Genomic DNA, 56233 nt, shown 5'->3' on the forward strand with positions numbered 1-56233 from the left:
CTGGCGCGCAGTGCAGCCGTAACCTGCCGGTTGGAGACACGCCTGCGCCGCGGGCCTCGTCGGTTGCCGAATCGATGGCTGCGAGGATCGCCTTGGCGCGCTCGTAGAAACGTCCACCGGGTTCGGTGACGGAGAGATGCCGCGTCGTGCGATGCAGCACGGCGGTCTGCAACTGCTGCTCCAGCGCCGTGACCGTGCGCGAAACCTGTGCAGGCGTCGCGTTATTTTCTTTCGCGACGGCGCTGAAGGAGCCGGTTTCGACGACGCGGACGAAGATCCGCATACTGCTGACGATGTCTGCCATTGCGTTCCCGAACGAAGAGAGCACGCGTTGTTCCTTGGGGGGCTGGCTCGGAGACAACCTGCTCGACGTGCTGCCGCTTTTTCGCGCAGTCCCAAATCAACCGTGGCGGCGGCATCAACCGTTTTATGCCTGCTTGGAATGAATGTTATGTGCCTGGCGAATCTTCTGCCAGCGTGATCCCGCGCGCATGATCTGCCCATCACGAATTTCCCCGTATGAAGCAGGTCATGAGCAACTATACGAATCACATCGTTCATACCCAGTACGACCCGTTCATGAAGGGCAACGAGTGGACGAAGCCGGTAACGGCCGCCGCGTGAACTGCGCCCGCGACATATCGAAATTTTTTGGAGGTCTCGTAACATGACCAACACAACCGCAAGCAAGCCTGATGAGCTTGCTGTCCCCTATCAGCTGTCTCAACCCTCTGACATGTCACCCGACATCGTGCACCTGGGCGTCCTCGACAAGTGGCTGGAGGACGATAACCTTTGGGTGCCGATGTCGCCGACGGTGTCGTTCAAGCCGCTGCTTTTCAGCGCCAGCCAGGGCTATTTCGTCAATCTGCTCAGAGTGCGCCAGTCCGGCGTGCTCTCGCGCCACCGCCATACCGGGCCTGTGCACGCGATTGTTCTGAGAGGCAGATGGTATTACCTCGAGCACAACTGGGTTGCGGAGCAGGGTGGCTACGCGCACGAGCCGGCAGGCGAGACGCACACCTTGTACGTGCCCGAGGACGTAACAGAGATGATCACGTGGTTCCATGTGACCGGCGGCTACACCTACGTCGATCCGCAAGGCAACGCAGTGGGATACGAAGACGTGTTCACGAAAATCGAAGCGGCCCGCAAGCATTACGAAGAGATCGGCCTCGGCGCCGATTACGTCAAGCAGTTCATTCGCTAAGACGACTCGCTGCGTGCACGTTTCGAATGCCACGAAAGCGCGCACGAACACGCATCAAACGCGCGTCGGCGGCCGGGCACCTCGATCGCCCGCCACCACAGACCGCAACGGAGGATTTTCATCATGGAACGACGAACTGTTGACGTGGCTGGCGTACCGATCAGCTACCTGAGCGCCGGTGACCCGGCAAGCCCCGTCTTGCTGTTGCTGCATGGTACCTATTGGAGCCGCGTATGGCAGCCGGTGCTCGACGACCTGGCCGCCGCCGGATTACGCCCTATCGCGGTGGATTTCCCCGGCTCCGGTCGCTCAGGCGGCGAGCTGACTATTGAGGATGCGTCGATTCCCGCTCTGGCGAATTGGCTGCCGCGCTTCCTGGATGCGCTCGGTATCGCGGGGCCGGTGGGCGTTGCGGGGCACGACATCGGCGGGGGCATCGCGCAGCAGGTGTTCGTCGATGGAAAGATAGCGGTCAGCAAGCTCGCACTCGTCAACGCAGTGATGTTCGATTCATGGCCGGTGCCAGGCGTTGCCCGGTTCCGCGATCCGGCGGTGGCCGCTGCGACGACGACCGAGGATATCCTTGCCGCCCGTCGCAAGTCGGTCCTCACCGCACTGGCCAGGCCAACCACGGAAAGCGAGGTGGCCGAGTATCTCGAACCGTGGACGGAGCCGCGCGTTGCACGGTCGTGGCTCGCCTTGGCCGGTGCGGCGGACAATCGTTACACGATGGAGCTGTTGCCGCGCCTTCGCGCGTCGCAGACGCCCAAGCTGCTCGTCTGGGGCGAAGACGACAGCTTCCAGCTCGTCGAGCACGCGGAGCGCTTCGCCAAAGAGATCCCGAACACGCAGCTCGTCCGGATTCCCAAGGCGGGCCACATCCCCATGGAAAACGACGCTGTCGCCGTGGCTCGTGCGTTGGCCGGGTTCTTCGTCTGACGCAGGGCAGCAGGCGGAAGCGGTTGTCGCTCGTTGGCCCTTTCCCAGCTCGCGGATGGGGCTCATGAAAAGTTCAGCAAGGTACTCGCCATAGGAAAACATCATGCAAACGAATCCCGAAAACTATTTCACTGCCTACCGCAACCTGAAGATGACACGGGATGAGGACGGCGTGCTGGTCGTGCAATTCCATAGCGATGGCGGCCCGCTCACTTTTACGGCGGAGGCCCACACGGACGTTGTCGATGCCTTCTACCGGATATCGCAGGATCGTGCGAACAAGATCGTTATCCTCACGGGTGCAGGCGGCGATTTCATGACCGGGGTTGACTGGGCGTCTTTCAAGGACGTGTCCGATCCCGACATCTGGAGCCAGATCCACGACGAAGGCGTTCAGGTCCTGGAAAACATCGCCAATATACGCGTGCCGGTCATCGCGGCCATCGAGGGGCGCGCGCATATCCACTCGGAGTACATTCTGTTGTCCAACGTCATCGTGGCGGCAGAAGGCGCAACCTTTCACGACATGGGCCACTATGCGGCGGGTGTCGTGCCTGGCGACGGCATCTTTACCACCTGGAGCTATCGCGCGGGACCGGGGCGGGCGGAAGCTTTCCTGTTCAACGCGCAGCCGATTACCGCGGCAGTCGCACGCGAGTGGGGCGTGGTTGCGGAGGTCGTGCCAGACGGCCAGGCGCTTGACCGGGCACAGGAATTAGCGAGGCAGTATTTGAAAGCGCCTGAGGTGGCACGCCGCAACACGCGCGTACACTTTATTTGGCCCTTGAAGCAACGCATCGTGCAGGAAGTCGGCTATGGGCTCTCGCTCGAAGGCGCCTCCGCATCCGCCCTCGTGAAAGCCATGCAGGCGAAGAGCTGACCTTCATGACGTTTAGGCAGGAAACGTCGGCGCGGCAGGAAAGTCGACCGGTACGCGGGTTGTCGAGTGCAAATACGTGGTCACAGTCCTGTCGCCGATTATGACGATTGCATCGACAAGGTTTTCCTTCGTCCAGCCTGCGGAGAAAAACGCTTCGACGACGGGCGCATCGGCGTGGCCTCGATTAACCGTGATGTTGTGCACGAGGCGAGCAAGCACGTCGAGCTTCGAGTCGAAGCTCGCTTTGCCGCTCCGAATCTCGAGAATCTGTTCGTCGGAGAAGCCCAAGTTCTTGGCGATCATGGTGTGCGCCGCAAGGCAGTATTCGCAACTGTTGACCTGGCTGACGACGAGATCCACCACTTCCCGTTCTTTTGCTGAGAGGCTGCTTTTCGCGTTTCGGAAAGCGAGATAGTTGGCAAGTGCATTTTCCGAATGTGCGAGCGCCGCGTAGAGATTCGGCACGAAGCCGAGCTTGCTTTGAAGGCTGTCAAAAATGGCCTGGTTGGACGGGGATACTTCTTCGCGCTTTGGAACGTTAATCGTGGTCATGGCGTTCTCCAGGTTGTCACTTCGTCGAGTGAAGTTTTTGTTGATCAGCTGATCACCTAAAGAGAAGATGATGCCGGCGGCCGCAATGGCGCAGAAGACAGCATCGCTGCATAACTCTCATTCCTGAGAAGCATAAGTCGGAAGGGGGGTCCTGAGCCGATGGTCATCGGCCTGGGTTCGCCATCGCCTTCCATCGCAAGCTTGGATTTCTGGTGACGCGTGAGAACGACAAGGGCTTCGAGTTCTTTATCACACTGGATGAACTAGCCACGAAACCAGTGGTGCGGCGCGCGACTGCTCAGACGGCATCCCGCTTGGACTAACGCGCGAAGCCAGCGAAACCAGCTAGACGCGCGACGCCAGAAGTCTGATGCCGGCAATCCCGAATACGACGGCCAGGCATCCTTCCAGGACGCGACGGGTCCGCACGTACATCCTGCGAGCCGAATCCGTCGAAAACAGCATTGCATAACTGCCGAACACCAGACATCCGATCGCTGCACAGCCCGCAACTAAAGCACTATGGGTAGGCCCCGTGCCGTTCGACGAGAGAGCAACAATTGAAACCCACACGAGGATGGCTTTGGGATTGGTGAGGTGGAGCATCACGCCACGGGAGTAGACGCTCATCAATGTCGGTGTTCGTTCCGCGTTCAATACGGATGCAGCTGCAGTCGCAAGCGCATTGCGTCCGGATTTGAAGGCTAGCCACAAGAGATACAGACCACCAAAAATTTTGACTGCAATGATGAATTGCGAATAGGCGATCAGGGCAGCCGACACGCCTAGCGTTGCCACCGTCGCCCAAAACATTGACCCGGAGACGACACCGAGTGCGAACATCAACGCCGCTTTCCGGCCGTGACTGGCCGCGATGGACATAATCGCAAGGTTGCTCGGCCCTGGACTCGCGGTGCCAACGAAATACGCTGCATAGGCAAGCAGCAGGTTTGCCGAGAAATAGGCGTTTCCAGTCATGTTTGGTTCCGGAAATGGAAAGTCGCTCATTATCGGGCTTTGCCGAAACGAGCGGGAGTGGCAATATTGCCATCTTTCGCGGAGTATCAGACATGTGCGCCAGAGTTCGTCGAACGACGCGGGCGGATGGCGCCGTATGGCCGAAGCAAGTCAAGCGCCCGGGCCGCCTTCATGAATGCCTCGATTCGACCTGTTTAGGCGCGCAAGGGCCTTAACCCGGTGCGCACTTCGTTCGCGAAGATCATCGGTTCTTCCCATGCCGCGAAGTGCCCGCCCGTTTCGGGTTTGTTGAAGTAGATCAGGTTGTGATAGGCCTTTTCGGTCCAGCTCTTTGGCGCCTGGTAGTTTTCTCCCGGAAAAGCGCTCACAGCGGCAGGCACGTTGACGTCGGCCGCGAGGAAGAAATTCGCGTGCGACTCCCAATAGAAGCGCGCCGCCGAGATGCCGGTGTTGGTCAGCCAGTAAAGCGTGATGTCGTCGAGTATGTCGTCTCGCGTCAGCGCGCCTGACGAATGACCATTGACGGGATGACCGAGCACGGCTGCGGTCAATGCCGCCGCGGGCTGGCCATAGCCGTCGCCATGATCGAGGAGCCACGATGCAAGGGCGATGGGCGAGTCGGCGAGTCCGTACAGTGTCTGCGGGCGCGTGCCCATTTCGAGCGCGTATCCGCGCTTCCTCTTGAAGTTCGCGCTCAGTTGCTCATACGCATGCTTTTCCTCATCTGACAGGCCAGCGGGCGTCGGATCGCCCGCGACAAGCGACTTGAGAATGTCAGCCGGCACCGACGCGGGGAAGTTCACATGAATGCCGATCAGTTCGGGCGGCGCCTGTTTGGCCATGATGTTCGTGACAATGCCGCCAAGATCGCCGCCCTGCGAAGCAAAGCGCTCATAGCCGAGGCGCTTCATCAACGTGACCCACGCACGCGCGATGCGTTCCGGTCCCCAACCAGTCGTGGTCGGTCTCGCCGAAAAGCCGTAGCCCGGCAACGAGGGAATCACGAGATGGAACGCATCGGAAGCCGGTGCGCCGTAGGCGGTCGGATTGACCAGCGGGTCGATGATCTTGAATTGCTCGATGACCGAGCCGGGCCAGCCGTGCGTCACGATCAACGGCATCGCGTTTTCGTGCTTCGACCGCACATGGATGAAATGGATGTCGAGTCCGTCGATCTCAGTGATGAACTGCGGATACGAATTCAGCCGTGCTTCGCATTTGCGCCAGTCGTAGCCGCTTGCCCAATATTGCGCGAGTCCCTGAATGGTGGCGAGCTGAATCCCTTGCGATTCGTCGGGCACCGTCTCGCGATCCGGCCAGCGCGTGGCCTTGATGCGACGCCGCATGTCGACGAGCTGCGAGTCGGGGACGTGAACGCGGAACGGCCGGATCGCCGTCTTGTCGCCGTTCGCGGGTTCGGTGATCGTGCCGATCGCCGGGCTCGTTTCCGCGAAGGCGAGCCGGCTCAGCGAGCCTGCCGCGAGCGCCGCGGCGGCCACACCGACAAACTGCCGGCGCGATGAGGACTGGGGCGTGTCGTTTGACATGGGATCGCTCTCCTGGCTTGGATCAGCGTGTTGCGTTGCGCGTGAAGTCTGCGATGTGCCGTCTCACGAAGTCGTACATGCTCATGGGTTTGCGGCCCGTGAGTTCGAACAGATCGTTCGTCATGCGGTCGTATCGTCCCTGAGCGTGCAGGTCGGCCATCACGGCCAGATGAGCGACGACGTGAGCAGGAATGCCGAGTTCGCGCAATGTGTCCGACCACGGCGCGACAGGCACATTCCGGTAACGGATGGGCCGGCCGAGCGCCTCCGAAAAGACGCGCGCGGCCTGCTCGAGATCCGTCGACTCAAGGCCCGTCAGGTTATAGATCTTGCCAATATGGGGTGCAGGGTTCTCGAGAATCACCGATACCGCATTCGCAACGTCAACTGCAGAGATGGGCGACGTCTTGCTGTTGCCGAGCGGCAGCGCGAGTTCGTCGTTGTCGCGCACGCCGGCTGCGCCAAGCGTCAGGAAAAAGCTCTCGAGAAACGCCGTCGGCCGTACCGTGACGACGGGCAGCCCCGACCACTGCAACACCTGCTCGGCAAGCCAGTGCAGCTTGTGCTGGGGGCTGTCGGTCGTCTCCGTGATGCTCATTTCGGTGACCGTCATTTGCGACATGTTCACGATGGCTTCGACGCCATGATGACGCGCCACGGCTGCAAAATTGACGGTTGCCTCGAGATAGGCCGCGGAGACGGACATGCCGAAATAGACACGCGAACAGCCTTCGATTGCGCGGTGCATCGAGGCGAGATCGGTCAGATCGCCGACCACGACTTCGGCGCCAAGGCGGCGCAACTCGTTCGCGCGATCGTCGTCCTTGCGGACCAGCGCCCGCACTTTATAGCCCTTCGCAAGCAATGACATTGTCACGTTGCGGCCAATTCCGCCAATCGCGCCTCCGGCGCCCGTCACGAGAATGCGCCCATCATGGGCAGGTTTCGTTGCCATATCACATACCTTTCAAGGAGAGACTGCAGTTTATTTAAGCATGCATATACACATTGTTGTATGAAAATATACGGGCGTGCATGCGTCGATCAACGCGACGACTACATCATGCAGCCTGAGTGAGCGGATCGTCGGAAACCTGGTCACTGGCGATCATCGGGTGCGAAGCGCGTTCGTGAACATGGGCGGTCGGCGTGCGGTCGATCATCAGACTCAGCAATTCGGGGCGGTTGTAGTGGCCGGCCGAGTCCATCAGCATCTTGCGGCGGTCGATTTGCGTGAAGTCGAGATCGACGATCACTTCGCCTTCACCCGAGCGAAGCGGCTCGGCCATCAGCATGCCGTCAGGAGCGACGATCGTGGTGAAGCAGCCGCCCGAGATCGGACCGATTCCACAACCGGTATCTTTCATGATTTGCGCCTGCTGGTCCGCGTCCAGCCACGCCGTCGCATTGACGACGAACGCACCGGATTCGAGCGCATGCTGGCGGATGTTGATTTCCATGCGCTGGGCAAAACCCTCGCCAAAGGCGGAACCCGGGTACATCGCCGAATGGATCTGCTCGCCGTCGGCGATCATCGCGTAGCGGGCGAGCGGGTTGTTGTGCTCGAAGCATGCGAGCTGGCCGATGCGGCCGACCGCGCTGTCGACTGCACGCAAGCCCGAGCCATCTCCCTGGCCCCAGATCATGCGTTCGAAATGCGTCGGCGTGATCTTGCGGCGGCGCTGGATCAGCGTGCCGTCGGCATCGAAGAGCAATTGCGTGTTGTACAGCGTGCCGCCATCGCGCTCATTGACGCCGATGGACACGACCATGCCGGCCTTTTGCGCGGCTTCGCCGATCGCGTCGGTAGCTGCGGACGGCACGGTCACAGCCTGTTCGAGCAGGCGCAGGTGTTCGGTACCCGACAGAAGTTCGATGCCGGTCTGGACGGCCGCAAAGTACGGGTAATAAGGCACGACCGTTTCGGGGAAGGTGGCGAACTGCACGCCTTTCTGGCCGAGTTCGTGGATCTTCTGCACGACCTTGGCGACGGTTGCTTCACGGCTATAGAGCACCGGGCTGAACTGGACGGCGGCGGCTTTGACGACTTTCATGACAGACTCCTTAACGAGGGCGATGGGTATCAGGCGTTGGTCGATCGTGCATATGCACTATTTCGGCAAGCCCAGTTGTATGCGGTGCGGTGTTTTGCTCGCGGTGGGCGTATTTGAGCGGATGAACGTATCTCGCTCGTGTCCGAAAGTCGCTTGTTTGTAAGCGTGCGTATCCCTATCGGTTGTAGATACGTTGAGATACAAAAGGACAGGGCGGGGAAAGAGGGAGGGAAAAGACGAGGGCTGTGGCGCGATGATCTCGCGAGGCATCAGCCCCCGTTGCGGCCTGACTCGGCTTCTTGATTCTCCGCCGCGGCACGCGAGAACCGCATTTGATATTCACTCGGCGACAACCCGGTCTTGCGCTTGAACAATTGCCGAAATGTGCTGATATCGCCATAACCGACCCGCTGACTCACCGCCTCGAGCCCAATTGGCCGCGTTTCCAGCAACCTTTTCGCGACCTCGATGCGCAGATTCTGCAGATATGTCAACGGTGCGAGACCGACAGCGTCCTTGAAACGGCGATTGAGCGTGCGTTCGCTGACAGCGAGCGACACCGCCAGATCGCTCAACCGGAATCCCTGCTGCAACGTAGCCTCCATCTGCTGCTGGGCGCGCGCGACGAGCGTGTCGGTATGCCCATGTTCGTCGAGAAGCGTGGCAAAGGAAGCCTGCGAAGTCCGGTTCATGTCGATCAGCAGCGCTTTCGCGGTCATCGTGGCGAGTTCTTCGCCGGCGAATGTTTCGACGAGCCGCACCGCGAGATTCAGATACGACGTCACGGAACCGCCCGAGATGATGCCGTCTTGCGCGATCAGCAATTCCTGTGCGCGAACTTCGACACGCGGATAGCGGCGCGCGAAATCCGCGGCTCTCGCCCAGTGCGTCGTTGCGGCGCGGCCATCCAGCAGGCCCGCCTCGGCGAGCAGGTAGTTGGCCGTGCAATAAGCCGCGAGCACGGCACCTGCCTTGCGTTGACGCCGCAGTGCGGAAGACAGCGCGTTCAACTGCTCGCGGCGCCCGATGAACTCGTCGATGTTCGAGAAAAACGGTGCCGTCAGCAGAACGGCATCCGCCCGCTTGCGCGGGTCGATCTTGCCGTCGACGTGAATGGTCTGGCCCGACGCAGCCGTGACGGGTTGCCCGTCGAGAGATTCCACACGCCAGGCAAACACGGGCGCGGATGTCGTGCCCGGTGCAGCCTTGCGCGCATGGAACTGATTGGCCGCGCTGAAGACGTCAACAGGGCCCGCGACGCCGGACGCGAGGATTCCGTCATAGACCCAGATGCGAACGATGGCCATTGCGTGTCTGAAATTCCTTGAATAATGGCGATACTGCCACTTCCGGCCGCACGAGTAAACCCTGATCATCGCCACATCCAATGAACTGAACGCAGGAGCAGCACCATGCCAATGATCGATGCACTGTGGCCCGAAGACACCTTGACGCCCGAAGCAGCGCTCGATGCCGCTAGCGCAGGCATGACGAGCAAACCGTAACGGGAGCGCCCAGCATGAAATTCAACGACACTGCCCCCGTGCTGGCGCCCGCAGGCGGTCCGCCGCTCTGGCTGGCGAGGCTCGCCGAAAACGCGACGCTCGAAGCCACCGTCCTGAAGCGTCCGATCGAGGGACGCGCCGATATCCTCGCCGTGATCAAACACGCGGTCTCGCTCTACGAATTCCAGCATCACAGCTACAAGGGCGAGATCGGCAACGGTTTGTACATGGAATCCTATCGGTCGCAAATTCAGGGCGTGCCGATCGAAACGGTGGTCGTCGCGCATCTGAACGAACAGGGCGAGACGGATTCCGTGGTCATCAATCATCGCCCGCTCAACTCAGCGCTGCTGTTTTCGAAACGGATGTGGGAACGCGTCGACGAGCGCTTCCGCGATTGCTATCTGACGGGGCCGGAAGCCGCTGCGCTGAGTACCGCATCGGACGCGGCCTCGCGCCAGCCTCCTTGTAGTGAAGCGTTGCCGTAACGAACGATCTATCGATCGAGCAGGACGTTGGATGAAACGCTTTCTTCTTAATTTGACGACAGCCTCTGTGCTGTTCGCTTCTGCTGGAGTTTCCATGTCGCAAATCACTCCGATGCCAACCACGCCAACCACGAAGATATTGGCGATTGGCACCTTTCCGCCGGGCACGGACATGCAACGTGTCCAACACATTCTTCCGACCGAAGTTCGCGAGACGGCGCAGCTCTACCTCGAGGGCAAGATCGACCAGTGGTATTCACTGCAGGATCGGGCTGGGGTGGCGTTCATCCTGAACGTTACGGACATCAATCAAGCGCATGAAATGCTTGAGGCACTTCCCTTGGGGAAAGCGCACTTAATGACATTCTCGCTCCTCCCAATAGGCCCGCTGAAGCCGTTGAGCAAGCTTTTGAATCCCCCTTCCGCGCAGTAGAAAGCGCTAGAGCGTACTGGGCTGCTGCGCCCTCGGTTTTCCCGGAGAGGCAGGCAACGCAGGCAGAACTTGTCAGGATCACACATGAAGCTTTATTACTCGCCGGGAGCATGCTCGCTTGCGTCACATATCGTCGCACGCGAAGCCGGTATCGAAATTGAACTCGAAAAGGTGGACTTTTCGTCGAAGCGCACGCGAGGCGAAATCGACTTTCTCACCATCAATCCAAAGGGAAACGTGCCGGTGCTCGAACTGGACGACGGGAGTTTTCTGACGGAAGGTCCTGCAATCATGCAGTTCCTCGCGGACTTGAAGCCTGAACACGATCTCGTTCCCCGCAACGGAACGATGGCGCGGTACCGTCTGCAGGAATGGCTTGGCTTCATTAATTCCGATTTGCACACGAGTTACACCCCGCTCTTCAATCCCGCGACACCCGAACCGATCCGAAGCAAAAAGCAAGAAGTACTCTTCAAATATTATGCGTTGCTGGAGCGAACCCTGACGCCCCAGCAATGGCTGCTGGGAGATCAATTCTCGGTCGCCGATGCCTATCTTTTCACGATAACGAATTGGGCAAGGCACGTTGGCCTGGATTTATCGTGGCTGCCCGCTATCACTGCGTTTCAACAACGCGTGGCGGGTCGCCCGCAAGTCCGGGAAGCACTATTGGCGGAAGGTTTGCTGCGGATCTGATGAGGAAAGGGCTCCCGCGATGGCCGTCCGACACGGAAGAACTAAGGAGTACAGATATGATTGAGCCGATCGACAGTCTGGAGATTGCAGTCATAGTCGATAACGTTACCGATAACCTCTCATCAAATCCAAATTATGTCGATACAGAGATTGCTGGGGCCTGGCGGCGCGGGATGAAACGGCTTGGCGGAAAATGTCTTTGTTGCGCCGCTCACGGTTTGTCTTGCCTGATTACAGCCCGAATTGGCGATACGTCGCACACACTTCTGTTTGATGCGGGGCCTGACGAGTGGGTATTCGAACGTAACATCGTCAGGCTCGGCCTCGACCTCGGCAAGGTCGGCGCGATGGTGCTTTCACATGGACATTGGGATCATGCAGCAGCGATGCCACGGGCACTGCAGATGATAAGTTTGGCAAACGGTGGAAAGGCTGTTCCAACCTATATGCATCCGGACATGTTCGCATCGCGAGCGGTCAAGAATCCGCAGGGCCGCATGATGCCGATGGAGGATATTCCGAGTCAGCAGGTGTTAGCCGGTAACGGTGCAGAACTGGTTATCACGAGAGTAGAACAGTCGGTTCTGTCGAAATCATTCTACGTTAGCGGTGAAATCCCGCGCGTGACAAGCTTCGAGCGAGGCATGCCTGGCCAGCACAGGATTGGCCCGGACGGCGAATGGGAGTTGGACGAACTCCTCGTGGATGAACGATTTGTTGCTGTGCATATCGCCAACAAGGGTTTGTTTGTTTTTACCGCCTGTTCGCACGCCGGTCTCATCAACGTATTGACTCATGCACGCAATCGCTTCCCTGACGTCCCGATCTACGGGGTACTAGGCGGCTTCCATTTGTCAGGCGCTACAGAAAGCATCATTCCTGACACTGTCGAAGCGCTAGAACAGTTCGATCTTAGTCTGATCGCCGCCGCGCATTGCACCGGTTGGCGGGCAATGGGCGCACTGGAATCACGGTTCAAGGATCGAGTCGTACCGTCGGCGGTAGGAAAGCGTTTCTTTCTTTGATTCGATGAAGGCGGTGGTGGACGTCGCCCTAGCGGATTGACCCCGCCTCATGCAAACGGCGAGGACGTGAGCAGGCTGCGCGAGAAAAAGCGTCAGCCGGCGCAGCCTGCTCGGTACCGTGGGAGGCGCTGTACTCCAGGCCGGGGATGGCTAACATTCCCGGCGTGAATAAAGAATGGCTGTTTTTGTGTTACACAGGCGAGCGGAATTCTCCCGCTATGGCAACATCGCGGTGACCTCTAAGTCACGTTAGGTTTCGCGCAGTCCCACACACTTCAGGAGAGCCCATGTTCGACCACGTCAAATTCGGAGTCAGCGACTATGCAGTGAGCAAAGCGTTTTTCCTCAAGGCGCTCGAACCGCTCGGCGTAGTCGTTTGGTCGGAGGGCACGCCAGCTTATGGTGTCGAGCTTAGCCCTCCGGGTAAGGCTTCATTGTGCCTCTACCAAACCGAGGAGAAGCCGGCGCATCTCCACTTGGCGTTCACGGCCGAGAATCGCCAGCAAGTCGAAGCGTTCTATCGCGCGGCTCTGGAGGCGGGTGGCAAAGACAATGGTGCGCCTGGTCTGCGCCCGCACTACCATGCGAACTACTATGCCGCGTTTGTCACTGGTCCGGACGGACACAACATCGAAGTGGTTTGTCACCAACCCGAGGCCTAGTCTTACGTAGGCGTGTCCCCGGCACCGTCATATGCCAACGCACTGTTAGAGTTGACAGCTTTTCGTGGCTCTTGATTGGAAAAATACTGTGCGTGTGACCAACCGCCTCGACAGATAAAAATCATTCCGAGACGGCGTCACATACGGTGTCCTATTAGGTTTCGTATTTTCATGCCGAAGCCGACATCATCCATCACGCTTTTTCAAGGAGACGAATATGGCTGGGAATCTTGCTGTGCAGTTCGCTGTGTACGGAGCCCTTGCGAACGGATCGCCGGATGGCACAGGTGCTACCGGCGTTTCCGACGCCCTCCAGCGTGCGATCAATGAGAGCAGCCCCTACGGCACCGTCACGATCGACAACAACACGATGAGGGGTGATCCGTGCCCAGGCTACACCAAGCACTTTGGCGCGATTGTCGTCCGCGACGGAAAACCTCGCTTTTTCGCTTGCCAAGAAGGGCAGACTATCAACTTCGAGATGGGGGGCTAAGCGTTCATTGACGCGAGGCTCAGGTAGCGACGATGGTGTTCACTTGAGCTCGATACAAACCCGCTCGCACGGTGGTGGCTTTAGCCGGGTGCGGGCGGTTCAAGGGTGGGCCGCTGCTAGCAGATGTCCACCGACGCGAATGCCACACACTCAGCCCCCCAGGCTGTCCCGCTTACCTGCGGCTAACGCGAGAAACGGATATCGAGCGAGCGAAGGTAGGTTTGCAGCCCGGCATCCTGCAACGGGATCACGTAGGCGACATCATCCGATTCGTTGAAGTGCGCATGCCAGTGTCCCGGCGGCGTCACGAATGCCATGCCCGGCATCCAGTCCACGCGCACCGGATTGACGATGTGGCCTTCGGCATCCAGCTCCGTGCCGACCAGCGTGTAAACCCCCGGCTTGCATGCAGGAATGAAGTCGAGTGCGATCGACTGATGGCGGTGCGGCTTCTGCGTGCTGTTCGGCGCGACGACGCCGAACATCGCCCACATCGAGTGCGTGACGGTGCGAGTCTGCGGAAAGTGCCGGTTGCCGAGCAAGACGCTCACGCGATTGCGCCGGCTGGCGTTCGGTGCGCTCGCCACTTTGTCGAGTTCTGCTTTGGCCTTTGCGGCAGGGTAGAGCGTCGGCGTGAAGCGGGCTCGCGCAATCTCGACGCCCAGATAATTCAGCAGCGGTCCGTCGTTTACGTAGTAGATTCGCGCGGTCGCTTCGGCGGCCAGCACGACTTCGCCGCCGCCCGGCAGCGAGAAGAAGTCGCCTTTGCCGAAGCGGAACGCCGTGTCCTGCTGCGTGACCGTACCGGCGCCTTCCAATACATAGAACACTTGTGAGGTTGCGTTCGGATTGACCGACAGCTTTTCGCCCGCGACGATGCGCAGGAAGTTAGCCATCAGGCCGGGACCTGTTGCCGGGTAATCGCAGCCCAGCTCGGCGGAGAGATCGAGCGGCACGATGCGCGTCGGACCGTCTTCGTACAGCACGGAAGGAAAGGACCGGTAGGGCACGCGCGAAATCAGCTTTGCGCCGATGGGATTGGCCGACGAGGTGTATTCGAAATATTGCGCGTCGCGCATGGCCGCTTCATCGTTGATCTGAAGCGTCGAAAGGGTCGTTTTATCAAGCATGATTGAGTCGCTCCTGAGTAGGCTCGCAGCTCCGCGCGGCGAGCGACGCTGCTGCGAACGTAGGCAAGTCATTGCACGGCAGCGTTGACTGCAATTTAGGAGCAACCCCGGCCCAGCAGAACCGCGCTGCCAGGAAATCAGCTTTGCAGAAAAGGGATAACCGAATCGACCGCGTTGCCCTACACTGCACGTGGTGCCATACGGCCCACGACACGTTTTCCCGCTCATGGATTACTTCGCTGCAATACGCGCATTCCTTTCCGCCGCGGAGCTGGGGAGCTTCAGCAAAGCGGCGGCGCGGATCGAGGTGAAGACCTCGACCGTTTCCCGCTACATCACCGAACTCGAACGGGATCTGGGGATTGCGCTCTTCAATCGTTCGACCCGGGGCCTCGTGCTCACCGAAGGGGGGCGCGTGTTCCGCGAGCAGGCGGTGGGGGTCGTCAAGAGCCTCGAGGAAGCGCGCGAAGTCACGTCGTCGCTCAACAGCTCGCCGCGCGGGCTCTTGCGCGTGACGATGCCCTGCACGTTCGGCCGGCGGCATGTGATCCGTCACCTGCCTGACTTCATGGACCGCTATCCGAAGATCGACGTCGACGTCGTGATGACCGACGAGGTGCTCAACATCATCGACTCGGGTATCGATCTCGCGATCCGCATCGGCGTTTTGCCGGACTCGCAATTGATGGCGCGGCAACTGGCGGCGCATCGGCGCGTGGTTTGCGCGAGCCCCGCTTATGTTGCGCAATACGGTGCACCCGCATCGCCGGCGGAACTGGCGGCGCATGCCGCGCTGCGTTTTTCGCGAGCGGCGGACGATCGCTGGCTCCTCGTCAATCGCGCGCGCACGAGCGTGCATGCCAAGCAGGAAGCCGTATCGGTGACCCTGCGCGGGAGGCTGCGCCTCGACGATACCGAGGCCGTGCTGGATCTCGCCGTGGCGGGGCGCGGCATTGCCTTGCTGCCGACCTGGGCGATCGGCGACGCGTTGCGCGACGGCAAGCTGGTCCAGCTGTTGCCCGAGTGGGAGGCGCAGCCGGGGAGCGCGGCCGCCGCCGTGTGGGCGGTTTATCCTCCGAAGAAAACGGTGTCGTCGAAGGTGAGGGCCTTCATCGACTTCTATACGGCCGTCTTCGATCGCGAAGGTTGCTTTGACACGACACTCGGCAAGCGCGCGGCTGCCAAGAAAGATTGACTGCGGCGCGCGGGAATCGTTACCCTCCCGCCTTGATGGTTCCCGTCAACGGGATCAAAAGGGAACGCAGTAGAAGCGTCCGCGCTTCGAGTCTGCGGCTGCCCCCGCAACTGTAAGCGGCGAGCTCATGCCACTCATGACCACTGGGAAACCGGGAAGGTCGGCAATGGGCGGCGACCCGCGAGCCAGGAGACCTGCCATCGACCGAGGTCCTAGCAAGCCGCGCCGGGCGGGGTGTCCCGATGCGTCAGCGCCGCATTGCGCGGTGCGCGTTGCAAGGACAGCTCCGACCTCTGGATCTGTCACATGTCCACCACGATTAGAAAAACCGCTTTCTTTCAGAAAGCTTTATCCCGTCACGTCGCGGGTGTTTCCTCCGTCCTCGCGCTCTCGCTGGGCACGCAGATCGCGCACGCTGCGGACGATTCGACGGTACCCCGATCACTACAGCCGGCGCAGATTTCCTCAGACACCACCACGTTGCCCGCAGTCGTCGTGACCGCTGACACGCAGCATTTGCCGCAGTCGTTCGATCAGCGCTATGCGACGACCTGGGTTCTCACGCGTCAGGATCTCGACCGCCTGTCCCCCGAGGACCCCAGCATCACGCAGGCGCTGGCCACGCTCCCCGGCGTCACCGTTTCGCAAACCGGCGGCCCCGGCTCCGCGTCGTCCGTCAGCATCCGGGGCTCGTCGGAGCAGCAGGTCGCCGTGTTCATCGACGGTATCCGGGTCGGCTCCTCGACGACGGGCATTGCCGAGTGGCAGGATCTGCCGACAGAGGCGTTCGACCGGGTCGAGGTGATCTCGGGCCCGGCCGCCGCTTCGTTCGGCGCGAACGCCGTGGGCGGTGTGGTGCAGATGTTCACACGCCATGCGTCGAGTCTGCCGAACCAGACCACCGTCTCCTTCGGCGGCGGCTCGAACACGACCTTCGACACGCAGGTTCGCACTTCCGGCAGCGTGCCGTCGACGGGCCCGCTCTCGGCGCTCTCCGGGCTCACGTATTCGCTGGGGCTGCACGACTACAACACCGACGGCATCGATGCGACCCAGCCGGTGCTGGCATTGCACGAGCCCGGCCGCAACCCCTATCACGCGCAGGACGTCGACGCGCGGCTCGGCTACGCCCACGGCGACTGGTCGATTTCCACGTTCGCGCTTTATCACAAGTCCAATCTCTCGTTCGACAACGCGGGCAGCTTCGACCAGCAGCTCGATCACCAGCTGACGACGGGCGTGGCGTTTCATTGGGACATCACGCCGGACACCCAGTTCGATCAGTCGGTCGGCTATGCGAACGACCGTCAGTTCTACTACGCTTCTGATCCGGCCATTCCGACCGATGAGATCGACTCGCAGCGCTTCAGCACGTCGACCTCGCTGACCCATCAGGAACGCGGGTTCAAGCTGTTTGGCCTGCCGCTGTCGGGCGAGACGAAGCTCGCATACGACTTCACGCGCGAACAGGCATTCCTGCCGATCGACATCCCGGCCGGCGTGCCGACGCGCAACGATTCAGCGGTGTCGCTGCATCGGTCGACCACGCTCGGCGCGCTGACGCTGTTCCTCGCGGGACGCCACGAGATTGTCGAAGGCAAGGCGGTCAACACGGGCAACGTCGCACTGTCGTATGCGATCACGCCGATGTATACGGCTCGGCTGTCGTATGGCAACGCGTTCCGCTTGCCGACGTTCAACGATCTCTACTACCCGCAATACGGCAATCCGAACCTTCAGCCCGAGCGCAGCGATTCGGTCGAGGCGGCGCTCGACGCGAACACGTCGTTCGGTACGTTTACCGCGGCGGTCTACGACACCCGCGTGCACGATTTGATCTCCTATAACGCGGCGACGCAGGCGCCGGACAACATCGGTCAGGCGCGCATTCAGGGCATCGACCTCTCGTACAAGGGCACGATCGCCAAGACCACGTCCGTCAGTCTCGCCGTCGGCATCCTGAATCCGCAGGACGTCTCCGACGATACGTGGCTCAATCGCCGCCCGCGACAGACGCTCAGCCTGATCGTCGACCACACCTGGGACGCGTTCCATCTCCATGCGCTCAGCACCGGCGTGTCCGTGCTGTATGGCGGATCGACCTTCGACGACCAGCTCAACACGACGTATCTGCCGTCATACACCACCGTCGACCTGCGCGCCTCGTACCGGGTCAATTCGCATCTGACCGTGTCCGCGAATCTGTCGAATATTTTCAACCGGCAGTACGTGACCGCCTACGGATACAACACCTTGGGACGGACGGCATTCGGCAAGGTGTCGTACACGTTCTAGGCGATCACGGTTTCGGGTCGGTGGGTTTGTTTCGGAACGCCGCTTCGCCGGCGTCCGAAATCTCGACCCACTTCTTGTCGGGCTCCGCATCCGCGACGTAGCTGTCGTGCCAGTTCCACCACTTGTAGGTTGCGGTCTGCGGATAGCCCTCGGGCGAGTCTTCCCAGACCTCCTGCCTGCCGAGCGGCGTGATGTCGAGGTAGTTCCAGGTGCTCCCCATCTGCTCGTCGCCGCGGTTGTTGAGGAAGTAGGTGCGGAACACGCGGTCGCCGTCGCGATAGAACACGTTCGTGCCGTGCCACTCGGCGACGCCGAAGTCGGCGTCGAAGCTGTCGGTGATGGTGACCCACGGGATCTCCCAGCCCATGCGCGCCTTCAACCGTGCGATGTCCGCCTGCGGCGCGCGCGAGGCGAAGACGAGGGTGGTGTCGCGTGCGTTCAGGTGGGCGAGGTGGGCGACCTGGTCCGCCACCATCGAGCAGCCCCGGCAGGCGTGATCGGGCCAGCCGAACACGCCCGGCTCGTAGAAGGCGCGGTAGACGATCAGCTGATGCCGGCCGGCGAACAGATCGAGCAGGCTGACCTTGCCGGCGGGCCCCTCGAACCCATACGCGGTTTCCACCGCCATCCACGGCATGCGCCGGCGCTCGGCGGCGAGGGCGTCACGCGCGCGGGTCTGGGCTTTTTCCTTCACGAGCAGTTGCTCGCGTGCCGCCTCCCATGCTTGCGGCGAGACGACCGGCGGCGTCTGCATGACAGGCTGTCCGCCTTTCGGTCCGTTGTTGGCTGAAGTAGTCATGGCTTTGCGTTTCTCCTGATGTGAGCGAATTCCGGCGGGGCCTGGGTGATGCGGCTCCGTGTGCCGCTCATCGCTCGTGGTTGGGCGTGAGATAGCTTGGCACCGGGAATCGAACCTTGGGAGTAACAAGTGTGGCGCTATTTCGTATTTCGATCAGGCGCGCGGAAGATGGAGGGTGAAGGTTGCGCCGTGGTCCGGATTGTTCGTCGCCGAAATATGACCGCCATGCGCTTCGACGATGGACCGGCAGATCGAGAGGCCCAGTCCTAACGCGCCTGCTCGGGTGGTCATGAAAGGCTCGAACACTCGATTCAGATCTTCGCTGGCGATGCCGGAGCCGTTGTCGGCCACTGAGACGGCGACCGTGTTCGTATCCTTCGCGTAAGAGGCGATCACCAGTTTTGCCGGCCTGCCTCGATTCGCGTTCATCGCTTGCAGCGCGTTCTGCGTGAGGATCAGGAAGACCTGTTCAAGCCGGGTCGCGTCGGCCATCGTGTCGGCAATCGGGGACGAGAGCCGGAGCTCGAGCGTCGCGCCATAGGCGGCCACCTCGCTCGCAATGAGCGGCGCGACTTCCATGACGACATCGTTGATCGATCTCCGCACGAGCCGTGGCGGAGCGCGCCGGCAATGCTCGCGAATCCGTTTGAGGGTGTCCGACGCGCGGCGCCCGTCGCTCGTCATTCGCTCGATGCATTCCTGAATCTCGGACCTTGGAGAAGTGTCCTGGTGCGCCCATCGAAGACAGGCTTGGCCGTCCAGCACGATGGCAGAAAGAGGTTGAGCAATTTCGTGGGCAATCGATGCGCTCAACTCTTCAAGCGTGGAAAGACGCATCTCTTCGATGAGATGGGCCCGAATCGATGTCAGACTGTCTTCGGGCGGCTTCGCGTCTGTCATCGAGCTAGTTCAGGCTGAACCGGGCGAGCCCGAGACGCCCCGCTTTCTGCACGAGGTCGGCAATCGAGCGCGCGCCCATCTTGTGCATCACTTGTCCGCGGTGCATCTTCACCGTGACTTCGCTCAGCGCCAGGTCGGCTGCGATCTGTTTGTTCAGCAAGCCCTCCAGGACGTGCGACATGACTTCCCGTTCACGTGGTGTGAGGGCGGCATAGCGGTGTCGCAGATCGGAATTGAGCGCATTCGATTGCCTGCGCACCAAGTCTCGCTCGATGCCGAGCGCTACGGCGTCGAGGACTTCCTGGTCGCGTAAGGGCTTGGTAAGAAAATCGACGGCGCCGGCTTTCATCGCTTTCGCGCACATCCAGACATCGCCGTGGGCGGTAATGAAAACAATGGGAACCGGATGGTCCCGAAGGGCGTCCTGGTCCTGGAAGACGAGACCGCTATAGCCCTGCAGGCGCACATCCAGGACGAGACAACTGGGTAGTTCCGGCCGTTCGAATCGCAGGAATGCATCGCACGAACCGAAGACTTCCGTCCGCATTCCGGTCGAGCGCAACAGGCTGGATAGCGCTTTTCGCTGCGATTCATCGTCGTCTATCACGTAGACGATCGATTCCGACGCCGTTGGGACCTGAGTGCTTAAGAGGCCGGCCATGAGTCCTCCTCTTGGCGCGCTGGGTCAAGGGCTAGGCAACGCCGTCACACGGGATCGTTTCCACGACCGAAGCCAGGATCATCGCGTCGATATTGCGCGGGGGCGGTTGCACAAGACGAGGGCGATAGACAGCGTCGCCTGCCATGATGAGCCGTCCGCTCAGCGCGCAGACGCTGCGCCTGCGCGCAGTGCCGCGCCGCCAGATCTGCTCGCCATAAGAACACGCGGTCGAATCGCGCCACTCGATCGTGGCGGCGGCTTTACTGTGCCTCTCCAATACCTTGATCGCGCAGGTCCGGTACGAGCCGTTGCGGTAGTCCGAGCGGGCGGGGCGAAGACTCGGTGCCACGATGAGGTGCTCTGAGTTGAGCAGGGCCATCGTGTGGAACCAGGGGCGGTCCTCTTCGAGGGCTTCATGCATGATGCGGCTCCTTCGAACAATCGGAATGAAGGGGGGCGATTCAGCGTTCTACCTTTGCCTGGATGGTAGGCAGCGAAAGCGCGGGCCGCTATTACATAAAGCTGGAGTTGATTCTTTGGGGGATCCGTATTTTGCGGTTGAATTGATGTTGGGCAACGCGGCGAAAGGTGGGAGGTGCAAGCGGTTGGTTGGGGGGACGCAGAAGGGCCACAACCCTCCGTTCACATATCCATGCGGCGTACCCCTTGGACCTTTGATCGCGGAAGCATTACCTCGGTCAGCAGCAGCTTTCCAGCAAGCGCATGCGCCGTTCGAGTTCGGCAAGGTCTCGCGCGCCGGCAAGGTACTCATCATTGCGGCGTTGTTCGGCGCGGTCGAACCAGCGGCCAATCTGTGTGAGAAGCAAGGCAAACATAATAATCTCCAAGACGTTGCTTACCAGTGACGCAGTTGGCCGGACGCGGCGCTACGCATGTGTCTCGCGGCTGCTCTCAGGCACTGTTCGACGATTCAATCGTAGGCGGCAAATATGCTTACGTATACTTATCGTTTCTTATGCAATACATTATTCATTTTGTTGAATCGACCTGCTTTTTCAGGAGGCACCTACTTTGGAAGTCGGTCGACTGCGGGCGCTCCTGGAGCTGGCGCGGTGTGGCACGATGGCAGCCGCCGCTGAGGCGCTGTTCCTGACGCCCTCGGCGGTGTCACAGCAGATCGCACAACTGGAAGAGGAGGCCGGCGTCAAGCTTACGGAGCGCATCGGCCGCGGGGTCAGGCTGACTCCCGCCGGCCACGCGTTGGTGGGGTACGCCGAGCGGATGATGGTTGTGCTGGACGAGGCTCGCTCGGAAATGGCAGAGCTTCGGCGTGAAATAGCCGGCGAGCTGCGCGTCGCCGCGTTTCCGTCGATCGCTTCGGTTGTGCTCCCTGACACGGTCAAGGCGCTGCAGCACGCGTATCCGCGCCTGGAGATTGCAATTGAAGAATTGGAGGCGATTGACGGGGTCGCGGCATTGCGGTCCTGGAGAACGGACATCGCCTTGATTGACGATCTCTCAATCGTCGCGGGCGATAATCGGGAAAACGTCGCGATTGTGCCGCTGGCCGAGGACGTGTGGTACGTGACAGTCTCGACTGACCACCCGCTGAGCAAAAAACCGTCGCTTAGCCTAGCCGATCTCGCGCACGAAACCTGGGCGATCGAATCGAGGGCTGGCCCTTTCGGCAGCTTCGTCGCCGATTTATGCCGCCGCGCCGGGTACGAGCCTCGGACCAACGCCATATGCCGCGGATCTGAGATGATCGAAGCGATGGTGGCCTCCGGCTGCTCGGTGTCAATCGTCCCCGGACTCAGGAGGCTACGCTCGCCGCGCGGCGTGGCATGGGTAAAGCTGAGGCCAGAGGTTCGCCGCAAAATCTACGTCGCTTATCGACGCGGCGAGCGCAACCATCCAATGGTCAAAGTGTTCGTCGAGGAAATCGTCCGGACGGCATCGAGACTCCTCGTTTAGCTGAAGCTAGATCAGCTTTTTGCGTGGGCGGCCGCACATTCTTGTGCGCTCGGCTGCAGACAGTATATTTGCACTATCGAGCCAGCCCTCTGCGCCAAGCCGGGTAGCCAGGCATCCCAGATTTGTTGCGCCGCCGCTGCCGCTGATGACACCTTTCGTGTACGGAGTATTCGCGATGACCGCAGACGCGTCTCTTGAGGCAATCTCAATTGGTGGTCTGACAGTGTGCTATCTCATAGACGGATCCGCCACGAAGGGCATGGGCGTCTTCGAGTTGACGATCGCCCCGGGAGCAGACGTTCCGCCACCACATAGTCACACCCACAATGAAGAATGCATCTACGCCTTGGAGGGGCTCATCCGCTATTCCGTTGACGGTGTTGTCAGGGATCTGGCGCCGGGTCAGTGGATGCATACCCCCAAGGGCTCTGTCCATGCGTTCAGCAACCCTCATCAAGCCACTGCCAAGGCACTCATCGTCCTTACCCCTGACCTGGGGCCGCAATACTTTCGGGATGTCCAGGGAGTTGTGAATGCCGGCGGGCCGCCAGACCGCCAGAAGTTGTTGGCAGTCATGTCCAGCTACGGGCTCGTTCCTAGCGCCCCGATTCCAGCAGTCGCCCAACAATCGGTCGAAGAGGATGTGCCCACGTCGCAAGGACGCCCCTTGACCTAAGCGTTGAATAGGCGTTTAAAGAAGAAAGAAGCGCTTCGCCCCAGACTTGCGCAGCGTTTACAACCGGCTCGCGCGTCGCCTGTCCGTGGCATCTGGGACGGTGTACAGTCATTGAATCGAAAGGTGCGGGTGCCTGGAAAAGCCGCCCTCATGGGCCGGTAACACACGAAGAAGGCTGCCCCGTTTCGGATCCCGCGGTTGTGAAGCCCTGACGCAGCGTCTCAGGAAGGGCCAAAGTGATGACTTCGGAGCGACCATCGGCGCTGCCGGGCAGACGCGAACGATTGCTCGAGCAGCAAGCGGCACTGGCGGCACTTACGCGCATGGATGTGCGTCAGGGCGAGAGTCTCACGCAGCGGCTGCAGTTCATCACGCAGACCGCGGCGCTGACGATGCGTGTCGCGCGAGTGAGCCTGTGGCGCTACACGGAGACGCGCGCGGCCCTTCAGTGCCTCGATCTCTACGAGCGTAGCCTCAACCGCCACAGTGACGGCGCCGAGCTTGAGGCCAGACGCTATCCTGCCTACTTTCAGGCACTCGGAATGAGCGAAGCCATCGTCACGGACAATGCCTATGCGGATCCTCGCACGCAGGAGTTCTCTGACACGTACCTCACGCAACATGACATCACGGCGATGGTGGACATTCCGATTCACCTGCACGGCCGAGTGGATGGCGTGCTGCGACTGGAACAGGTGGGACCGCCCTCGCAGTGGACGCCCGAGGATCGCCTGTTCGGCATCGCGCTCGCGAATCTGATTGCGCTTACCCTCGAGCGACACGAACGCAGGCGTGCCGAAGAGGCGCTGCGCGAGAGCGAGCAGCGTCTCGCCACGCTCGTCGCGTACGCGCCCGACGCCATTCTGGTGTTCGACGCGGACGCCGACCGCTACATCCAGGTCAACAAGCAGGCCGCGTCGCTTTTCGGGCACGACTGCGATTCGCTTCTGCAGATCGACCCGACGAGACTCAGCCCCGAGCGGCAGCCGGACGGCCGCCTGTCGAGCGAAGCCCGGCGTCAATTTCTCGATCTCGCGCTCAAGGGCGGAACACCCGTATTCGAGTGGGTGCATCAGAACGCCGCGGGCGAACTCATCCCCTGCGAAATCCGACTGGTTCGCCTGCCTCACGCAAGTCGCAGGCTCGTCCGCGGCAGCTTGGCGGGCACTCGCTTGCCGTCCCGGATCTCGTCGGGCCCGCGGCCGAACGATGCCGTGCATGACAACTAGGTTTCAGTTCGGCCAAGAGAGGGCATTCGCACGCACCGTCGCTCATACATTCAGGCGTCGGTTCCACTCAAGGACCAGCCATTCGATTCGCAATGTTGAAGTGTTGCTTGTCGGCCGAAGCCGCCGTTGGCGCGACCGTCGGTTAACGGCGGCTTGGGTCAGTATTGCTGACGTCGAGCACACGATCAGGTCGAAAGGCAGCTTTGTGCCCGTTTGGAGGACAGCAAGCGATAAGCTACATACGAGTTTTCATGAAACCCCTAAGGGCTCACACGGTGCATAATATATTGGGGTCAAGACGCAATAAAGTGTGCCCTTCTACCCCTGGCCGATCCAGACATTGGACACGGTGAGCAGTGCGTCAGAGCCCAGTCGGTCTTTGGCAAAAGTTTCCTACCGGGATCACTTACTCAAAAACAGATTGATCTCCTCGAAGAACCGAGCAGAAGCAGGCTCGTGCTTAAGAAAGAGATGATTCCGCCCCGGAAGCGCTATGAACCGAGCACCTGGAATTCCCGCCGCCATTTGACGGCCCGCATCGATAGGGCACAAGAGATCATCGCGCACATGCAAGACGAGCGTTGGCACCTGCACTTGCGGGAGCAATTCGCGCACATCGAGATTTCCGACGATTTCAAAGTACCGAGCAGCGCATTCAGGTGATGTGGTCTTCCGCTGAAGATCGTTGAAGTAGTCAGCCTGTTCCTTTGTAGCCTCGGGTATGAACTGCGAAGTGAACAGTTGCCGAAATGCCGGATCATCCGTGCCCCACCCAAGGCGCATCAAAGTTCCCATCGCCTTTCGTTTCTCATGTTCCCTTGGTGATCGCTTGTTGCCGCCCAGCGCAAAACCACCATACAGGATCAAATGAGAAAGGCGCTCGGGATGTCGGGCGGCATAAGCAATGGAGATAGCGCAGCCTTGTGAGGCGCCAAAAAGCGCAAAGCGGTCAATTCCAACTGCATCGACCACGGTTTCAAGGTCGCCAACCCATGCTTCAAGAGAAACCTCATCGACATCCCAATCTGACAGCCCGTTACCTCGTGCATCGTATCGAGTCAGCGTGTAATTCCTCGCCAATCCCTCGAGCAAATGGTGCCAGATCGGACTCTCCCAGTCGTATTCAAGGTGGTTCATCCAGTTCGCCGTCTTGACCAAAGGTGGTCCCCGCCCAATGGTTGCATAGGCGAGGCGTACTCCATCAGATGCTCGGCAATATTTGATCTCCTGCGTCACGCTGATGGAATCGAAGTTCACCGAATAGACCTCGACGGGCTTGGCGATGTTCTTGAGGTTCCGAAGCCCCAGCTTTTCGCAGGTAAACGATAGTTTTTCGAGTAAGTGATCATGTGCTTGGCGCGAAATGCAAATTCCGCCCGGTTCGGCGATGCCCTCAAGCCGTGCGGCGACGTTAACCCCATCGCCGTAAATGTCATCATCATCGATGATGATGTCGCCGAGGTTTATGCCAACCCGAAATTCGATCCGCTTATCGACACTGACTCTGGCATTCCGCTCGCCCATGCCGCGCTGCACGTCAACGGCGCATCGTACTGCGTCAACCACGGACGCAAACTCGACCAACATGCCGTCTCCAGTCGTCTTGACGATGCGGCCCCGATGTTCTTCGATTTTAGGATCGACGAGCGCTTGCCGGTGCCCCTTCAATTGGGCGAGCGTGCCTTCCTCGTCCGTGCCCATCAGACGGCTGTAGCCGGCTACGTCGGCAGCCAGAATTGCTGCAAGTCTGCGCTCCACGATGCATCCTCCAACAGGCGTCCTCCGGAGGAAGGAAATTTACTCTCCGGATGACCAAGGATACTCGCCGCTCTAAAAAGTAGAGCACCAAAGATTGTGAGGGCAACCCGCCCGCTTTGGCGCTCGAACAAAATCGTCAAGCCCGATCGACCCTATCCAGCGATGCACTAGGCGGGCGTATTGGGCCCGTCACTCCTCCGCACTCGCACCGGTCAACGCGCGAACACGGCTTTCATCGGCGGCTAGGTCGCGTGAACTGCCTGTATAGACGATGCCGCCATCGTCGAGCACATATGCGTGATCGGCAATCTCAAGCCCCATGCGCGCGTTCTGCTCGACAAGCAGAACCGAAATCCCTTCGCCGCGCATCTGCGACACAACGCGAAACACCTCGCGCACGATCAGTGGCGCCAGACCCTGAGAGGGTTCATCGAGAATCAGCAGCCGGGGATTGAGCAGCAGCGCGCGGGCAATCGACAGCATCTCCTGTTCGCCGCCGGAAAGCTGACGTCCGCGGCTTTCCTTGCGTTCGGCAAGCCGTGGAAACAGCTCGTAAATTCGCGCGATCGTCCAAGGCCCGCTGCGTACAAGCGGCACTCGCAGATTTTCTTCGACACTGAGATTGGCGAAGATTCTGCGTCCTTCAGGAACATAGCCCACGCCGTTCGCGGCGATCCGGAACGTCGGCCAGCGCGTCGTATCCGCGCCGAAGATCGTCACGCGCCCCCGGCGTGCGGGTGTCAGACCCATTAGGGTGCGCAGCGTCGTGGTCTTGCCCGCGCCGTTGCGGCCAAGCAATGCTGTGATCCGACCTTCCTCGACCGCAATGCTCACGCCGCGCAGGATGTGACTCTTGCCGTAGTAGGTGTGAAGTTCCTCGGCGATGAGCGCTGCGTTCATGTCACATCACCCAGGTACGCCGCCTGCACGGCCTCGTTCGCCGCGATCTCCGCCGGCGCCCCCTCGGCGAGGAGCGTGCCCCTGTCGAGCACCGTGATCCGATCGGCCAGATGGAACACCACGCGCATGTCGTGCTCGATCAGCACGATTGTGAATTTGCCGCCGCTGCGCAGACGGCGAATGAGCTGCGTAATCTCGCTAGTCTCCTCGTCGCCCATGCCGGCAGTGGGTTCGTCGAGCAGCAGCAGACGAGGCCGCAGGGCCAGCGCCATGGCGATTTCTGCAACGCGCTGGTCGCCGTGCGAGAGCTCGCCGGTCAGCCGGTCACTTTTTACGGCTAGTCCAGTGAGTTCCAGCGCTTCTTCGACACGCTCGCGCACCCGTGCTTTTTCGGTGCGACCGACCCAGGGCCGCAAGCGGAATCCAGCCGTCACCTCCGCGCTGATGCGTACGTTTTCGAACACCGTGAGTGCAGGAAAGATCTCAGTAATCTGGAACGTGCGGGCGATACCCGTCGCGACGCGACGATGCGCCGGGACGGCCGTGATGTCCTGCCCGTCGAATACGATCGTTCCCGTCGTCGGCGGGAAAAAGCCGCTGATGAGATTGAAGAAGGTGGTCTTGCCGGCGCCGTTCGGTCCAATGATGGCGCGCAACTCGCCTTCGTCGACGGCGAGGGAGACGTCGCGTACCGCAGCGAGTCTGCCGAAGCGCTTGCTCACCTGCGCGATGTCGAGAAGGCTCATGAATCGCTCCTACGCCGGATAAAGCCGAGCAGGCCCCGCGGGAAGAACAGCACGATCGCGATGAACAACATGCCGATGAACGACATCCAGTTGACCGTGATACTCGACAGGTAGTCCTGCAACACGACGAATACCGCCGCGCCGAGGAGCGGTCCCCACAGGCTGCGCATGCCACCCATTACCGCCATCATCACGAAGTCGCCAGACTGGCTGAAATGCAGCCCGCGCGGATCGGCGAAATTGTTCAGAAGGGCATAGAGCGCACCGGCAAACGCCATGAAAAGGCAGGAGAGCGCGAAAGCGATCCAGATATGGACGTCGACGGGAATGCCGAGAAAGCGCGCGCGCCGTTCATTTTCGCGGATTGCGATCATCGTGCGCCCGAACGGCGAGCGCAGGATGAAACCCATCAGACCAACGGCCAGAGCGAGGCAAAACAGGACAAAATAATAGAACGCATCGGCATTCGACAGGATGTCGATGGTCGCGATGCCGAGGTGAAGCGGTACGCGCGTGAACCCGCGCAAGCCGTCGTCGCCGCCCGTCAACGAACTCCATTGGAATGCGATGTAGTAGAAGACCTGTCCGAAGGCGATGGTGACCATCGCGAAGTACACGCCTCGCCGCCTTGCGCAAAGCGCACCGAGCAGCGCACCGGCGATCCCACCGAGCAGCGTTCCGCACAGAAGAGCCAGCGGCGTACTCGGCGCAAGGAATTTCAGCGCGAGGCCAGCGCCATATGCGCCAAGCCCAAAATACGCGGCGTGACCGAAGGACAACACACCGGTGAAGCCGAGCAGAAAATTCACCGACATCGCAGCGAGACCCAGCACGAGCACCCGTGTGCCGAGCGCGGTATAGCCGCCGAGCGGCGGCATCCAGTACGGGGCCAGCAGCAACACAGCCCAGATCGCCGCGAGCGTCAGCAGCCTGTTGTGCCTCGCCAGTCGCGCTTCGCTCATGTCAGCATACCCTCCTCGCCAAGCAGGCCGTGTGGGCGCAGCAGCAACACTATGGCCATCAGCACGTAGATGATCGCTTCGCTTGCTGCGGGCAGGAACACGGCAGTGATGCCGGAGGCGACGCCGATCAGCAAGCCGCCGAGCAGCGTGCCAGTGAGGCTGCCAACTCCGCCGACGATGATCGCAATGAAGCTCGGCATCAGGAGCCCCGTTCCCATCGTCGGCTCCAGACCGAGCTGGCCGGCGGCGAGCACCCCGCTCAGACCGGCGAGAAAGGCGCCGACTGCGAAATTGAACGAACGCAGTCTGCCCACGTTGATGCCGAGGGACGCCACGGTTTCGAGGTCGAGGGTGCCGGCGCGGATACGGATGCCGAGCCGGCTATAGCGCAGCACGATGAAAAGCAGCGCCACCGTCACGGCCACCGTTGCGACCATGAAGAGGCGGTAGCCGGTGATGAAGAAGAACGTGTTGCTCAGAGGCTGGGCTAGCACAGATGGAACAGTCACCGGCTTGCCTTGCGCGCCCCAGATGAAACGGGTGCCGTCCTCGAAGATGAAGGCAAGACCGAACGTCAGGAGCAGGCTGTAGAGCGGGTCGCGCCCGTAGACTCGCCGGATGAGCACCCGTTCGAGGACGAAGCCGATCAGCGCAATGCATGGCGGTGCGATCAGCAGCGCGCCCCAGAAACCTACGTAGGGCGTGATCGTATAGGCAACGTAGCCGCCGGCGACAAGGAAGCCGCCGTGAGCGAAGTTGATGACATTGCTCAAGTTGAGAATGAGCGATAACCCGAGGGCCATCAGCACGTAAAACGCTCCGATGATCAGCCCGTTAGTGACGTTGAAGAGCAGCAGTTCAGTCATCGCCCACCATTCTTGTTATGGCGCCCGCGCCGCCCGTGCTTCCCTCGGAGGTCGGTGCCGCGGTTCGACCACATACGGTCCACATACGTCCTACTTATGCGATCAGAACGGCGCCCGGCGATCCTGCCCGGGCGTTTGCGCTATCAGGCGGGCCACTGCAGCTTGCAGCCGGTTTCGCTCTCGGGAGGTGCGGTCTTGTCACCCTCGACGACGCGATCTACACGGAACAGATCTTCCGGGTCGCCGGCCGGCTGGGATAACGCTTCGCCGACGAACGACGACGTCATCAGCTGGTGATCCCCCTTGCGGTAGTAGCACCTGTTCGGCTGCAGCTTGACGTCGTCTGCCAGTTCGAAGCCGCCAAGCGCTTCGGCGAGCTTCCTGGCGTCGAGCGTCTTTTCCTTGTTGGCGATGGCGGCAAGGGTATGCACCGATGTATAGCCGAACCAGTGACGCGCGGTGGGAACCTTGCCGCCGTTCACCTTACGGATGTCGGCAACGAACTTTTCGACTCCCGGCACACCCGGCTGCTTCCAGTACCACTCGAACATCCAGATGCCGACGCGCGCCTCCGGCGGCATCGCCTCGAGCGACTCGAGCTCCTGCTGCAGTCCGGCAATGTGAATATTCTTGCCGATGCCGAACTGTGCAATCTGCTTCAGGCAGTTGACCATGTCGGAGCCTTGCGGGAGCACAAGCAGGACGTCGGGACTCGCCGCTCGCGCCTTGATGAGATAGGCGGAGAAGTCTGTCGTGCCGAGCGGGGTAAGCTCGTTGCCGGTTATCGTGCCACCGAGCTTCTGCAGATCGGCGGCCGCGGCTTTCTGCAGCGTGTGGCCGAACGCGTAGTCCGGTGTGATGAAATGCCACTTCTTGCCGTACTTGGTGAACAGCAGGTTCGCGACGGCGTTGGCCTCCATGCTGGTCGTGTTGCAGACGCGATAGACATTCCACTTGCAGTCGACGCCCGTGATCGTATCGGTGTGGCCGCCCGAAACGATGTGCAGCACCTTCTTCTCATTGCTGACCTGGGAAATGGCCTGGGCGATACCTGAGTTCACATCGCCGATGAGGAACGTGACCTGATCGCGTTCGATCAATTTGCGCGCCTTCTGCACGCCGGTGCCGACGTCATTTGCCGAGTCTTCAACCAGGAGCTCGATGGGCCGTCCCAGAACGCCGCCCTTGGCATTGATCTGCTGAACGGCAAGCCTCGCGCCCGTCACTTCATTCTGTGCAACTGCAGCATAAACGCCCGTCAACGGATCGACCATACCGATTCGCAGCGGAGCCTCGCCGCGTGCCTTGATGATGACGGGTGGCGCCAACTGCAGTGCGGCCGCCGCAGCAGTCGCCTTGAGTACGGTGCGCCGACTGAAAGAAGGGATACGGCTTTGTGTTGTCATAGGGTTCTCCCTCACCCTCATGTCGAATCTTTCGAACCTCTGAACGGTTGGTCCGCGCGTGCGAAACACGCCCATTTCGATCTTGAACGCGTTCAAGGGAATCCACAAGACCCCATTTTCCTGCTGACATACACGCGACAGCGCGTAGCTCATCAACGGGCTTTGTCCGGACAACGGAAAACCGGCGAGGCGGCTGATAATACTGTTAGCAATGCCATATATGGCGGTTGAAGGATTATGCTTTGTGCGAGCAGCCGATGCCGGAAAACGGGATGCGTGTACAACGAATTTCTTGAGACGTGGAGCCCCACATCGGCCAGGCGTTTAACCGGCGCGCGGACAGTCCATGAATTGCTTACTTGCCTTTGTTCCACGCTACTCGAGTTTCGGTCTCCATGACAGACTCCCTCAGGGATGATGGGAGTTCGATTGTGTTACCACCCCCGACGGTCGCTTTTGTCGGACCTGACGGAGGCTCACTCGCGGCCACTAGCTGCCGTTCGCCGTCGCCGTCGCTCAGCCATTCGAGCGGCTGCTCCGCATCAGTCAGCGGACCTTCACGAAAAAGCGGCTGGTATGACGCGGGATCGATATCGAGGTGTTCGCGGGATATAAGGCCAGCTGGGCTTTGCAGCCGTGACCACATCGACGGTGCGGCCCATCCGGTGCAAGCGAAGGAAAATGAAGTAGGGGACGTTCGCGTAGGTCGACCGCCTGTTCAAGCGGCTCAACGGATAGTCTTCGAGCTCTCGCTTTCCATCATCACTCCGGGCCGCGAAGACCTATCTATCGCGCAACATTTGGGGAATCGGTATCGGCAGCACCGTCCCCCGGCTATTGGTCATGCTCCACCCACGCACCCCTCATCGAGTCTCTTCGCCATGAACGATTGATTGTCGCCAGGCACTTGCGAATGCTCATTTCAACGTCTTCAGGTAGGCGATGATGTCCGCGCGCTCTTTGGCGTCGGTCACGCCCGAGAACGGCATGATGTTGCCCGGCACGGCCGCCTGCGGGTTGGTCAGGTAGGCGTCGAGGATCTTCTCGTCCCAGGGCTTGTTAAAGCCCTTCATCGCGCGTGAGAAGCGAAAGCCCGGGAATGTGCCCGCCTGCCTGCCAACCACGCCCTTGAGGCTCGGACCGACGCCGTTCGTGTCGTCAACGGAATGGCAGGCGGCGCACTGCGCGAACGCCGTATTGCCGGCGGCGACGTCCTGGGCGGCCGCGGGGCCGGCAATCGCGGCGGCCGCATGCGCGGCACCGGCAAGAATGGTCAGGCGGCGGAATATCGTGGGAGACGTCTTCATCATTACCCCTGCGGTTGTGCTGCCCGCATCGAAGTGGCGCGCGCTGCCGGCGAGCCCGCAGGCCGGGGCGGCGGTGCACGCGGCGCTCAGGTCAGCATGCCCGGCCGCTGCGTGTAGCGCACCAGATCGTCGCCCAGGCGCAGCGCAAGCGCCGCGAGCGGGCCGGTTGGGTTGTAGCCGGAATTGTGCGGATAGACCGACGCGCCGACCACGAACAGGTTGTGCGCATCCCAGTGCTGCAGGTGCGGCGAGACCACGCTCGTCTTCGGATCGGTGCCCATGACGGTGCCACCCGTCACGTGCGTGCTCTGATACACGCGCGTATCGAACGGCGCCTTGCGCGGCGCGGCCGGACTCGCGATGTCGGCGTTGATCGCCTTGCCGATCTCGGCCATCTTCTTCGTCACGTAGTCTGACGTCTTCAACTCGTTCTCGCGGAAGTCGAACGTCATGCGCAGCAGCGGCTGGCCGAAGGCGTCGGTGTAAATCGGATCGAGGCTCAGGTAGTTCTCGCGGTGCGGATAGCAGCTGCCCTGGACGCCGAGCGACATCGAGTGCGCATACCAGTCCGCGTTGGCCTTCTTCCACGAAGTGCCCCATTGCGGCGTGCCGGGCGGCAAGCGCCGGAAACCGATGGGCCGTCCCGCGAACTGGCTCGCGTTGATGCCCCCGCCGCCGAGGAAGCCCAGTCCCGAGTGATCAAAGTTGTCGTTGTTGAAATCGTCGATCACCATCTGCGTGCTGCCACTTGCGAGGAACGGGTTGAACCAGCGGTCCTTGATGAACAGGTTCATGCCCGAGTTGGTCTGATAGCAGAAGTTCTTGCCGACCACGCCGGTTTGCGAGAACGGGTCGTACGGCTCGCCGATCTTGCTCGTGAGCAGGAGCCGGGTGTTGGTCATGGTGAAGGCGCCTAGCACCACGACGTCGGCAGGCTGTTCATGCTCCTGACCTGTTTGCAGGTCGACATAGTGGACGCCGGCTACGCGCTTGGCGCGCGCGTCGTAGTTCACGCCGAGCACGTGCGCGTACAGACGGATCTCGAAGCCCTTGCGTTGCTTGAGCATCGGATAGAGCAGCACATCGGGCGATCCCTTCGCGTTGGCCTCGCAGATGAAGCGATCGCAGTGGCCGCAGTACTGGCATTGCCCGAGCACCTGGCCGTCCGGATTGATGTATGACCCTGACGAATTGGCCGCTGGCGTAGGGAATGGCTCGTAGCCGAGCTTCTTCGCCGTCTGGGCGAACACCAGGCCGGCCTCGGTCGGCTCGAGCGGCCTTTGCGGGAATTCATCGCGGCGCCAAGGCTCGAACGGATTGCCGCCCTCCTGCGGCTTGCCCTGGATATTGCCCGCGCGGCCCGACAGCCCGAACAGCTTCTCGAACAGGTCGTGGTATGGCTCTATCTCCCTGTACGTCGTACCCCAGTCCTGGAGCGGCATGTCTTTCGGGATGGCCGCCTTGCCGTAGCGCTGCTCGTAGTGGCTGCGCAATTGCGGATCGTATTCGGCCCAGCGCCACGTGTGGCCGCTCCAGTGGTTGGCCGCGCCGCCCATGCCCTCGCCAGGCAGGAATGCCTCCATCCAACGGATTGGCAGCGCCGATTCCTTCGCGGTGTAGCGCAGCGTGTAGGTCTGCACCGACCAGTCCTGTATCAACCCCTGGTGCACGTCCCAGCGCAGTTCGTCGCGCTGGGTCGGCACCTTGGCCTCTGCGCCGGTGGTGTGGTCGCCGCCGCGCTCCAGCACGAGCACTTCCACGCCCTTGCTGGTGAGCTGGCGGGCGATGAGGCCCGCAGTCAGGCCGCCGCCGACGATCACGACGGTACGCTTGTCGAGTTTTTTCATGGCGAGCCCCCGCTCAGCTGAAATCGGCGATCGACTTCGGATCCTTGGCGCCCGGGTAGGGCTTGCCGCGGTACTGCACCATGTCGATGGCGTGCGTGGCCGGCAGACCGGGGTAGCCGATCATGCGCCAGAACACCTTGTCGAAGTTGCCGCCGTAAATTGGGTCGGCGAAGCACGCCTGCGTGAAGAGGGGATAGACGAGACTGTTGAACCAGTAGGCGAGGTCGAGATCCTTGCCCTTGACCTTGCCGCCGGCGAGGTCATGCAGGAAGTCGTCGGCCTCGGCCGGGCTAAATTGATCGAAGGTCTTGTTCGCGCGAGCCCTGGCCGCCGCGTTGACCTCGGCGATGCCGGCCTTGAAATGCTGCTCGGGAGTCAGCGGCAGCTGCGGACCCTGCTCGGGACGCCCCGTGCCGAACGGGCCGCGCAGGTAGCGTTTGGCGCCCTGGCCGAAGGCCCCTGCGAGCTGACGGTCGATGTAGATCGCGAGCCCGCAGTCGACGCCGTTGGGCGTGTACTGGTCGGCGGGACACATCACGTTAACCATCGTCTCGACGAATGCCGCCTCGTCGGGACTAAACGAGTTGTAGCCGAGAACGTTGTTGAGTTTGGGTCCGGTCGGCGCTGCGGTCCGGGCCGGCTGCTGGGCCAGTGCGGGAGAGGCCAGCACTGCGGCGCCGGCCACGAGGGCCTGGTTGAAGGGCAGGGCGCCGGAAACCGTCGCCACCTGCTGCAGGAACCTACGTCTCCTGTTATTACCGTCTTCGGGCGTGTCGCTCATCTTCTGGTCCTTTGGCGATAAGGGCCGGGCGTTGTCTCGCCGGCATGACGTGTACTCGGCGCGGCGGAGCAGATCAACCGTGGTAGGCCAACTCTTGCCAACACGGAGAGTCTATTTCCTGCGTCACTTACCGATTCAATGCTCGTTGTATGGGGTCGTCGGGATAGAAGGCCGTAAAGGCGCCGCTGCCGCCGGGGATGGCAGTCCAAGAGTCGGCGACGGTGGCGAGCACGACGGCGCGCTGACGATGACCGCCACCGCGTGGATCGCGATCGGCAGGGCCGCGAACACAATGGCCAGTCAAGCGGAGCGTAGATGCAGCATGAGCATCTCCTCCATCCAGCCAGATAAACCCGATTTAAAGCCTGTTATTTGGCGGCAACGATGCCAAGGACATGCCCATTAGAGAAAGCATATGAACGTGTCCGCGCTTCCGCTCGCCCAAACGAGTGCAGATGTGCGGATGCACACATAAGCGCTTGCCACATCCCAATGCCCGTGAGGAATGTCCGCTTCCGTCGGTACCGTCCGTGTTCGCGGAGACAGCTATTTGAAAGGGAACGGGCGATTCATTACGTTGCCCCATTTTCAGCACGGGCGACATCATGCACAGGCCTATCACAGTCGAGGCGGTCGTGTCCGCCCTCTGTTTGTCGCTTTACGGATTCGAGCGATTGCCGGACGGTCTCATGGAGGCGCCTACCATCGTCAGGTTTTAGCTTCGACCTCGGTGGGCCGCGCTGCATGACGTGCTTGGATGTCGCTAACCGCGTGGTGCGGCGCCCGCTTGTAGTGGTTCGCCAAATATGAAATTCAAGATTTCCGTCCTTGACGAGGGTACAAAGGATGCCTCAATGACCCTCATTGCTCGTTATGCGCCTTGCGGCACCGCTTCAAATTGCCAATGGACATCAGAGCAGAAAGTCGCCATTGGGATTGCAGCGGTGATGCAGGCTCTGGTAACTTCGACGGGACCCGCATCGACGCCCATCGACTCCGCAGCGCGGATCGCGCGGCGGGATGATCGAGCGCGAAACAAGGAGGGTCCACGTATCCGGGACGCACGCGACACTTCCATGTGACGGTGCAAGCGCCGAACGGGCCCACCCTCACGACCCAACTTTACTTTCCGGGCGAGCAGCGCAACGCTCGCGATTTCCTGTTTGATCGCCGACTGCTGATGACGATGGACGACCACGGCGGGCGCAAGGCAGCCCGGTTCGATTTCGTGCTCGCGTTTGCGTAGCGCAAGTCACGGATTTCGATGGCGCCCGGGATTTCATTCCGGTCAGCCGAAGACGCCCGCGTCGAGATCTCTCGTGAAATGCTGTAGCCAATCGCTTTCGTCGCATAACGGGTATTCCTTCGTAACGTGCGTCGATAGCCTCGTTATGCAGACATAGCCCTGCATACCGCAGTTCTCGTCACTCTTGGGGTCTGTCGTGTCGGTTTCCCGAAGATCGAAATCTCCTTCTGCCAAACCGTTGCGCTGCAGCGTCGCGAGAAAATCTTTGTGTTCATCTGGTTCGATCAGGCGCATGTTCGTCCCCCGATGTGTTCAACGGAGATATCGTCAACCGATGCCAGTATGCTCTCGGCCGCCGCTTTCGGAGCGAGCCGGGCCGGCTCGGTCTCATCAAACGCGCCGTCGCTGTATAGCCTTGAGCTAGGCGGGGGCGCTCCCCAGCGTTGTGACGTAGACCGTATCGAATCTGCCAGTCTTCCAGCAGTAATTCTGTCAACTCGCCGCGGGAACGCACGCCCATCCCCGCTCTCCGTCGCGAGACAAGGGTCTCGCGAGGCGAAATGATTCTGTCACCGGCAAATGCCAGTCCTTCAGGCTGCCGGGCCGCTGAGCGGCAACGTCTCTGTGCGGCCATGAACAGTCCTCGAGGGCGTGATCCCCAAGGTCCGCTTTTGCCGTGCGGATACAACCGGTCGATGCAACACACTGGAGCCCAGCTCTTCGACCGAAACCACTCGTCCGTACAGGGAAATCTGGCCGAGACAGGCGGGTGAAGCCATGGACGCTATATTTACCCGATGGGATCGAGGGGGGTATCGGACTAATAGCATCTGTTAGATCACATCGTGACGATCTCGACTACGGAATGGTTTAACTTGTCATGTCATTCATCGCATATACAAACGGAGGTACCGATGATTCCAGCGAGCAGTGCGGACGTGGGATCAACCTCGGTCTGGTTGAGTCCTCCGGTGGTCGCGGCACTGGTGGCCGCCATCGTTGCCTTGCTGACGGCCCTCATCACTGCATTCGTAACGGTCGGTGTCGCTGAGCGAAAGCTCAGACGAGACTTCCGTCTTGAGTTCGCTGCTGAAGGCGTTGCCCACCAGTTGATGATGGACCCGGAATGGAGCCTGCGTTCGTTTGCCGTGATCAAACACCACCTCGGGGGCTTCGACGACGACGACCTGCGACGGATTCTGGTGCGTGCCGGGGCGATTCGATTCTCATCTCCATCCGGAAAGGAACTGTGGGGGCTGTTGGAGCGAAACCACCATCTACTTGGCGCGACGACCATCAGCGAAGAGCCAGGGCATCGAAGCGGAAAGACTCAAGGGTGAAGCTTAGGAGTCGAACAAGCGTGTCGGACGCCCCGATCGATGCCATGCGCGCACGCGCCGCGCCTCATCCGAAAATCCGATATGAGGGACGGCGTTTTTTTGTTAGAGCTGGTACTTCTCGCGCACCAGATGCCCGATCCCGATGCGCTCGAGGATCGCGAGCGGGCACAGGAAGGTCACGCGCACCGTGCCGGGTAGCCGACTGATATCGATCGAGCCCGTGATCGTCGCCCGGTTCAGGACCTCTTCATACGCGAGCCCCGTCACGGCCGCGGCGCGCCGCAAGCCGTTCTCGGTGGCCTCGTTCAGGTTGGCGCCGCTGCCGATGAACGTGATCGGCCCGCTCTCCTCGACATCGCGCTGACCCCAGCGCGCGCCGAGCTCGGCCACCTTTTGCCGCTGCAAGGCGCTCATCGGACGCGCCATCGGCGGCAGGTCGTCGATGTTCTGCAGCAGGATCGGGCCTTCGAGCGCGAGGTTCTTGATGACCTCGACGGTGATCTCGGTTTCGCCGGACACGTCGGTCGCATGCCCGGCGATCTCGCCGTTGCCCTGTTGCGCGTGCATGTCGCCTAGATACACGCCGGCGCCCGGCACCTTGACGGGGCAAATCAGGATGCAGCCCTCTCGGACCGAGTTGGTGTCCATGTGCCCGTCAGTCTTGGCCGCGTGCAGCTCCTCGTGCGTCAGCGCGTAGCGATGCGGCGCGCCGACCAGGTATTGGCCGAAATCGGCGCAGTTGTGCGAGTCGGGGATGTCGCGCGAGGGTGTCGTGCCGATGTTGCCGAGGAACGGGCGCATGTGCGCCGCCACGCCCGGGATGTCGGCGCGCGCGAGCGACAGGATCGAATGCTGGGCCGCAAGCTCGGGCAGGGCCGACATCAACGGCGCGTTGCCCGCCAGGCGATCGGCGACCTGCTGATTGACGGTCAGGCTGACCTGGTTTTCCTGATCGAGGACGATCACGTAGCCATGCTTGAAGCGGAACGCGCTGACCTCGGCGCCGCAGTGATCGCAGCGAATGGCGTCCTCGCCGATGCCTTCGACATGGCTCGCCGGGTGCTCCGTGCCGCACGCCGCGCAGAACTTGGCGACGAACGGGTCGCCGTGGTAGCGGCCCTCGACGAATTCCATCATGCCCGAAGACGTCGCGACCGACGTGACGCGCAGGCGTTCAATCTTCAGCGCGACGGCGTCGCCGACCTCGGCCCCGGCGATCGCGACCGGTTGCGTCACCTCGTGGCCACCCTGGAAGGCCGGCGTGATCATCGGCCCCCAGCAGCCGGGCGGCGTGCCGGCGATCAGCGTGCCGCCGTCGGCGAGCGGACCGAGCATGGTCTGGCTGGGCCCGATGAGCCCACTCGTGTAGGAATCGACACGCAGCCGTTTGACAGGCGGCTGCGCCGTGATGGCCTCGGAAAGGAGGGTCGTCATGTTTGCTCTCCACATGCCGCATCGAATGCGGCGTTTGTTTGAAAGAGAAGCACGATCGCTCGTGGCGCCGATCGTGCGGGCTGGAGTGATTCGTCGTTTGCGGTCGTGCGGGTCCGGCGATCCGGATGTCGCCTCTAAAGGCCGTGTACGGGGGCCTTTACGTCGCATCGACACCGATGATGAGCTCGCTGCCGAGCCAGCCGGTGGCCATCGCGTCGCTGCTTACGCCGGCAGCGCTTCGCCGGACTGCTCGCGGGCGAGGTACTGGGCGTACCACTCCGGCCAGTTGTCGTCATGCTTGCCGCCATTGCGCTCCTCATGCTCGCCGTGCGCAGCGGCGGCGCGCCGCAGCGCGGCCGCGAGGTCGTTTGGCGATGTGAACTTCGTATCGCCGCTCACACGACCAGGCAGGCGCGTGGTGACTTCCTGCAGCAGCCAGCTGTTGCCGTCCGGGTCGCTGAACCTGGCGTACGAGGAGTAGGTGTTGCGCTGCGGATGCGGGCCGCTCTGTGCGGGTTCGCCGGGGGTCAGGTGGAACACTTCGCTCACGTCGACGCCCAGGTCGATGAGCTCGGCGCGAGCCGCCTCGATGTCGGACACGACGAGATAGAGCTGCGCCGAGCCCGGCGTTGCCGTCGTGACCCCCTTGCCGAAATGGATCGAGCCTGGCGAGCCCGGAGGCGTGTACTGCAGGAGCCGGAAGGCATCTGCCTTGTTGATCTCGGCGTCAAGCTTCCAGCCCAGGTTGCTGTAGAACCGCTTGGCGCGATCGACGTCCGATACGGGGATGACGACCACTTCGAGCTTCAGGTCGTTCGTGGCAGTGATTTTCATGATCAAACTCCATTCAGAGAGATGGCTTGACGAGATGCGGCCGATGCCCGCAGGCTGCGGCATCTTTTGGGACGTCACGATTTGCGCAGCGGCCTGAAGGCTGCGCGTAGCTCTTCGGCGAAGAGCCCGGGCTGCTCCCACGCCGCAAAGTGGCCGCCCTTGTCGAGCTTGTTGTAATGAATGAGCTTGGGATAGGCCCGCTCCGTCCAACTCCGCGGCGCCGCATAGATCTCGTCAGGAAAGACGCTCACGGCAACCGGGATGGTGACGTGCTTCGGGGCGAAGAAGTCGAGCTTGTTTTCCCAATAGAGACGAGCCGAAGAGACCGCCGTGTTCGTCAGCCAGTAGAGCGTGATGTTGTCGAGGATGTCGTCTCGCGTAAGGCCCTCGGCCTGCCCGTCAAAGACGCGCGCAATGAGCGCATAGCTGCGCGCGTCGTGGTCGAGCATCCACGCGGCGAGGCCGACAGGCGAGTCCTCGATCCCGTACAGCGTCTGCGGGCGATTCGCCATCTCCTGAGCGTAGCCAAGGCCATGCTTGTAGAAGAAATCGAGCTGGTCGTAGGCATGCTTCTCGTCAGCTGAGAGGCCGGCCGGCGGCGGGCCGCCCGACTGAAGTGCCTTTGCGACATCGTCCGGCACAGTGGCGGGCATATTGGTGTGAATGCCGAGCAATTCGGGTGGCGCCTGCAGTGCCATCTGCTCCGATACCGCATCTCCCCAATCGCCGCCCTGCGCCACAAATTGTTTATATCCGAGGCGCTTCATCAGCACGGTCCACGCGCGTGCGATGTGAGCGGGGTCCCAACCGGCTGTGGCGGGCTGCCCTGAAAACCCGTAGCCTGGCAGCGACGGAATCACCACGTCAAAAGCGTCCGATGCACTTCCGCCATGGGCCGTTGGGTTCGTCAGCGGATCGATGATCTTCAACTGCTCGACGATCGAGCCCGGCCATCCGTGCGTGATGATCACCGGCAACGCATTCTTGTTCTTCGAACGAACGTGGATGAAGTGAATGTCCACCCCGTCGATGGTCGTCACGAACTGCGGCAAGGCATTCAGCCTCGCTTCGACCTTGCGCCAGTCGTAGCCCGACTGCCAATAGCTCGCGAGTTCGCGCATCGTTGCGAGCTGCACGCCTTGCGACGCGTCCGTTACCGTTCCCTGACTGGGCCACTTTGTCTCGGCGATCCGCCGACGCAAGTCCGCGAGAGCCTCGTCGGACACGTGAATTTTTGGGAACGGACGGATCGACGTGTCGTCTGCGGTCGACGCTGCTGCGGCGACCCCGATCACGGAAGCCTGCGCAGTCGCCGCGCCGGCGTTCGAGGTGCTGGGCGCCTGGGCAGCGACCTCTACGCCACCGGACGCGGGAAGTGTCGTTTCGGCGTGTACGGCGACCGCGGGAAGAACAATGCCGATGGCTGCTGCGACCAACGCGGAAGCCGCAAGACGACGGCGTCTGCCAAGCAGCGAATAAAGTCCGAACATGATCAATCTCCTGAGCGGCGGAAGGCGCCTGAAGGCTGCCGACACGCCTTTGAAATTCGTGGGGTGAAGACGCGGGCGGTGGGAAGGAAGACCGTCGGCGTCCACTAGCTCAGCGCAGCGGCCTGAATGCCGCCCTAAGTTCCTGAGCGAAGATCGTCGGCTGCTCCCAAGCGGCGAAGTGGCCGCCTTTCTCTGCCCGGTGGTAATAGATGAGGTTGGGGTAGGCCTTCTCCGTCCAGCTCAGCGGCGCCTGATATTGCTCGCCGGGGAACACGCTCACGGCCACCGGGATCTTGACGCCTTTGGCATTGAAAAAGCCGCCCTTGTATTCCCAGTAGAGACGCGACGCAGATACCCCGGTATTCGTCAGCCAGTACAGCGTGATGTTGTCGAGGATCTCGTCACGCGTCAGTTCGCCGGTGGCGCTCGTGGTCCGGTTCAGAGCCGAGACGACCGCCGCGGCCGGCTGGCCATCGGCATCGTTGTGGTCGAGGAGCCACGCGGCGAGGCCGACAGGTGAATCGGCAATGCCGTACAGCGTCTGCGGACGCGATCCCATCAACCGGGCGTAGTCCACTTCCTTGAACGTCAGGGCGAGCTGCTCGTAGGCGCGTTTCTCCTCCGCTGACAGGCCGGCTGGCGCCGGGGCGCCGATCTGGAGCGCCTTGTCGACATCGGCTGGAACCGTCGCGGGCATGTTGGTGTGGATGCCGAGCAGTCCCTGAGGAGCCTGCAAACCCATTTGATCGACGACAAACGCACCCCAGTCGCCGCCTTGAGCGACGTAGTGCGTATATCCGAGACGGCGCATCAGCTCCGCCCAGGCGCGGGCCATGTGCTCGGGCCCCCAGCCGGTGGTCGTCGGCTTACCGGAGAATCCGTAGCCCGGCATCGACGGGATGACGACGTCGAACGAGTCTTCGGCCTTCCCGCCATACGCTACGGGGTCCGTGAGCAACCCGATGAGCTTGGTCTGCTCGAGCACGGAGCCGGGCCAGCCGTGGTTGATGATCAATGGAAGCGCATTGGGGTTCTTCGAGCGGACATGGATGAAGTGAATGTCCACGCCGTCGATGGTCGTCACGAACTGCGGAAGGGCATTCAGCTTCGCTTCAGCCTTGCGCCAGTCGTAGTCCGTCGCCCAATAGCGCGCGAGTTCCTGCATGGTCGCGAGCGGCACGCCCTGCGAAGAATCTGCGACGGTCTCCTTTTCGGGCCATTGCGTGGCCGCGATCCGGCGGCGCAAGTCCGCGAGAGCCTCGTCGGATACATGGATCTTGGGGAACGGACGGATCGAGTCGTCTTCAGCCGTTGCACGCTGAGTCGTGGAAGGCTGATCCGCAACCGGAGCGGCGTGGGCGTAACCAAAGGCAGCGGTCAGGACAAGGCCGAGGGCAGCCGCCGCCGATGCAAATGAGCTGCGCCGGGTTGGCGCTGGCGATACTGTAAACATGATCATTTTCCGAATAAGAGCGCGCGAGTCTGCGGCGCGCGCCGGGTTATGCGCTCCGTTAGCGTTATCGAAGGCAGATGTTGCGAGGAGCACGCGACCTTGCGACACGCGCGGATCACGGGTTCCTTTCACGTGACGGTTGCGGCGATCGTCGATCAGGCAGCGATCGACGTCCTGTTGTCGCTCGGGCAACTGCCGGTCAGGGATGGTTGTAGAACGCGTTCCAGTCAGCCTGCGAGATGGCCGGGCGACCCGCGTCCGACGAACCGCCCGCGACGCCGCCGATGCCTGTTGCGGCATTCTGTGCAGCGACCTTTGCTTCAGCTGCCTGAATGTCGGCCGGGTAATAGGGGTCTTGGCCATGGGCCGGCTGATAGCCGGCCTTTTCGAGCTGGATCAACTCAGCACGCACCTGCGCACGGGTAACGGGCTGGTTCGCCTGGGCGAACACGGCGACAGGAGCAGCGAGGGCAGCGGCAACAACAACGGCTTGAATCAGGGACTTCATAAAAACTACCTCCAGACGGTTATGGTGCAAATTCGGCAGGCGGGCGAGAAATCGCCTTTTTTGGGGGGGGCTCAACGAGCGGCGAGCGGCTAGCGTGCAACTGAGGGCCATCGCGACGGCACGATCGGCATACGCGGCGCCGATGCCGGTGGAAGCGCCCGTAACGAGCGCTGCGGGATTCGTTGACATATCAGTACTCCTATTGAGACAAATGAATATGAGTGCATATGCATACATGAACAAGAAATTACATGGGATATCTCCTGCGTGAGACTAGTTTTCTGAGTGAAGAACGCTCGCGCACGGCCGCCTGCAGGAGCGGGTGGCTGCCTGTTGGAATCAGGCCTTCGACGGTTCGCCGTCCACCAGCCGCCAGAGGCCGCTTGGGTTGTCGTGCCGGAGCGCCTCCGGCAACAACGCGTCGGGGAAGCCCTGGTAGCAGACGGGCCGGAGGAAGCGTTCGATCGCGCTCATGCCAACCGACGTGAAACGGCTATCGGAGGAGGCCGGAAACGGGCCGCCGTGAATCGATGCGTAGGACACTTCCTGCGGATGCGCGAATGCATTGATGACGATGCGGCCAGTGCGGCGTTGCAGGACCGGCAAGAGCCGCGCAGCCAGCGCATGATCAGCGCGTTCGATATGCATCGTCGCCGAGAGCTGGCCGCGGAACTGCCTGGCGAGGGCTATCAGTTGCTCGTCGTCCCTTACGCGCACCAGCAGTGCCGCAGGGCCAAAGACCTCTTCCGACAATGCCGGCTCTTCAAGCAGGCGCGAGCCGTCAACCTCGAAGAGGTATGACTGGCCATCCCACTCGCTGTGGGGATGGCCACCCGCCGCGATCTTTTTCGCCCCCGCGGCGAGCTGACGGGCCACATTCTTGCGGTATGCCATGTTGATGCCTGGCGTCAGCATGGTGCGAGATGGCATCGCGTTGATGCGGGCAATCAGCGCTTCCTTCAGCTCGCTGTACCCCAGGCCGTCGATGGCGAGCAGGATCGCGGGCTTGAGGCAAGCCTGGCCCACGTTCACCAGCATGCGTTCGGCGAAGCCGTCGCCAATCTCGCTGCCACGCGAGACTAGCGCGGTGGGCAGCACGAAGGTGGGATTGACGCTGGTCATTTCCGTGAAGACAGGGATCGGATCCGGCCGCTGCTGAGCGCGCCGGAATAGCGCCATGCCGCCCGCCTCGGAACCTGTGAAGGTCACGCCCTTGACCAGCGGATGATCCACCAGCGCTTCGCCGATCGCATTGCCGTCGCCGCGCAACAGAGAAAAGACGCCTTCATGCAGGCCCGAGTCTTTTACGGCCTGCTGGATGACGCGGCCCATGATTTCCGATGCGCCGGGATGCGCGTTGTGAGCCTTCAGGATGACGGGACAGCCGGCCGCCAGCGCGGACGCCGTGTCGCCGCCTGCGACTGAGTACGAGATCGGGAAGTTGCTTGCCCCGAAGATTGCAATCGGACCAAGGCCGATCTTCTGCATACGGTGGTCCATGCGTGGCCGAGGTTGACGCTCGGGCTGAGCGGGATCGATCGTTGCCTGTCGAAAGCGTCCCTGACGCACGACCGTGGCGAACTGCCGGAACTGCGTGGCCGCCTTGGCGGCTTCCGCTTCGAGCTGCGCGGCCGGCAAGCCGGTCTCCAGCGCGGCACGTTGGGCCAGAGCCGCGGCATTGGCGTCGAGCCCATCGGCAATGCGCTCCAGGAACGCCGCACGTACAGGCAAGCTCGTGTCGTTGTAGCTGTCGAACGCCTCGTCGGCCAGTTGCGCCGCGCGGTCGACTTCCTCGATGCCACCAAACGCGAAATCCGGTGCGAAATAGAGATTGGTTGCGGGATTGAGCGCCTGCATCGTGCCCGCCGTGGCGCGCATGTCCTGTGCGCCGATTAGGAGATTGCCGGTGAGGTTCATGCTGGGCTCCCTTGCGATGCCACAGGCAAGGCGGCAACCAGTTCGGACGTCGTCAGGATTTCGTGCGCGAACGTCGGCCCGTTCAGGTGATGCGCGGCGTGCATCATTTCCTTGCTGAAGGCTGCCGTCGCATCGCGTACGAGCGTCACGTGATAGCCGAGCTCCATGGCGAAGCGCGCCGTGGATTCGATGCAGGTGTTTGCCAGCAGACCCACCACGATCACGTGCGAAATGCCTTGCTGCTTGAGCTGGAAGTCGAGGTCGGTATTGGCGAACCCGCTCTGCCCCCAGTGTTCGTGGATGATGATGTCGCCATCCTGCGGCACGAAATCCGGATGCCACTCTCCACCCCATGTGCCCTTGGCGAAGGTATGGCGCTGCTGTATCAGGCGCTGCGTCGGATTCGGGTGGTCCCAGTTGTCGTAGTCGCCGGGCTGCCAGCGCCGATGCGGCACATAGAACATCTGGATGCCCGCCGAGCGTGCGGCCGCCACCGATGCGCGCAGGTTGTCGAGCAGGTGAACGTCGTCGGCAACGTCCGTGAGCAGCGAAAACAGTTTGCCGCCATCGGAAAGGAAATCGTTATACGGATCCACCAGCAGCAGGCCGGTTCGCTCCGAGTGATACACAGGATTTGACATTTCAGTACTCCTTTAGAAAATATGTGCGACCGAGGTCGCGTGTCGCGGTGGCGCCGGACTGCCTGGTTCGGAATGCGTGACGTCTCGCGCCTCGGTCGGGCAGATCTGGACGCCTGGGCACCGCCTTCGGATGCTCTGCTTCAGAGAACGACGCTCCGGCGCAGTGCAAGGTGAAGCTGGGTCAAGCCGGTTTGTCGGCGAGAGTCGCGTTCGTGCTTGTATAGGCCAGTGCGTTCAAAGCAAGGGCGGCGAGTGAAAGTCCAGCACCGACTACGGCAAGTCCCACCCAGCCGTAGCGGGTCGCGCCGTAGCCCCCGAGGGCGGAGCCGATTGCGCCACCCAGGAAATAGGACACCATGTAGACCGTGTTCAATCGACCCCGGGCCTCGGGGCGTAGCGCGTATAGGCGGGTTTGGTTGCCGACGAAACCCGCCCGATTCCCCAGATCGAGCAGGACGAGGCCGACTACCAGCCAACCCAGTCGCGTCGCGCCAATGGCGAGAACCGCGAAGGCCAGCAGGTTGATGATTGCGCCGGCCGCAACGGCGAAATGATGGCCGATGCGATCGACGAGCGAGCCGATGTATGGCGACATGACCAGGCCGATGACCCCGACGAGGCCAAACGTGCCGACGGTCGCGGCCCCGAATCCATAGGGTGGCCGCGCAAGCAGTGCAGCGAGCGTAGTCCATAGGGCGCTGAAGGCTGCGAACATCAGAAAGCCCGTAGCGGCCGAGATGCGCAATAGACGCTCCTCCCGGACCAGCACGACGAGAGACCGCATGAGTGTCCGGTAATGGATCGTCTTGAGTCCGGGCAACGACGGTAGTTTGCCTAAGATGACGATCAGCGCCAGATCAACGCCGGACGCAGCCACGAACATGGCTCGCCAACCGAAATGAGCGCCGACGAAGCCGCTCATCGTTCGGGCGAGAAGCACGCCTGAGGAAAGGCCGCCAAGTAGCACGCCCACGACGCGCCCCCGGCTTTCTGGAACCGCGTGACTCGCAACGGCGGGGATGATGAATTGTGCCGTCACCGCTGTTGCGCCAACGAAAAAACTGGACGCAGCCATCATGAGAAACGTCGGTGCCATGGCGCAGGCAAGCAGTGCGACGGCATTTCCCGAGATAGCGAACTTTGCCAATTTGCGAGGCTGAATGCCGTCAGCAAGCGGTATGAACAGGAGCAGGCCGGTGGCGTACCCGATCTGGGTAAGCACGGCGATGACATTTCCGCCCGTCGACGTTACGCCCCACGTCGATGCAATCTGCGGCAACAGCGGTTGCTGATAGTAAATAGCGGAGACCGCAAGCGCACAACTCAGCGCCATCAGCAGCACTAGAGAGCGAGACATTGATGGTGCCGCCTCGGAATGAGATGTAATTCGCATAACGAAATATCTATGAAGGGAGATGGTTGCTTGCCATGGAATTGCAAGGTCGCGGCCCTATGGGTTTCACCAAATAACCGGCGACCGGCTTCCGTCTGGCGTCGTGATCGTGCGAGCTGAACGCGTCACGCGCCAGGTATTGCCTCAACCAACTCGCGAGTCGTAACGATGCTGTGGGCGTAGGTCGGGCCGTTCAGTTCATGGGCCGCATGCATCATTTCGCGCTGGAGCGCCGCTGTGGCGTCCCTGACGAGCGTCACGTGATAACCGAGTTCCTGTGCATATCGCGCGGTTGCCTCGATGCAGGTGTTCGCGAGCAGCCCCACGACCACGACGTGCGAAATGCCATGTTGTTTCAGCTGGAAGTCGAGATCCGTATTGGCAAAGCCGCTCGAGCCCCAGTGTTCGTGTGCGACGATGTCGCCCGGTTGCGGCGCAAACTCGGGGTGCCACTCACCGCCCCATTCGCCCCGGGCAAAGTGATGACCTTGCATGACCTTGCGCTGGCTCGGGCTCGGATGGCACCAGCATTCGTAATCGCCCGGCTGCCAACGGCGATGCGGCACGACGACGACCTGAATGCCGGCATCTCGCACTGCCTTGTTGATCGTGCGCAGGTTGTCGAGCAGACCGACTTCTTCGGCAATGTCCTTGATAAACGGCCAAACCTTTCCGCCTTCAGACAGGAAGTCGTTGTAGGGATCCACGAACAGAAGTGCGGTGGACTTTGCGTCGTAGGTTACGTTGCTCATACGCGTTGCTCCTTGGATGTTTCCTCGGTTGAAAGCTCCCCGGATGGCCCTTGGCGACGAAGCCGCTACTGCGAAGTTGGCGCCATCGAGGAAGCGAGGAAGTTGAGGTGTAGTGTAACTATGAAAAACATAGTGTCAAGTGATTTTCGTTTGATAGTGCAATAAGGAAGGAGTCCAAGACATTTAACAGGCGACGCAACGTCCTGAGAACCCGATGGGACAGCGACGGACGGAATTCGTCACACGGGATGCCCGGAAGCGGCATTTTTGGGCAAGATCGCTCGCGATCTGCCCGGGCTCGTTGCTCGCGTCAGCCGGGAATGCCGCCTAAGCAGGCACAGTCAGCCTTTCGCCGCCTTGAACGCCTCGCGCCGCTCTTCGCGCTCTCTTGCAAACGTTGCGCTCAACGTGGCGTCGAGATCACGCCGCTCGACCGGTACGCCACAAACCGGGCACATGCCGTCGAGTCCGACCTCGTGACCGCACACTCGATGCGTAAATCGCACGGCAATTTCTTCATCTTCACGCTTGACCCAGGTTTCACCCCAGGCACGTAGCGCTTGGATCACCGGATAGAACGCCTTGCCCTTCTCTGTGAGCCGATACTCGTAGCGCAAAGGCTTCTCGTTATACGGATGGCGTTCAACCATGCCATCGGCTTCGAGCGACTTGAGGCGCGTCGCAAGCATTTGCGGTGTCGCCTCTGTCTGGATCTGGATTTCCTCAAACCGGCTCGCGCCCATATACAGCTCGCGCAAGACCAATACCGTCCACCTGTCGCCGACCACTTCCGTTGATCGGGCCACCGGACACACCGTGTCGGCCGACTTCCCGTTACGTTTCATCTGCGCCTCCAGATATCACTATTAAATTCATAGTAACACAAGCGCTTTCAACATGGGAACGCACGGCCACGCCAACAACCACGTACCGATCAAGACTAGAAGAGACCCGAACGTCAATATGGGAATCACGTTTCACTTTACGGATACCCATTCTCTTTTGCTTGAGCAGAACCCCAAGAGCTAGCCCGCCCCGACGGCTTGCCGAGGAAACGGATAAGCCCCAACCGGAAGATCGACGCGAAAAGTCGCCCCGAAACCGGCATTATTGGACGCGCTAATCCGGCCCTCATGGGCTTCGACGATCGAGCGGGATACCGCGAGACCGATGCCCATTCCTTTCGTTTTGGTTGTGACGAACGGGTCGAAGATGCTGTCGGTTTCGCGGATGCCGGAGCCGTTGTCGACGACTTCAAGCACGACGGACGGCTCGTCCTGCGCGCTTGCCGCGATGCGGATTGTCGGCGGACGGCCGGTGTTCTCCGTGGCCTCGATGCCATTGGAGATGAGGTTGATCAGCACCTGCTGGATCTGTATCTGATCGACGAACACGGGTGGCAGGTCATCGGGAAAGTCGAAGTCGATTTCCATGGTCACCCCGCGGCAGCGCGCGCGACGCTGACAGGCACCGACTTGTAAGAGGGCGTACCGCTTTCCTTGTCGATGTAGTCGAGCGGAATCAGGACGTTCGCCTCCGGGTAGTACGCCGCGACCGAACCCTTCGCAATGGGGTAGGCGATCGCGGTGAGGTTCTTCAGATGACGTTGTCTGGCCGAGGCGAGCGTCTCGATGTCGACCCGATCGCCGTGCTGAAGTCCGTGCTCGGCCAGATCCGCTTCGTTCATGAACAGCACGTCGCGTCGCCCGAAGACGCCGCGATACCGGTCGTCCATGGCGTAGATCGTGGTGTTGTACTGGTCGTGGCTGCGTATCGTGATGAGCCGCAGCACGTTCTCGGCACCGAGGACTTCCGCGTCTTCCTTGACGCCTTCATAGACGGAGAACACGGCCTTTCCCGAAGGCGTGGGCCACTGCCGCTCGGTCGGCGGAAGCGGAAGGCGGAATCCGCCCGGCTTTCTGATGCGTTCGTTGAAGTCTTCGAATCCGGGGACGGTCCGGTCGATCAGGTCGCGAATCTTGTCGTAGTCGGCGACGAGCTCCGTCCAGGCCACTTTGCTGTTCGGCAGCGTGGCGCACGCAATGCCGGCGACGATCGCGGGCTCCGAGCGCAAGTGCTCGGAGGCGGGCGTGAGTTTCCCGGCCGACGCGTGGACCATCGACATCGAATCCTCCACCGTGATGGACTGCGGACCACCGGCCTGAATGTCGAGCTCGGTGCGGCCGAGACAGGGGAACACGTACGTTTCCTTCGAAACCAGGAGGTGCGTGCGATTGAGCTTGGTGGCGATGTGAACGCCGAGGTCGAGCGTAGCCATCGCGGGGAACGACCGCTCGGAATCGGGCAGCGCAACCGCGAAGTTGCCGCCGAGGCAGATGAGCGCCTTCGCCTTGCCGTCGATCATCGCCTGCATTGCCTGGACGGCATCGTGCCCATGCGCGGACGGAGGCGTGAATCCGCAGGTGTCCTCGATTCGCTTGAGGAAGTCTCGGGATGGCTTCTCGGTGATGCCGACCGTGCGGTTGCCCTGGACGTTGGAATGTCCGCGCAGCGGGCAGATGCCGGCGCCGGGCTTGCCGAAGTTGCCGCGCATCAGCAACAGGTCGGCGATGAGGCGGACATTGGCGGTGCCTTTGTTGTGCTGCGTGATCCCCATGCCGTACGTGACGATCGTGGCATTGGACTTCGCGTAAGCGAGGGCGACTTGCTCGAGATCGGGACGGGTGAGACCACTGGCCTTTTCGATGTCGTCCCACGAGGTCGCCTCGAGATCAGCAGCGAACGCGTCGAACCCTTCGGTATGCGTCGCGATGAATTCACGGTCGAGGACGTTTCCCTCTTCGGCTTCCATCGCAAGCAATGCCTTCATGACCCCCTTGAGCGCGGCGGCGTCGCCGCCCGCGTCGACCATGAAATAGGTGGACGCGATGCGGGTCGAGGCATAGGTCGCCATTTCGATGAAGTTCTGCGGATCGGCGAAGCGCTCCAGCGCGCGCTCGCGAAGCGGATTGAACACGATGATCGGGACGTCGCGCCGCGAGGCTTCGTGGAGCGTCCCCATCATGCGCGGGTGATTCGTCCCGGGATTGTGGCCGATCGAGATGATGAGCTCCGCCGAATCGAAATCCTCCAGCGAGACCGTGCCCTTGCCGATGCCGATCGATTGCGGCAGGCCGACGCTCGTCGGCTCGTGACACATGTTCGAGCAATCGGGGAAATTGTTCGTGCCGTATTCGCGGGCAAAGAGCTGGTACAGGTACGCGGCTTCGTTCGAGGCGCGGCCCGATGTATAGAACTCGACCTCGTGCGGCGAGAGCGAGCGCAGTATCTCGCCGATGCGCGCAAACGCATCCTCCCATTCGACGGCGCGGAACGTATCGGTCGCGCGGTCGTAGACGAGCGGATGGGTGAGGCGGCCCATGTCCTCGAGTTCGAAGTCGGTCTTCTGAAGCAGCGATGTGACGGTGTTGTTGGCGAAGAATTCCGGGGGCACGCGCTTGGTCGTTGCCTCCCACGTGACCGCCTTCGCGCCGTTCTCGCAGAACTGGAACGTGGAGCGGTGCTCCTTGTCCGGCCACGCACAGCCGGGACAATCGAAGCCGTCGGGCTGATTCGTCCGCAGAAGCGTGATCGGAGCCGTGATGCTCTCCATTTGCTGGCGCACGGCCTGAGCGGTTGCCCGCAGCGCGCCCCAGCCGCCCGCGGGTCCGTCGTAGGGTCTCACACCGGGTACTTCGCGTCGCGTGGTCATTGGAAACTCCAATAACGGTCTCGGATTGCGCTTCGGCTACTGCTTATATATAGCCGAAATCGGGAGTCGCGCACCTGCCGTTTCAACCTTGCGCTCGTGAAAATTCAATGGCAGTATTTCATGAAATTTCAGCCATGAATTTTCACGGGAGCGTTCATGTTCGCGCAGTCGGCCCAGCACGTGACGAGCTACTACGCCGGTACCCTGTCCGCGCCAATCCCGCTGCATCCCTCGCTTGACGACCGTCTGGAGGCCGATGTGCTGGTCGTCGGCGCGGGTTTCAGCGGGTTGCACACGGCGCTGCGGCTACGATCGGCTGCGCGTCATTGCGCGCGACGAGATGCCCGGGTGGATCGGCAGTTCGAGGTATCTCAGTGCGCTCTACGATCCGGAGGCCGGGCACTTGAATCCGCTGAAGCTCGCGCTCGGCCTCGCGAAGGCGATTGAGGGCGCCGGTGGCCGGATCTTCGAACAGAGCCGTGTGCTCGACTACCGCGAGACGTCGTCCGGTTACGTCGCGCGGACCGCGAGCGGCGAAGTGCGGGCGAATGTGCTCGTACTCGCGTGCAATGCGTATATCGACCGGCTGGACCCTGAACTGGCGAGCCGGCTGCTGCCCGTCGGCACCTACCAGGTCGCGACCGAACCGCTCGATCCCGAACTGGCGTGCTCGCTGCTGCCGCGCAATAGCTGCGTGATCGACAATCAGTTCGTGCCCGACTACTTCCGGCTGAGCCCCGACCACCGGCTGCTGTTCGGCGGTGGTTGTACGTATCTCGGCGGCATCCCCGCGAATATCGCAGAAGCCACGCGGCGTCCGCTCGAACGCGCGTTCCCCCAGTTGCGCGGCGTGAAGCTCGAGTTCGCGTGGGGCGGGCACCTCGATATCAGCATGCGCCGCACGCCGGACATCGGCCGCCACGGGCAGCGTTACTGGCTGCAGGGCTATTCGGGGCACGGCGTACTGCCAACGCTCGCGGGGGCGCGGGCCGTCGCCGATGCGATCCTTGGCGACGACCGGCTGCTCACGCTCTACCAGGACATCAGCAACCCCCGCTTTCCGGGCGGCGAGCGGTTCGCCGCACCGCTCGAAGCCATCGGCAAGGCGTGGTATCGATTGCGCGACACAGTTTGAAGAGGTAATCGACGATGAACGAGCAGGAAGAGATGGAAGGCCTGGCGATCCTGATTCGCGATCTGCGCAAGCATCGCAAGGTCACGCTGCGCGAACTCGCCGTCAGGATGGGGCGCTCGGTTGGTTTTCTGTCGCAGGTCGAGCGCGGGTTGTCGCGACCGACCGTCGCCGACCTGACCGCGATCTGCGACGCGCTCGACACGCCGCATACCTACTTCTACAGCCTGAGCAAGCCCCGCTCGGTGCCGTGGGTCACGCGTCCTGGAGAGCGTCGCACGCTGTATTTCGCGGAGGGCATCACGGACGTCCTGGTGTCTCCGAACATGCGCGCGCGCTTCTCGATGCTCGAAAGCCATCTCGCGCCCGGCGCAAGCAGTGGCGAGCGTCCCATTGACGACCGCGACGAACAGGGCGGCTTCGTGCTCGAAGGCGAACTCACCGTTTGGCTCGACAACGGCGAGCCCGTCACGCTCGGACCGAACGACGCCTTCCAAGTGCCTGCGCACGCCCGCTTGCGCTACGCGAATCTCACCGACCAGCCGACGCGGGTCATCTGGGTTTTCACCTGAACAGAGAAGAGAACCATGCATGCCGCCACTGACGATCTGATTGCCGAAGTCCGCGCGTTTCGCACCGCGCATCCGGAGATCCGCTATGTCGATCTGATCTGTCTCGATCTGCCCGGCCACTTCTACGGCAAGCGCTATCCGGTCGACGCGCTCGAACGGGTCGCGTCGGGCTCGCTGCTCAAGCTGCCGCAGAACTGCATTCTGCTCGGCACGCAGGGCGGGCTCTACAAGATCGGTGACTACTGCTTCAACGACGGCGACCCAGACGCGGTGCGCCGCCTGATTCCGGGCACGCTAAAACCGGTGAGCTGGGAAAAGCAGCCGCTCGGCCAGATGCTGATCACGACCGACGGCACCGACGCCCCCGTCGAGTTCGAGCCGCGCGAAGTGCTTGCGCGTGTGCTGGCGCGTCTCGCGCGGCGCGGTATCCGGCCCGTCGTTGCATTCGAGCTCGAGTTCTATCTATTCGACGCGCAGCTCGAGGACGGCATGCCACGCTATCCGCGCGATCGCCTGAGCGGCGATCCCGACGATCAGCCGAACATGCATATCGAGCGGCTGTCGCGTTTCTCCGATGTGCTGCACGAGATGGTCGGCGTCGCCTGCGAGCAGGGGATCGAGGCGACTGTGATCACGGCCGAGCTCGGGCCAGGACAGTTCGAGATCAACTTCGGCCATTGCGACGACGGGCTGCGTGCCGCGGACTGGTCGGCCATGTTCTGCCGCAGCACGCGCGGCGTCGCATTGAAGCACGGCTATCGCGCGAGCTTCATGGGCAAGCCGTACCTGCACGCACCGGGCAACGGAATGCACGTGCACGTGAGCCTCTACGACGAGGCCGGCCGCAATCTGCTCGCGCTCGACCAGCAGCGTGCGCTGCGTCATGCGGTGGCGGGCTGTCTCGAGTGGCTGCCGCACTGCATGCCGGTGTTCGCGCCCAACCACAATGCGTACCGTCGGTACGGCTCGATGGTGAACACGGCGAGCCGCGCGAGCTGGGGATTCGAGGATCGCGACGCGTGCATCCGGATCCCCGAATCCGATGCAAGAAACCTGCGGATCGAACATCGTCTCGCGAGTGCGGACGCGAATCCGTACCTGGTGCTCGCGGCGATTCTGAGCGGCATGGAACACGGTCTCGATGCCGGCATCGAGCCGATCGCACCGTTGAACGAGGACCGCGGCAGCGGGATCGACTTCCCGAAGGACATGCTGTCGGCCGTTGCCGAAATGCAGAATCATGCGGCCGTTCGAGAAGGGATGGGCAACGAATTCGTCATGGTCTATTGCGAGAACAAACGACAGGAGGAACTCGATTTTAGAAACGAGATCAGCGGGCGCGAGTATCGGTGGTACCTGTAACGCGATGCGGCGGCACAGCCAGTTAAGGGACCACGCGGGTATGTGGATGACCTGTCATCACGTATCAGTCAGAGCGGGATGCCGGAGGCAATCGGCTTCTCGATTGCCGGCAGATCGAAGCAGAACGTCGTGCCGGGGCCAGCACCCTCGACCAGCCGTATCTGGCTGTGATGCAATTGCAGCATGCGCTGCACGATCAGCAGGCCGAGTCCGCCGCCGCGATGCGTGCCACCCGAAATGAACGGGCGCTCGAACAGGCCTTCGCGCTGCTCCGCTGGAATGCCGGGACCGGTGTCGCTGACCTCGACCGATACCTTGCCGTCCTTGTGTGTGAGATCGACGTTGATCTGGCCGTCGCCGGGGGTGTGTCGAATCGCATTGTCGAGCAGGTTTGTGAGCACGCGCTCGATCATCCCCAGATCGGCGCAGACGTTCGGCAGGCGAGGGGGAATGCCTGCCCGCAGCCGGATGCGTCGTGCCTCGGCCGGCAACTCGAATTTCTGAAAAACGTCCTGCACGAGATCGACCAGCGAGAATTGCTCGAGCGCGGGTTGCACGTTGCCGTGTTCGAGCCGTGCCAGCTCGAATAGCGCCTGCGCAAGTCGCCCGACCTTGACGCTTTGCGCCAGTGCGATCGCCAGATAGCGTTTGCGTTCCGTTTCGCTGAGCGTGTCGGCTTTGAGCGAGAGCGTCTCGAGGTAGCCATGCAAAGAGGTGAGCGGCGTGCGCAGATCGTGCGAAATATTGGCGATCAACTCGCGCCGCTGCTGGTCCTGTCTTGTCAGCGCACGCCACTGGTCGCCGATGCGCTTCGCCATCTGTGCGAACGTGGCTTCGAGCACGGCGATTTCGTCGCGCTGTCCGGGCGGCGCCGAGCGCGGCACGGACGGCTGGGTGTCGGGCTCGCCGTCGGCGTCGAAGCGGCGCATGGCTTCGGTCAAGCGGCGCAGAGGCCGCGTGATCAGGCCAAATGCCATCAATCCCGCGAGCAGGCCGAGCAGCGCGACCAGTGCCATCGACCACAGCGTGGTGCGCAAAACGGAGCTGGCGGCCACGCGTGCGGCGAGCGCGTCGTGCGCCTCGCCGAGCAGGACCACATAGATATAGCCCGATGGCTGCTGGCCGTTCAATTGCAGCTGGGCGGCACTGAACACCTTTTTCCCGTCGAGGCTGCGCGGGTCGTCGCCGAGGATCGGCAACGCATCGCCGGCGATGAATTGCCGGATCGGCGCGAGATCCACCTGCGTGCGCTTGACGTGGCCCGCGGGGGCGTCGTCGCCCTTGATGCGCCCTTGATTGTCGAGCAGGTACACCTCGACGCTCGGATTCACCATCATCAACTGGCCGAACAGTTGGCGCACCGCGTCGGGCCGCAGGCCGTTTGCATCCATCAGGGTGGTGCCGTGCGCGATATGGTCGGCGAGGCCTCGCGACAGGCTTTGCACGACTTCCTTTTCGTGCAGGTCGCTCGAACGGATCTGCAGCCACGCCGACGCACCGCAGCACGCCAGCAGCAGCGCGGAGAAAACGAGCGAGAGCCGCTGGGTCAGCGTCAGCTTCACGGCGCCTCCTGAGGGGTACCCGCGCGTGCC

General features: G+C 61.7%; 55 protein-coding genes, 1 pseudogene and 1 riboswitch (2 of these 57 only partly in view). Of the genes and pseudogenes, 19 read left to right on the top strand and 37 right to left on the bottom strand.

From position 1 onward, the window contains the following. Positions 1–304, bottom strand: the beginning of a protein-coding gene (locus FAZ95_RS28760; protein ID WP_254700327.1) for a LysR family transcriptional regulator. 683 nt of this gene lie to the left of the window's left edge; 304 of the gene's 987 nt are visible here — the first part of the coding sequence; its start codon is at positions 302–304; its stop codon lies beyond the left edge, outside the window. Between the two features lie 363 nt (positions 305–667). On the opposite strand from FAZ95_RS28760, the gene FAZ95_RS28770 reads away from it, so the two are divergent. The 3 genes from FAZ95_RS28770 to FAZ95_RS28780 all read left to right on the top strand — a co-directional run bounded on the left by FAZ95_RS28770 (position 668) and on the right by FAZ95_RS28780 (position 3029). Then, positions 668–1210, top strand: coding sequence for a 2,4'-dihydroxyacetophenone dioxygenase family protein (locus FAZ95_RS28770; protein ID WP_137335852.1), 543 nt, complete (start codon positions 668–670; stop codon positions 1208–1210). Positions 1211–1333: 123 nt separating this feature from the next. Then, positions 1334–2149 carry an alpha/beta fold hydrolase gene (locus tag FAZ95_RS28775; RefSeq protein ID WP_137335853.1) on the top strand — a complete coding sequence of 272 codons (816 nt, stop codon included), beginning with the start codon at positions 1334–1336 and terminating at the stop codon, positions 2147–2149. Between the two features lie 103 nt (positions 2150–2252). Then, positions 2253–3029 (top strand): enoyl-CoA hydratase/isomerase family protein, encoded by a 777-nt coding sequence (locus FAZ95_RS28780; protein ID WP_137335854.1) that lies wholly within the window; start codon positions 2253–2255, stop codon positions 3027–3029. 12 nt (positions 3030–3041) lie between these two features. On the opposite strand, the gene FAZ95_RS28785 is transcribed toward FAZ95_RS28780, so the two are convergent. The 6 genes from FAZ95_RS28785 to FAZ95_RS28815 all read right to left on the bottom strand — a co-directional run bounded on the left by FAZ95_RS28785 (position 3042) and on the right by FAZ95_RS28815 (position 9467). After that, positions 3042–3581, bottom strand: a complete 540-nt coding sequence (locus FAZ95_RS28785) for a carboxymuconolactone decarboxylase family protein (protein WP_137335855.1) — start codon at positions 3579–3581, stop codon at positions 3042–3044. 345 nt (positions 3582–3926) lie between these two features. Beyond that, entirely contained in the window at positions 3927–4559 is a 633-nt protein-coding gene (locus FAZ95_RS28795; protein WP_137335856.1) for a LysE family translocator, read from the bottom strand. A 194-nt stretch (positions 4560–4753) separates the two neighbouring features. Beyond that, positions 4754–6106 (bottom strand): epoxide hydrolase family protein, encoded by a 1353-nt coding sequence (locus FAZ95_RS28800; protein ID WP_137335857.1) that lies wholly within the window; start codon positions 6104–6106, stop codon positions 4754–4756. Positions 6107–6128: 22 nt separating this feature from the next. Next, on the bottom strand, positions 6129–7061 hold the full coding sequence (locus FAZ95_RS28805) for an NmrA family NAD(P)-binding protein (protein ID WP_137335858.1): 933 nt from the start codon (positions 7059–7061) through the stop codon (positions 6129–6131). A gap of 106 nt (positions 7062–7167) precedes the next feature. Continuing rightward, positions 7168–8160 (bottom strand): carbon-nitrogen hydrolase family protein, encoded by a 993-nt coding sequence (locus FAZ95_RS28810; protein WP_137335859.1) that lies wholly within the window; start codon positions 8158–8160, stop codon positions 7168–7170. Between the two features lie 269 nt (positions 8161–8429). Next, the gene (locus FAZ95_RS28815; protein WP_137335860.1) at positions 8430–9467 is read right to left on the bottom strand and encodes a GlxA family transcriptional regulator; all 1038 of its coding nucleotides are present in this window, start codon (positions 9465–9467) and stop codon (positions 8430–8432) included. Positions 9468–9679: 212 nt separating this feature from the next. Between FAZ95_RS28815 and FAZ95_RS28820 the strand changes: the two genes are divergently transcribed. From FAZ95_RS28820 to FAZ95_RS28845, 6 genes are all read left to right on the top strand, one after another. Continuing rightward, a complete protein-coding gene (locus FAZ95_RS28820) occupies positions 9680–10153 on the top strand; it encodes a hypothetical protein (RefSeq protein ID WP_137335861.1) in 474 nt (157 codons plus the stop codon). A gap of 31 nt (positions 10154–10184) precedes the next feature. Next, the gene (locus FAZ95_RS28825; RefSeq protein ID WP_254700328.1) at positions 10185–10586 is read left to right on the top strand and encodes a hypothetical protein; all 402 of its coding nucleotides are present in this window, start codon (positions 10185–10187) and stop codon (positions 10584–10586) included. Positions 10587–10670: 84 nt separating this feature from the next. Then, on the top strand, positions 10671–11282 hold the full coding sequence (gene gstA, locus FAZ95_RS28830) for a glutathione transferase GstA (RefSeq protein ID WP_137335862.1): 612 nt from the start codon (positions 10671–10673) through the stop codon (positions 11280–11282). Positions 11283–11338: 56 nt separating this feature from the next. Beyond that, the gene (locus FAZ95_RS28835) at positions 11339–12307 is read left to right on the top strand and encodes an MBL fold metallo-hydrolase (RefSeq protein WP_175425800.1); all 969 of its coding nucleotides are present in this window, start codon (positions 11339–11341) and stop codon (positions 12305–12307) included. Positions 12308–12594: 287 nt separating this feature from the next. Then, complete coding sequence (locus FAZ95_RS28840; protein WP_137335863.1) at positions 12595–12969, top strand: VOC family protein; 375 nt, start codon at positions 12595–12597, stop codon at positions 12967–12969. A gap of 217 nt (positions 12970–13186) precedes the next feature. Continuing rightward, the gene (locus tag FAZ95_RS28845) at positions 13187–13462 is read left to right on the top strand and encodes a hypothetical protein (RefSeq protein WP_137335864.1); all 276 of its coding nucleotides are present in this window, start codon (positions 13187–13189) and stop codon (positions 13460–13462) included. A gap of 182 nt (positions 13463–13644) precedes the next feature. On the opposite strand, the gene FAZ95_RS28850 is transcribed toward FAZ95_RS28845, so the two are convergent. Beyond that, the gene (locus FAZ95_RS28850; protein ID WP_137335865.1) at positions 13645–14592 is read right to left on the bottom strand and encodes a cupin domain-containing protein; all 948 of its coding nucleotides are present in this window, start codon (positions 14590–14592) and stop codon (positions 13645–13647) included. 226 nt (positions 14593–14818) lie between these two features. Between FAZ95_RS28850 and FAZ95_RS28855 the strand changes: the two genes are divergently transcribed. Then, positions 14819–15787 (top strand): LysR family transcriptional regulator, encoded by a 969-nt coding sequence (locus FAZ95_RS28855; protein WP_137335866.1) that lies wholly within the window; start codon positions 14819–14821, stop codon positions 15785–15787. 19 nt (positions 15788–15806) lie between these two features. Beyond that, positions 15807–16003: riboswitch (cobalamin riboswitch) on the top strand. 90 nt (positions 16004–16093) lie between these two features. Continuing rightward, positions 16094–18082 carry a TonB-dependent receptor domain-containing protein gene (locus tag FAZ95_RS28860; RefSeq protein ID WP_137335867.1) on the top strand — a complete coding sequence of 663 codons (1989 nt, stop codon included), beginning with the start codon at positions 16094–16096 and terminating at the stop codon, positions 18080–18082. A 4-nt stretch (positions 18083–18086) separates the two neighbouring features. Here FAZ95_RS28860 and FAZ95_RS28865 read toward each other — a convergent pair whose 3' ends face one another. The 5 genes from FAZ95_RS28865 to FAZ95_RS28885 form a co-directional block, all read right to left on the bottom strand. After that, positions 18087–18881, bottom strand: a complete 795-nt coding sequence (locus FAZ95_RS28865) for a DUF899 domain-containing protein (RefSeq protein WP_137335868.1) — start codon at positions 18879–18881, stop codon at positions 18087–18089. A 153-nt stretch (positions 18882–19034) separates the two neighbouring features. After that, the gene (locus FAZ95_RS39795) at positions 19035–19781 is read right to left on the bottom strand and encodes a sensor histidine kinase (protein ID WP_137335869.1); all 747 of its coding nucleotides are present in this window, start codon (positions 19779–19781) and stop codon (positions 19035–19037) included. 4 nt (positions 19782–19785) lie between these two features. Next, entirely contained in the window at positions 19786–20442 is a 657-nt protein-coding gene (locus tag FAZ95_RS28875; RefSeq protein WP_137335870.1) for a response regulator transcription factor, read from the bottom strand. Between the two features lie 31 nt (positions 20443–20473). After that, complete coding sequence (locus FAZ95_RS28880) at positions 20474–20863, bottom strand: DUF3331 domain-containing protein (protein WP_137335871.1); 390 nt, start codon at positions 20861–20863, stop codon at positions 20474–20476. A 277-nt stretch (positions 20864–21140) separates the two neighbouring features. After that, a complete protein-coding gene (locus tag FAZ95_RS28885) occupies positions 21141–21278 on the bottom strand; it encodes a DUF3563 family protein (protein WP_137335872.1) in 138 nt (45 codons plus the stop codon). Positions 21279–21474: 196 nt separating this feature from the next. On the opposite strand from FAZ95_RS28885, the gene FAZ95_RS28890 reads away from it, so the two are divergent. From FAZ95_RS28890 to FAZ95_RS28900, 3 genes are all read left to right on the top strand, one after another. Next, positions 21475–22377: a LysR family transcriptional regulator gene (locus tag FAZ95_RS28890; RefSeq protein ID WP_137335873.1), complete on the top strand. Its 903-nt coding sequence runs from the start codon at positions 21475–21477 to the stop codon at positions 22375–22377. A 175-nt stretch (positions 22378–22552) separates the two neighbouring features. Further along, entirely contained in the window at positions 22553–23053 is a 501-nt protein-coding gene (locus FAZ95_RS28895; protein ID WP_137335874.1) for a cupin domain-containing protein, read from the top strand. Between the two features lie 239 nt (positions 23054–23292). Then, positions 23293–24282, top strand: coding sequence for a GAF domain-containing protein (locus tag FAZ95_RS28900; RefSeq protein ID WP_137335875.1), 990 nt, complete (start codon positions 23293–23295; stop codon positions 24280–24282). A gap of 402 nt (positions 24283–24684) precedes the next feature. On the opposite strand, the gene FAZ95_RS28905 is transcribed toward FAZ95_RS28900, so the two are convergent. The 9 genes from FAZ95_RS28905 to FAZ95_RS28945 form a co-directional block, all read right to left on the bottom strand. Beyond that, the gene (locus tag FAZ95_RS28905) at positions 24685–26040 is read right to left on the bottom strand and encodes an alpha/beta fold hydrolase (RefSeq protein ID WP_137335876.1); all 1356 of its coding nucleotides are present in this window, start codon (positions 26038–26040) and stop codon (positions 24685–24687) included. Between the two features lie 189 nt (positions 26041–26229). Next, complete coding sequence (locus FAZ95_RS28910) at positions 26230–26940, bottom strand: ABC transporter ATP-binding protein (RefSeq protein WP_137335877.1); 711 nt, start codon at positions 26938–26940, stop codon at positions 26230–26232. Then, positions 26937–27686 (bottom strand): ABC transporter ATP-binding protein, encoded by a 750-nt coding sequence (locus FAZ95_RS28915; protein ID WP_137335878.1) that lies wholly within the window; start codon positions 27684–27686, stop codon positions 26937–26939. Before FAZ95_RS28915 ends, FAZ95_RS28910 begins: the two co-directional genes overlap by 4 nt. After that, positions 27683–28648 (bottom strand): branched-chain amino acid ABC transporter permease, encoded by a 966-nt coding sequence (locus FAZ95_RS28920; protein WP_137335879.1) that lies wholly within the window; start codon positions 28646–28648, stop codon positions 27683–27685. Before FAZ95_RS28920 ends, FAZ95_RS28915 begins: the two co-directional genes overlap by 4 nt. Beyond that, the gene (locus tag FAZ95_RS28925) at positions 28645–29514 is read right to left on the bottom strand and encodes a branched-chain amino acid ABC transporter permease (protein WP_137335880.1); all 870 of its coding nucleotides are present in this window, start codon (positions 29512–29514) and stop codon (positions 28645–28647) included. Before FAZ95_RS28925 ends, FAZ95_RS28920 begins: the two co-directional genes overlap by 4 nt. Positions 29515–29657: 143 nt before the next feature. Continuing rightward, positions 29658–30920 (bottom strand): ABC transporter substrate-binding protein, encoded by a 1263-nt coding sequence (locus FAZ95_RS28930; protein ID WP_137335881.1) that lies wholly within the window; start codon positions 30918–30920, stop codon positions 29658–29660. 917 nt (positions 30921–31837) lie between these two features. Then, on the bottom strand, positions 31838–32227 hold the full coding sequence (locus tag FAZ95_RS28935) for a c-type cytochrome (protein ID WP_137335882.1): 390 nt from the start codon (positions 32225–32227) through the stop codon (positions 31838–31840). Between the two features lie 86 nt (positions 32228–32313). Then, positions 32314–34074 carry a GMC family oxidoreductase gene (locus tag FAZ95_RS28940; RefSeq protein ID WP_137335883.1) on the bottom strand — a complete coding sequence of 587 codons (1761 nt, stop codon included), beginning with the start codon at positions 34072–34074 and terminating at the stop codon, positions 32314–32316. Between the two features lie 13 nt (positions 34075–34087). Further along, complete coding sequence (locus FAZ95_RS28945; RefSeq protein ID WP_137335884.1) at positions 34088–34855, bottom strand: gluconate 2-dehydrogenase subunit 3 family protein; 768 nt, start codon at positions 34853–34855, stop codon at positions 34088–34090. 1078 nt (positions 34856–35933) lie between these two features. On the opposite strand from FAZ95_RS28945, the gene FAZ95_RS28955 reads away from it, so the two are divergent. After that, positions 35934–36101 (top strand): peptidase associated/transthyretin-like domain-containing protein, encoded by a 168-nt coding sequence (locus tag FAZ95_RS28955; protein ID WP_217497481.1) that lies wholly within the window; start codon positions 35934–35936, stop codon positions 36099–36101. A gap of 42 nt (positions 36102–36143) precedes the next feature. On the opposite strand, the gene FAZ95_RS28960 is transcribed toward FAZ95_RS28955, so the two are convergent. Next, positions 36144–36395 (bottom strand): transcriptional regulator, encoded by a 252-nt coding sequence (locus FAZ95_RS28960; RefSeq protein WP_137335831.1) that lies wholly within the window; start codon positions 36393–36395, stop codon positions 36144–36146. A 620-nt stretch (positions 36396–37015) separates the two neighbouring features. On the opposite strand from FAZ95_RS28960, the gene FAZ95_RS28965 reads away from it, so the two are divergent. Next, the gene (locus tag FAZ95_RS28965; protein ID WP_137335885.1) at positions 37016–37441 is read left to right on the top strand and encodes a hypothetical protein; all 426 of its coding nucleotides are present in this window, start codon (positions 37016–37018) and stop codon (positions 37439–37441) included. A gap of 102 nt (positions 37442–37543) precedes the next feature. Here FAZ95_RS28965 and FAZ95_RS28970 read toward each other — a convergent pair whose 3' ends face one another. The 12 genes from FAZ95_RS28970 to FAZ95_RS29025 form a co-directional block, all read right to left on the bottom strand. Continuing rightward, positions 37544–38875: an acetamidase/formamidase family protein gene (locus tag FAZ95_RS28970; protein WP_137335886.1), complete on the bottom strand. Its 1332-nt coding sequence runs from the start codon at positions 38873–38875 to the stop codon at positions 37544–37546. A 222-nt stretch (positions 38876–39097) separates the two neighbouring features. Continuing rightward, on the bottom strand, positions 39098–39709 hold the full coding sequence (locus tag FAZ95_RS28975) for a VOC family protein (protein ID WP_137335887.1): 612 nt from the start codon (positions 39707–39709) through the stop codon (positions 39098–39100). Between the two features lie 74 nt (positions 39710–39783). Beyond that, complete coding sequence (locus FAZ95_RS28980; protein ID WP_217497482.1) at positions 39784–41199, bottom strand: epoxide hydrolase family protein; 1416 nt, start codon at positions 41197–41199, stop codon at positions 39784–39786. A 109-nt stretch (positions 41200–41308) separates the two neighbouring features. After that, positions 41309–42652 (bottom strand): epoxide hydrolase family protein, encoded by a 1344-nt coding sequence (locus FAZ95_RS28985; RefSeq protein WP_137337655.1) that lies wholly within the window; start codon positions 42650–42652, stop codon positions 41309–41311. Positions 42653–42851: 199 nt separating this feature from the next. Next, positions 42852–43160, bottom strand: a complete 309-nt coding sequence (locus tag FAZ95_RS28990) for a DUF4148 domain-containing protein (RefSeq protein ID WP_137337656.1) — start codon at positions 43158–43160, stop codon at positions 42852–42854. A gap of 339 nt (positions 43161–43499) precedes the next feature. Next, a complete protein-coding gene (locus FAZ95_RS28995; protein WP_137335888.1) occupies positions 43500–45077 on the bottom strand; it encodes an aldehyde dehydrogenase (NADP(+)) in 1578 nt (525 codons plus the stop codon). Further along, positions 45074–45718 (bottom strand): cysteine hydrolase family protein, encoded by a 645-nt coding sequence (locus FAZ95_RS29000; protein WP_137335889.1) that lies wholly within the window; start codon positions 45716–45718, stop codon positions 45074–45076. The genes FAZ95_RS28995 and FAZ95_RS29000 overlap by 4 nt, the downstream gene beginning before the upstream one ends. A 181-nt stretch (positions 45719–45899) precedes the next feature. Then, on the bottom strand, positions 45900–47075 hold the full coding sequence (locus FAZ95_RS29005; RefSeq protein ID WP_137335890.1) for an MFS transporter: 1176 nt from the start codon (positions 47073–47075) through the stop codon (positions 45900–45902). A gap of 161 nt (positions 47076–47236) precedes the next feature. Next, complete coding sequence (locus FAZ95_RS29010; RefSeq protein ID WP_137335891.1) at positions 47237–47863, bottom strand: cysteine hydrolase family protein; 627 nt, start codon at positions 47861–47863, stop codon at positions 47237–47239. A 341-nt stretch (positions 47864–48204) separates the two neighbouring features. Then, positions 48205–48708, bottom strand: a complete 504-nt coding sequence (locus FAZ95_RS29015) for a winged helix-turn-helix transcriptional regulator (RefSeq protein ID WP_137335892.1) — start codon at positions 48706–48708, stop codon at positions 48205–48207. Between the two features lie 180 nt (positions 48709–48888). After that, positions 48889–49296, bottom strand: coding sequence for a sensor histidine kinase (locus FAZ95_RS29020; RefSeq protein ID WP_137335893.1), 408 nt, complete (start codon positions 49294–49296; stop codon positions 48889–48891). 2 nt (positions 49297–49298) lie between these two features. Then, entirely contained in the window at positions 49299–51575 is a 2277-nt protein-coding gene (locus tag FAZ95_RS29025; protein ID WP_137335894.1) for an FdhF/YdeP family oxidoreductase, read from the bottom strand. A gap of 156 nt (positions 51576–51731) precedes the next feature. On the opposite strand from FAZ95_RS29025, the pseudogene FAZ95_RS29030 reads away from it, so the two are divergent. The 3 genes and pseudogenes from FAZ95_RS29030 to FAZ95_RS29040 all read left to right on the top strand — a co-directional run bounded on the left by FAZ95_RS29030 (position 51732) and on the right by FAZ95_RS29040 (position 54641). After that, a pseudogene (locus tag FAZ95_RS29030) lies at positions 51732–52710 on the top strand (NAD(P)/FAD-dependent oxidoreductase). Between the two features lie 14 nt (positions 52711–52724). Then, positions 52725–53279 carry a helix-turn-helix domain-containing protein gene (locus tag FAZ95_RS29035; RefSeq protein ID WP_137335895.1) on the top strand — a complete coding sequence of 185 codons (555 nt, stop codon included), beginning with the start codon at positions 52725–52727 and terminating at the stop codon, positions 53277–53279. Between the two features lie 15 nt (positions 53280–53294). After that, positions 53295–54641 carry a glutamine synthetase family protein gene (locus FAZ95_RS29040; protein ID WP_137335896.1) on the top strand — a complete coding sequence of 449 codons (1347 nt, stop codon included), beginning with the start codon at positions 53295–53297 and terminating at the stop codon, positions 54639–54641. 68 nt (positions 54642–54709) lie between these two features. Here FAZ95_RS29040 and FAZ95_RS29045 read toward each other — a convergent pair whose 3' ends face one another. Both FAZ95_RS29045 and FAZ95_RS29050 read right to left on the bottom strand, forming a co-directional pair. After that, on the bottom strand, positions 54710–56203 hold the full coding sequence (locus FAZ95_RS29045) for a sensor histidine kinase (protein ID WP_137335897.1): 1494 nt from the start codon (positions 56201–56203) through the stop codon (positions 54710–54712). After that, on the bottom strand, positions 56200–56233 hold the end of the coding sequence (locus FAZ95_RS29050) for a response regulator transcription factor (protein WP_137335898.1). Its footprint extends 713 nt past the window's final position; 34 of the gene's 747 nt are visible here — the last part of the coding sequence; the start codon falls outside the window, past its right edge; its stop codon occupies positions 56200–56202. The genes FAZ95_RS29045 and FAZ95_RS29050 overlap by 4 nt, the downstream gene beginning before the upstream one ends.

Source organism: Trinickia violacea, from assembly GCF_005280735.1.
GTDB lineage: Bacteria > Pseudomonadota > Gammaproteobacteria > Burkholderiales > Burkholderiaceae > Trinickia_A > Trinickia_A violacea.

Excerpts from the sequence above, each read along its gene's own strand:
- FAZ95_RS28770 (WP_137335852.1), top strand. The coding sequence starts at position 668 with ATGACCAACACAACCGCAAGCAAGCCTGATGAGCTTGCTGTCCCCTAT.
- FAZ95_RS28775 (WP_137335853.1), top strand. The coding sequence starts at position 1,334 with ATGGAACGACGAACTGTTGACGTGGCTGGCGTACCGATCAGCTACCTG.
- FAZ95_RS28780 (WP_137335854.1), top strand. The coding sequence starts at position 2,253 with ATGCAAACGAATCCCGAAAACTATTTCACTGCCTACCGCAACCTGAAG.
- FAZ95_RS28785 (WP_137335855.1), bottom strand. The coding sequence starts at position 3,581 with ATGACCACGATTAACGTTCCAAAGCGCGAAGAAGTATCCCCGTCCAAC.
- FAZ95_RS28795 (WP_137335856.1), bottom strand. The coding sequence starts at position 4,559 with ATGACTGGAAACGCCTATTTCTCGGCAAACCTGCTGCTTGCCTATGCA.
- FAZ95_RS28800 (WP_137335857.1), bottom strand. The coding sequence starts at position 6,106 with ATGTCAAACGACACGCCCCAGTCCTCATCGCGCCGGCAGTTTGTCGGT.
- FAZ95_RS28805 (WP_137335858.1), bottom strand. The coding sequence starts at position 7,061 with ATGGCAACGAAACCTGCCCATGATGGGCGCATTCTCGTGACGGGCGCC.
- FAZ95_RS28810 (WP_137335859.1), bottom strand. The coding sequence starts at position 8,160 with ATGAAAGTCGTCAAAGCCGCCGCCGTCCAGTTCAGCCCGGTGCTCTAT.
- FAZ95_RS28815 (WP_137335860.1), bottom strand. The coding sequence starts at position 9,467 with ATGGCCATCGTTCGCATCTGGGTCTATGACGGAATCCTCGCGTCCGGC.
- FAZ95_RS28820 (WP_137335861.1), top strand. The coding sequence starts at position 9,680 with ATGAAATTCAACGACACTGCCCCCGTGCTGGCGCCCGCAGGCGGTCCG.
- FAZ95_RS28825 (WP_254700328.1), top strand. The coding sequence starts at position 10,185 with ATGAAACGCTTTCTTCTTAATTTGACGACAGCCTCTGTGCTGTTCGCT.
- gstA (WP_137335862.1), top strand. The coding sequence starts at position 10,671 with ATGAAGCTTTATTACTCGCCGGGAGCATGCTCGCTTGCGTCACATATC.
- FAZ95_RS28835 (WP_175425800.1), top strand. The coding sequence starts at position 11,339 with ATGATTGAGCCGATCGACAGTCTGGAGATTGCAGTCATAGTCGATAAC.
- FAZ95_RS28840 (WP_137335863.1), top strand. The coding sequence starts at position 12,595 with ATGTTCGACCACGTCAAATTCGGAGTCAGCGACTATGCAGTGAGCAAA.
- FAZ95_RS28845 (WP_137335864.1), top strand. The coding sequence starts at position 13,187 with ATGGCTGGGAATCTTGCTGTGCAGTTCGCTGTGTACGGAGCCCTTGCG.
- FAZ95_RS28850 (WP_137335865.1), bottom strand. The coding sequence starts at position 14,592 with ATGCTTGATAAAACGACCCTTTCGACGCTTCAGATCAACGATGAAGCG.
- FAZ95_RS28855 (WP_137335866.1), top strand. The coding sequence starts at position 14,819 with ATGGATTACTTCGCTGCAATACGCGCATTCCTTTCCGCCGCGGAGCTG.
- FAZ95_RS28860 (WP_137335867.1), top strand. The coding sequence starts at position 16,094 with ATGTCCACCACGATTAGAAAAACCGCTTTCTTTCAGAAAGCTTTATCC.
- FAZ95_RS28865 (WP_137335868.1), bottom strand. The coding sequence starts at position 18,881 with ATGACTACTTCAGCCAACAACGGACCGAAAGGCGGACAGCCTGTCATG.
- FAZ95_RS39795 (WP_137335869.1), bottom strand. The coding sequence starts at position 19,781 with ATGACAGACGCGAAGCCGCCCGAAGACAGTCTGACATCGATTCGGGCC.
- FAZ95_RS28875 (WP_137335870.1), bottom strand. The coding sequence starts at position 20,442 with ATGGCCGGCCTCTTAAGCACTCAGGTCCCAACGGCGTCGGAATCGATC.
- FAZ95_RS28880 (WP_137335871.1), bottom strand. The coding sequence starts at position 20,863 with ATGCATGAAGCCCTCGAAGAGGACCGCCCCTGGTTCCACACGATGGCC.
- FAZ95_RS28885 (WP_137335872.1), bottom strand. The coding sequence starts at position 21,278 with ATGTTTGCCTTGCTTCTCACACAGATTGGCCGCTGGTTCGACCGCGCC.
- FAZ95_RS28895 (WP_137335874.1), top strand. The coding sequence starts at position 22,553 with ATGACCGCAGACGCGTCTCTTGAGGCAATCTCAATTGGTGGTCTGACA.
- FAZ95_RS28900 (WP_137335875.1), top strand. The coding sequence starts at position 23,293 with ATGACTTCGGAGCGACCATCGGCGCTGCCGGGCAGACGCGAACGATTG.
- FAZ95_RS28910 (WP_137335877.1), bottom strand. The coding sequence starts at position 26,940 with ATGAACGCAGCGCTCATCGCCGAGGAACTTCACACCTACTACGGCAAG.
- FAZ95_RS28915 (WP_137335878.1), bottom strand. The coding sequence starts at position 27,686 with ATGAGCCTTCTCGACATCGCGCAGGTGAGCAAGCGCTTCGGCAGACTC.
- FAZ95_RS28920 (WP_137335879.1), bottom strand. The coding sequence starts at position 28,648 with ATGAGCGAAGCGCGACTGGCGAGGCACAACAGGCTGCTGACGCTCGCG.
- FAZ95_RS28925 (WP_137335880.1), bottom strand. The coding sequence starts at position 29,514 with ATGACTGAACTGCTGCTCTTCAACGTCACTAACGGGCTGATCATCGGA.
- FAZ95_RS28930 (WP_137335881.1), bottom strand. The coding sequence starts at position 30,920 with ATGACAACACAAAGCCGTATCCCTTCTTTCAGTCGGCGCACCGTACTC.
- FAZ95_RS28935 (WP_137335882.1), bottom strand. The coding sequence starts at position 32,227 with ATGAAGACGTCTCCCACGATATTCCGCCGCCTGACCATTCTTGCCGGT.
- FAZ95_RS28940 (WP_137335883.1), bottom strand. The coding sequence starts at position 34,074 with ATGAAAAAACTCGACAAGCGTACCGTCGTGATCGTCGGCGGCGGCCTG.
- FAZ95_RS28945 (WP_137335884.1), bottom strand. The coding sequence starts at position 34,855 with ATGAGCGACACGCCCGAAGACGGTAATAACAGGAGACGTAGGTTCCTG.
- FAZ95_RS28960 (WP_137335831.1), bottom strand. The coding sequence starts at position 36,395 with ATGCGCCTGATCGAACCAGATGAACACAAAGATTTTCTCGCGACGCTG.
- FAZ95_RS28965 (WP_137335885.1), top strand. The coding sequence starts at position 37,016 with ATGATTCCAGCGAGCAGTGCGGACGTGGGATCAACCTCGGTCTGGTTG.
- FAZ95_RS28970 (WP_137335886.1), bottom strand. The coding sequence starts at position 38,875 with ATGACGACCCTCCTTTCCGAGGCCATCACGGCGCAGCCGCCTGTCAAA.
- FAZ95_RS28975 (WP_137335887.1), bottom strand. The coding sequence starts at position 39,709 with ATGAAAATCACTGCCACGAACGACCTGAAGCTCGAAGTGGTCGTCATC.
- FAZ95_RS28980 (WP_217497482.1), bottom strand. The coding sequence starts at position 41,199 with ATGTTCGGACTTTATTCGCTGCTTGGCAGACGCCGTCGTCTTGCGGCT.
- FAZ95_RS28985 (WP_137337655.1), bottom strand. The coding sequence starts at position 42,652 with ATGTTTACAGTATCGCCAGCGCCAACCCGGCGCAGCTCATTTGCATCG.
- FAZ95_RS28990 (WP_137337656.1), bottom strand. The coding sequence starts at position 43,160 with ATGAAGTCCCTGATTCAAGCCGTTGTTGTTGCCGCTGCCCTCGCTGCT.
- FAZ95_RS28995 (WP_137335888.1), bottom strand. The coding sequence starts at position 45,077 with ATGAACCTCACCGGCAATCTCCTAATCGGCGCACAGGACATGCGCGCC.
- FAZ95_RS29000 (WP_137335889.1), bottom strand. The coding sequence starts at position 45,718 with ATGTCAAATCCTGTGTATCACTCGGAGCGAACCGGCCTGCTGCTGGTG.
- FAZ95_RS29005 (WP_137335890.1), bottom strand. The coding sequence starts at position 47,075 with ATGTCTCGCTCTCTAGTGCTGCTGATGGCGCTGAGTTGTGCGCTTGCG.
- FAZ95_RS29010 (WP_137335891.1), bottom strand. The coding sequence starts at position 47,863 with ATGAGCAACGTAACCTACGACGCAAAGTCCACCGCACTTCTGTTCGTG.
- FAZ95_RS29015 (WP_137335892.1), bottom strand. The coding sequence starts at position 48,708 with ATGAAACGTAACGGGAAGTCGGCCGACACGGTGTGTCCGGTGGCCCGA.
- FAZ95_RS29020 (WP_137335893.1), bottom strand. The coding sequence starts at position 49,296 with ATGGAAATCGACTTCGACTTTCCCGATGACCTGCCACCCGTGTTCGTC.
- FAZ95_RS29025 (WP_137335894.1), bottom strand. The coding sequence starts at position 51,575 with ATGACCACGCGACGCGAAGTACCCGGTGTGAGACCCTACGACGGACCC.
- FAZ95_RS29035 (WP_137335895.1), top strand. The coding sequence starts at position 52,725 with ATGAACGAGCAGGAAGAGATGGAAGGCCTGGCGATCCTGATTCGCGAT.
- FAZ95_RS29040 (WP_137335896.1), top strand. The coding sequence starts at position 53,295 with ATGCATGCCGCCACTGACGATCTGATTGCCGAAGTCCGCGCGTTTCGC.